Origin of the sequence: Rhodococcus sp. ARP2, from assembly GCF_001029585.1 — a bacterium.
GTDB classification, from domain to species: domain Bacteria; phylum Actinomycetota; class Actinomycetes; order Mycobacteriales; family Mycobacteriaceae; genus Rhodococcus_F; species Rhodococcus_F erythropolis.
Genome location: NZ_LEKE01000054.1, coordinates 1 through 57,671, shown reverse-complemented (window position 1 = coordinate 57,671; position 57,671 = coordinate 1). Strand labels below are relative to the sequence as shown.

Genomic DNA, 57,671 nt, shown 5'->3' with positions numbered 1-57,671 from the left:
ACCACGGGTGGATGTATGCAGCGTAGATACCGGGAACCTCGACCAGATTGACCAATGTTTCCGGTGCCGTCCACGGACCGACCGGACTGGGAGCGGTTCGCATCACGATCGAACTGAACGCGTCGGCGTACATCGCCACGAACTTGCCGAGGAACTCGTTGTACTGAACGGAGATCTCCCCGATGCGGCCGTCCATGACGGGTACGGCCGCAGCGGGATCGGCATGGATCCAGCCGTTTCCGTTCCAGTACTCGTAGGCGGAAAGATCGAGGATCGCCCCCTCGGGCACGCGAGAAAGTCGAACCTCGCCGGATCGTCCCGCGGGGGTTCCGTAGTTGTAGACGAACCCGCCGTCCTTCACCATCGAGCTCATCTGAAAGTTCTCGCTACCGGCGACGGGGGCGACACCCGCGGGAAGAACCCCACCGATGTTGGGGCGCAGCGTCTCCGGACGCGTGGTCCACGTCTCGCCGTTGTCCGAGGAGGTGGCAATCTGTGAGTAGTTTGTACTCCACTGCCCGGCCTCGCCCCAGTTGCGCACCGACATGTAGCTCAGATACTGCACACCGTTCACTGCTATGCCGCTCGTGGGGATACTGGAAGCCTCGACGCCCGGAATCTTCAGACCGGAGATGATCTCACGCGCCTGACCGGTACCGTCCTTCGGCGCGCTGTCGATGCGCATCCCGTCGGCGAGTACCCGATCCGAGCTGCGGAAGAGCACATTACTTCGCCACTCGCCCACCAAACCGTCGCAGGTGGGGTTACGACTGAGCCCGGTGGTATCGCCGAAAGCGGTCAGAATCTGCCCCGCACCGTTGTCCCACATGATGCCCAGGTCGGTTCCCAGGACATTGAAGCGATCAACTGTCTTGTTGGGACTGTATGTGCCGGTGACTTTTTCGATCGCGGTAGTACGACCGGACAGACCTGGCAACCCTCCGGTGTTGCCGTTGAGCCACGGCGCCGCATTGGCCGGACCTCCACTACTACCGACGCCACTGACTCCGACGCATCCCGGCGCAGCCATCGCCGGCGAAGCCACCGCCGTGACGGCAGCAGCTGCCAGAGCAGCAACTACCCCGAACACCCCCAACGATCTCCCCGCGCGAAACATGACTCCCCCATGGCCGGGATTGTTAGTGTTGTCGTCGTCGTTCCCCCCGAACCTCGGACAATCTAGCAACTGCAGTCACAGATAACCCAATCAGACAAAGACGCGAAAAGACCTGAAAGTCATAGTAGTTCAGACTTTCAGGCCTTTTCGGACAGAGAAGATCAGTCAGTAGGTCAGCGCGCTCCGCTCGCACCGCCGTCGAGTGGAATCACCGCGCCGGTCAGATAAGCCCCGGCACGTGAAGCCAGGAAAATGGCAAGACCTGCAGCATCCTGGGGAGTTCCGACCCTGCCCAACGGGACCGAGTCCGCCACAGCCTTTGCACTTTGCTCGTCCTCGAGGAGGAATGCCATCATCTTCGACGGGAACGGGCCCGGCGCAATGGCATTGACCGTGATCTGTTCCCCCGCAAGCGTTGCCGCGAGCTTGCGCGTCAACATGTGCACCGCAGCCTTACTGGCTCCGTACGAGAAGTTCTCCGAACCCGACACCACGAGTCCGTCGATCGATCCGATATTGATCACGCGCGCGGGATCTTCCGCAGTGGCTGCAGAACGCAACTGCGGCAACAGCTTCTGCGTCAAGAGGAAGATTGCCTTGACATTGATGTCGAAAATCTTGTCGAAGCCGGCGGCCGGAAAATCGTCGACGGGAGCTCCCCACGTGGCACCGGCGTTGTTGACCAGTACGTCGAGCGTCGGCGAAATCTCGGCGACCTTCGCAGCGAGGCTCTCGATCCCCTCGTCCGTGGACAGATCGGCCGGATGCGAAATGCAGGTGCCGAACTCCGAAAGCTCTCGCGCGGCTTCGTCACAGGCTTCGGCTTTTCGGGCCGAAATGACGACCGTCGCTCCGCCTTCGACAAATCCGCGAGCGATCATGTATCCGATGCCGCGTGATCCACCGGTGACCACAACGGTCTTGCCACTGACGTCGAACAGTCCCTCGATCAAGCTCATGCGACCTCGAAAAGCCCGGCAGCACCCATGCCGCCGCCGATGCACATGGTCACCACCACGAGCTTGGCTCCGCGCCGTTTTCCTTCCAGAAGAGCATGGCCGACCAGACGAGCACCCGTCATTCCGTACGGATGGCCGACGGAGATACCGCCGCCGTCGACGTTGTACTTCTCGGGATCGATCCCGAGCTTGTCGCGGCAGTACAGGGCCTGAGAGGCGAAGGCCTCGTTGAGTTCCCAGAGATCGATGTCGTCGACCTTCAGTCCGTGAAGATCCAGCAGACGCGGAATCGCGAACACCGGTCCGATGCCCATCTCGTCGGGAGCACAACCCGCGACAGCCATCCCACGGTAGATACCGAGAGGAGCCAACCCGCGGCGTTCCGCCTCGCCTGCCTCCATCAGCACCGAAGCGGAGGCACCGTCCGAGAGCTGAGACGAGTTGCCCGCAGTGATGGAGGAATGCGCACTGACAGTCCCGTCGGCCAGAACCGGTCGCAGACTCGACAACCCTTCCAACGTGGTGGAAGCGCGGTTGCCTTCGTCCAGGGTCAGCGTCACGGACTCGCTGCGGATCTCACCCGTCCCCTTGTCCTGCACCTGCTTGATCGAGGGCAGCGGGACGATCTCGAGATCGAACCGACCTGCGTTCTGAGCTGCTGCGGTCCGCTGCTGCGAGACGAGCGCGAACTCGTCCTGCTGCTCGCGGGTCACTCCGTAGCGTTCGGCGACGATCTCGGCCGTGTGCAGCATCGGCATGTAGATCGACGGCTTGTTTTCCTTCAGCCACGGATCAGCCGCGCGGAAGTTGTTCATGTGATCGTTCTGGACCAACGAGATCGATTCGACTCCGCCGCCGACCGCGATCTGCATTCCGTCGTCCACGATCTGCTTGGCTGCGGTCGCGATGGCCATGAGCCCGGACGAGCACTGACGATCGATCGTCATTCCGGAAACCGAGTCCGGAAGCCCGGCCCGCAGCACCGCTTGCCGTGCGACGTTGCCGCCGGAAGATCCCTGCTGCAGCGCGGCGCCGAGGATGACGTCCTCGACCTCGCCGCCCTCGAGGCCCGCGCGCTGAACTGCATGCGAAATGGCATGTGCAGCAAGCTCTTGAGCCTGAGTGTTGTTGAACGCGCCGCGGTACGCCTTACCGATCGGGGTACGGGCGGTGGAAACGATGACAGCTTGCCTCATCGGGGAAACCTTTCGTCGAACACGAAGTGCTGTGCGCCTTTATTAACCGCCGGGGGTTAATAAAGGCGCACAGCAAAGAATCAGGGCTGGAACACGACGCGACCGACAGTGGTGCCGTCGCCGAGGCGACCGATACCGTCGGCAACGTCCGTCAACGACAGCCGCTCACTGATCAGTGGTTTGACCAAGCCGGCATCGGCGAGCCTGGTGAGCTCGACGTGGCAGTCGTCGATGGCCTGCTGGTTGTAGGCCTTGTACAGCCCCCAGTGCAGTCCGATGATCGAATAGTTCTTGATGAGAGCGTGATTGAGGGCCGGCTGCGGGATCGTGCCACCGGCGAAGCCGATGATGACGATCCGTCCCTCGAAGGCGATGCACTTGGTGGACTTCGCGTAGGCGTCGCCGCCGACCGGATCGAAGACCACGTCGGCGCCCTTGCCGCCGGTGAACTCCTTGACCGCTGCCACGAAGTCCTCACTGTGACGGTCTACGACGAGGTCGGCGCCGAGCTTGCGCGCGTACTCGGCCTTGTCCGGGCCGCCGACGACACCGATGACCTTGGCGCCTGCCGCCTTGCCGAGTTGCACTGCCGCACTACCGACACCACCCGCAGCAGCGTGGACCAACAACGTCTCACCCTCGAGCAGTTGGGTGCGGCGATGCAGAGCGAACCACGCTGTCTGATAGCCGATGCTCAGAGCGGATGCTTCCGCGTCGTCGAGAGCCGACGGCGCCGGGAACGTGTTGTTCTGATCCAGTACCGAGTACTCGGCGAATCCGCCGGACGGCAGACTCGGATTACCGATCACCCGGTCCCCCACTGCGAACTTGGTCACCGATTCACCGACCGAGACCACTTCACCACACAGTTCGACACCGGGTGTGAAGGGCAGCGGCGGCTTGATCTGGTACTCACCCCGGCACATGAGGACGTCGGGGAAGTTGGCCGGAGCCGCCAGCACCTTGACCAACATCTCCGTCGCATTCGGGGTGGGATCCGCGGTCTCCTCCAACGCGAGCACATCGCGGGGTTGACCGAGTTCGTTGACGCGCCAAGCCTTCACAGCAATTCTCCAGACAGATAGTGGGTGAGTTTCAGGACGAGATCGGGAGGTCGACCAACTCGGCGAGGCGTGCCCGATGCTGATACGCGGTTCCCAGCGACAGCTGATCGCTCTTCGCCCGTTTGAGGTACAGGTGCGCCGGATACTCCCACGTCATTCCGATACCACCATGAAGTTGGACGCATTCCTCCGCAGCATGAACCGCGACGCCGCTGCAGAATGCCTGGGCCACCGTCGCTGCGATCGCCGCATCGGCGTCGCCGCGTGCATAGGTGTCCGCCGCATAGCGTGCTGCCGCGCCCGAAGAGCTGACTTCGAGCCAGAGATCGGCGAGGCGGTGCTTGATCGCCTGGTACGAACCGATCGCCCGGCCGAACTGCTTGCGCTCCTTCACATACGCGAGAGTCGTTTCGAGGCACCACTGAGCTACAGCGAACTGTTCGGACGCCAGAAGTGCGCTTCCGCAGAGCAACGCTTCCTCAACCGCTTGCGCCGCATTGCCGCTGTCGACACGGACCGACGACGAACCCGAGAACTCGACGTCCGCCAATCGGCGCGTCATGTCCAGGGACAGAACCGGCGTGACGGTAGCGTCGGCGATCCGAACGGTGTGCAGCTCCAGGCCGCTCTCACCGGCAACCGGAACAACAAGAACATCGGACTCGGCGACGCCGGCAACCGTCGTGACGCTGCCGACGAGTCCACTCGCCGTTACCTTGACAGTAGGTGTGAAAGTTCCTGGTGCAGTGGACAACGGGACGACCAGAGCAGCCGTCGAATCCCCCGCTGCCAATTGACCGAGCACCTCGGTCTCGCCGGCCTTCAGCAACGCCGTCGTCGCCAGCACCGCGCTGGTGAAGAACGGAACGGGAGCGACCGCACGTCCGATCTCCTCCATCACGACCGCCGCCTCACGCGTCGACGCACCTGCCCCGCCCAGTTCCTCGGGTACCAGCAGTCCCGCCAAACCGAGTTCCGACGCCAGCGACTTCCACAGCCCGGTGAAGTCGGCGGACACGTCGTCGTACGCCGTGACCACGGTGTCGGCGCCGGCCCGCTCGCTCAGCAGTCGTCTGACGCTGGCTCGCAGATCTTGTTCGGTCTCGGAGTACAGCAGATCGGCGCTCATCGGGGTAAGTCCTTCCAGGCGATGTCCTTGTCGACGCGATGCTCGGGCGGCAACCCGAGTACACGTTCTGCGATGACGTTGCGCAGGATCTCCGACGTTCCGCCCTCGATCGAATTGCCCTTGGCTCGCAGGTACCGGTATCCGGGTTCACGCCCGGTGAAGTCGACGGAATCCGGTCGACGCAGCGTCCAGTCGTCGTAGCGCAGACCGTCCTCGCCGTGCAGCTCGAGGTCGAAACCCGAAATCTGCTGAGCCAAACCGGCAAACGCGAGCTTCATTCCCGAGCCTTCGGGGCCGGGCTGGCCGGCGGCGAGCTGCTGGCGCAGTCGCTCACCGGTCAGACGCGCAACTTCGGATTCGGTCCAGAGCCGCATCAACTCGTCGTGCATCGCCGGATTACGCAGCTCGGGCTCGTCACGCCAGGCCTGAGCGACCTTTCCGATCATGCCTCCCTCACGCGGTGCGCCCGAACCGATGGCAACACGCTCGTTGTTCAGGGTGGTGGTCGCAACCTTCCACCCCTGGCCTTCGGCTCCGAGGCGATTGGCGTCCGGAATCCTGACGTCCGTGAGGAATACCTCGTTGAATTCGGCCTCGCCGGTGATCTGACGCAGCGGCCGAACATCGACGCCCGGGTCGGTCATGTCGCAGATGAAGTAGCTCAGACCCGCATGCTTGGAACGTGACGGATCGGTCCTGGCCACGAGAATCGCCAGCTGCGCATTCTGCGCGCCCGACGTCCATACCTTCTGCCCGTTGACTATCCAGTCGTCGCCGTCGCGGACGGCGCGGGTAGCGACGGCCGCGAGGTCCGACCCTGCGCCCGGTTCACTGAACAGCTGGCAGTAGACCGTCTCCGCAGTCCACAACGGGCGCAGGAACTTCTGCTTCTGCTCCTCGGTACCGAAGGCGGCGATGGTCGGTGCCGCCATGCCGAGTCCGATGCCGTTCTTGCCGGTGGCCGGGCCGGGTGCGCCGGCGGCCTCCAGCTGAGCGTTCACCTGACGCTGAAAGCTCTGCGGTACACCGAGTCCCCCATGACCTTCGGGGAAATGAACCCACGCCAGTCCGACGTCGAATCGTGCGCCGAGGAAATCCGACACCGACACACGGTTCGGATCATTCTCCGCGAGAAGCGTGTTCACCTTTTCGGTGAGATCACGCGATACTGCCTCTTCGTCGAAAGCCATGCCCATTCCTTCGGTTCGAGCGGTGAGCGGACGGTCAGTCCTTGGGTCCACCGGCGACGTAGACGACCTGACCGGAAACGAAGCCCGCGCCTTCACTGACGAAGAACGACGCGGTGTGCGCGATGTCCTCGGGCTGACCGACGCGGTTGACCGGAATCTGCGAAGCGGCAGCGGTCTTGAAGTCCTCGAAGCCGACTCCCATGCGCTCTGCCGTTGCGGCGGTCATCTCGGTTTCGATGAATCCGGGGGCAATGGCGTTGGCGGTGACGCCGAACTTGCCCAATTCGAAGGCCAATGTCTTGGTGAATCCCTGCATGCCGGCCTTGGCTGCGGAGTAATTGACCTGTCCGCGGTTGCCGAGAGCCGACGTGCTCGAGAGGTTCACGATGCGGCCGAACTTCGCTTCCACCATGTACTTCTGCACCGCGCGCGACATGAGGAACGCTCCGCGCAGGTGGACGTTCATCACCGAATCCCACTCGGCAACGCTCATCTTGAACAGAAGGTTGTCGCGAGTGATGCCGGCATTGTTGATCAGCACGGTAGGCGCACCGAGTTCTGCGGCCACACGATCCACCGCTGCAGCAACCGAAGCCTCGTCGGAGACGTCAGCGCCGACGGCCAAGCCCTGACCGCCTGCGGCCTTGATCGCGTCGACCGTTCCGGCACACGCTGCTTCGTCGAGGTCCAGCACGGCAACGGCAAAGCCGTCTTCCGACAGTCGCTTGGCCACTGCCGCACCGATTCCGCGTGCTGCACCCGTGACAATTGCGGTTCTACGTTCCTGGCTCACTGGCCCTCCATAATTTTCGTGATTCGACGGACACCGGACGATCTCGTCAGATCCCGGCCTGATCTGCAATTTCCCTGGCTTTGGCTACCAAGGCGTCAATACGTTCCACGGTGGGAGTTCCGCTCTCGGCGGCATTCTGCGGTTCGTCGCGGGCGCGACGCATCACGCCCTCGGCGATCACGGCGATCTTCCACAGCCCCAAGGTGTGCCAAAACTTCAGCGCAGCCGGATCCCGTCCGGTGGCCTCGAGATAGATCCGGGAGATCTCCTCTCGCGAAGGGAATCCCGGGAGCGCTGACGCCGGGAAATCGCCACCAGTGTCCTCCCCTGCCGCCGGCCAGTACGCCAACAAGCTTCCGACATCGGCCAACGGATCACCGAGTGTGCAGAGTTCCCAGTCGAGGGCCGCGACAACTTCGCCGTTCTCAGCGGAGGTGATCACGTTGCGTAGGTGAAAGTCGCCGTGCACCAACGTGGTTTCGGTGTGAGCCGGCTGAGCTGCAATGAGACGTCGGGTGAGATCGTCCAGGTCAGGACATTCCCGCGTCTTCGACTGTTCCCACTGTCCGCCCCAGCGCTTCAGCTGCCGTGCAGCGTAAGGCTTGTGGCTTGCCAGGTCGTCGAGACCGGCCTGCTCGAGGTCGACGGCGTGTATCTTCGCCAGCGTCTGAGCGAGCGAGATTCCGATTGCCCGGCGGCGATCTTCCGACAACGCCTCAGCAAGAGGCATTCGGTCCACCACTTCGCCGTCCACGAATTCCATGAGGAGCAGCGGAACTTCGGTGACAGCTGGATCCTCGGTCAACCCGAATACTCGCGGCGAAGGCACGTCGGTGGATTCGAGAGCGCTCAGGATTCGAGCTTCGCGCGCCACGTCGTGAGCCGAGGCCAGCAGGTGCCCCAGCGGTGGGCGTCGTAGCACCCAGCGATTGCCGTCCTGATCGCGAACCAGGTACGTGAGATTCGACTGCCCCAGGCCGATTCGATCGAAGGACAACGGCCCGGCGAAGTCGATCCCCAGGCCTGCTATCCACCCGGTGACCGCTTCGGTATCGAGTCCCACTACTCCGACGCTAGCCACCGACGGACGCTCCCTGCCGGAACGGGAGTGCATCACCCAACAACTGGCCGCCGTCGATGGTCATGATCTCGCCGGTGATCCACTGGGCTGCATCCGAAACCAGGAAGGCGATGGCAGCGGCCACGTCCTCGGGTTCACCGATGCGTCCGAGAGCGGTCGACGCGGACACCGCTTCTTCATGTTCTTTCCACAGAGCTTCGGCGAGTTTGGTTCTCACCACCCCCGGTGCAACGGCGTTGACACGAATCTTCGGCGACAACTCGAGCGCCAACTGCTTGGTGATGTGGATCAGAGCAGCCTTCGACGCGTTGTACGTACCGATCCCGGCCTCGAACGCCATGCCGCCGATCGAGGCGGTGTTGACCACGGAACCACCGTGCTCGCCCATCCAGGCCCGCGCTGCCAGGCCGGTCCACAGGACTGGAGCCCACACGTTGACGTCGAAGGTCTTGGCGAAGCGCGAGTGATCCTGGTTGATGATCGGCCCGAACGACGGGTTGGTGCCCGCGTTGTTCACCAAGATGTCGAGACTGCCGAAACGCTCGATCGTCTGCTCGACGCACTTGCTGGCAGCATCCTCGTCCGTCGCGTGAGCGCCGACGCCGATCGCGTTGCCGTTCACCTGCGCGGCAGCCGCATCTGCGGATTCCTGTGAGCGCGAAGTCAGTACGACGTTTCCGCCCGCCGCCGCAATCGCCTGCGCGGTCGCGAGGCCGATGCCCCGCGATGCGCCTGTGACGATTGCCGTCTTACCGGTGAGATCCAGTCCTGCCATGTCAGTTCGCCTTGACTTCGCGGTACTTGCGCAGTTCCTGCTTGGCGATGGCGCGCTTGTGCACCTCGTCCGGGCCGTCAGCCAGGCGAAGGGTGCGCATGTGGGCGTAAGCCATCGCGAGCGGGAAGTCGTCCGTGACGCCGCCGCCGCCGTGAACCTGGATGGCGCGGTCGATGATCTTGAGCGCGATGTTCGGCGCTGCAACCTTGATGGCTGCGATCTCGGTGCGCGCTTCCTTGTTGCCCACCGTGTCCATCATGTGAGCGGCCTTGAGCGTGAGGAGTCGAACCATCTCGATGTCGATACGAGCCTCGGCGATCCAGTCCTGGATATTCGCGTTGTCACTGACAGGCTTTCCGAAGGTGATGCGGGTGGATGCGCGCTTGCACATCAGTTCCAGTGCGCGCTCGGCCATTCCGATTGCACGCATGCAGTGGTGGATGCGGCCGGGGCCGAGGCGGGCCTGGCTGATCGCGAATCCTTCGCCCTCGCCGGCGAGAATGTCCTTGGCCGGGACGCGCACGTCCTCGAAAGTGATCTCGCCGTGTCCTTCGCGGTCCTGGTAGCCGAAGACCGGCAGGTTGCGCAGGATCGTGACGCCGGGAGCATCGATCGGAACGACCATCATCGACTGCTGACGGTGGGTGGCGGCATTGAAGTCGGTCTTGCCCATGACGATCAGAACCTTGCAGTTCTGGTGCAAAGCGTTGGAAGCGAACCACTTACGGCCGTTCAGTACGTACTCGTCGCCGTCACGGTCCATACGAAGCTGGATGTTGGTGGCGTCGGAACTGGCTACCTCGGGCTCGGTCATCGCGAAAGCAGAACGGATTTCGCCTTCGAGAAGCGGCTTGAGGTACTTCTCCTTGTGCTCGTCGGTGCCGAAGAGCGTGAGCACCTCCATGTTTCCCGTGTCCGGAGCGGCGCAGTTGGTGGCTTCGGAAGCCAGGTGGCTGCGGCCCATGATCTCCGCAAGCGGTGCGTATTCCAGGTTGGTCAGCCCGGGGCCCCATTCGGGATGCGGGTGAAAGAGGTTCCACAGCCCGCGCGCCTTGGCTTCCTTCTTCAAGTCGTCGATGATCGGCGGCTGGAAGTGCGGGTTACCGGACTCACGCATCTGCTCTTCGTAGACCGCTTCGGCCGGGTAAACGTGCTTGTCCATGAAATCGAGCAGTTCGGCCTGGTACTTCTTGGTGCGATCCGAGAACTCAAACACTGACATGTGAACTCCTGACAGAGAGGGAAGGAAAATTGGGGGCTCGATGTTCGAGATGGCTGTTGACGCCCTCGACGACATCCGGGCCGTGAAATGCATTCAGCATCAGTGATTCCGCACGCCTGGCGGAATCGGTGAAGGTCGAGTGCGCGTCGGCACTCATCTGAGACTTGATGACGGAGAGGGACGTCGGCGAGCAGTTGGCCGCGATGTCCTCGGCGTAAGCAATCGCCGCATCCAGAACGTCACCGCCGCTGACCAGGTGGTCGATCAAACCGATACGGTACGCCTCGTCGGCATCCACCATCCGGCTGGAAAGCAGAAGATCGACTGCTCGACTGTGACCGACCAAGCGGGGCAACATCCAGGAGATGCCGTACTCCGCAATCAGGCCTCGACGCGCGAACGCGGTAGTGAATCGCGTTGCGCTCGAACCGAAACGAACGTCACAGTACAGAGCCTCGACCATTCCGAGCCCTGCGGCGACGCCGTTGACGGCAGCGATCAGCGGCTTGCGAACGGTGGTCGGGAAATCACGGTCCCGTGGTCGGACAAGATCACTGTCGGAGACGTCGCCGACGTTCTTCAAATTGCCGAGGTCAGCCCCCGAGCAGAATCCTCGACCGGAGCCGGTGACAACAATTGCTCGGACACTGGGATCTTCGTCTGCTGCGGCCAAAAGGTCGTAGTACTGATCTTCGAGCTCGTTGGTCCACGCGTTGAGAACGCGGGGCCGATTGAATGTCAGGACCAGCACCGCTCCTCTCTGCTCGGAGAGGACGAGTTCCTCGGTCATCGCGTTCCCGCGAGCAGCGACGCCTGGTACCGGCGCATCCCGCGCAGCCAACGGTCGTAGTCGGCACCCTTCTGCCGGTACATGTCCAGAACGTTCTTGTGCGGAAGGATGAGGAATTCCTCGGCATCTACTGCGGCAAGAACGATTTCGGCGCATTCAGCAGGCTCGAGAACATTGCCTGCCGCAAGCACGGCCCCGGTTGCGGCCTTGCCGACCGGATCGCCGGAGTTCTCGCCTTCGTAGAGAAGCTTGGTGTTGACACCCATCGGACACAGGCAACTGACGCGAACGCCCTGATCTCCGTAGGTGATCGAGAGCCACTCGGCAAACGCGACCGCGGCATGTTTGGTCACCGAGTACGCGGCGGACCCAACCTGACTGAGCAAGCCGGCAGCAGAGGCAGTGCTGATGAAGTAGCCTTCCCCGCGCTCGGTCCAACCAGGGACGAGGAGCCTGGCGGCACGAATGTGGGCGCGAACGTTGACGTCGATCGTCGTGTCCCAGACGTCCTCACTGATGTCGAGGCCCATGCCTCCGGTGACGCCGGCATTGGCGAAGTAGAGGTCGACCGGGCCGAATTCCTTTTCCGCCTGCGCGATGAGGCCCGCAATGACCGTCTCGTCGGAGACGTCGCCACCCGCAGACACTGCTGCGCCGGGATGCTCCATGTTGATCGCCTCTGCCACTGCCGAAGCTGCCGCCCCGTCGAGGTCGGCTACTACGACGCGAGCGCCCTCTGCGGCCAGTCGCTGCGCCAACGCACCGCCGATCCCCCCGCCGCCACCGGTGACAATTGCTACCTTCTGGGCAACCTTCATGAGCGATTCCTCTCGCTTGCGTCATACCTACGCGCTGACAGTGATCCACGTCTCCCCTCATGTATAGTTGAATCCGGCGTCAGTTTCAACCGTCGAATCGCGACGGTCACCCGAACGGCCCGTTCCGTCCTCCTGAACTGCGAGTAAAGGGATCAACGATGACTGAAAACCAATTGCCCGTCCGCCCGTCCACCTTCGCCGAGCTCGAGAAGCTCATCGGCCAGGAACTTGGCCCGACGGAGTGGTACGACATCACCCAGGAGCGCATCAACGCGTTCGCCGAAGCCACAAACGATCATCAGTGGATTCACGTCGACCCGGAACGAGCCGCATCGAGCCCGCTCGGCAGCACGATCGCGCACGGACTCTTCAGCCTCTCGCTGGGCCCACAGTTCTCCTACCAACTCATCCACTTCGACGGCTTCGCCCACAGCCTCAATTACGGCTACGACAAGGTTCGCTTCCCCGCTCCCGTTCCCGTGGGATCCCGGGTCCGCATGCGTGCAACCGTCGTGTCCGCGGAGCAGTTGCCCGGCGGAATCCAGGTGAAGATGAGCCAGGTGGTTGAGCGCGAAGGTTCCGACAAGCCAGTCGTCGTGGCCGAATCCGTCGCTCGCGTCGTCGAGAAAAGCTGAACAGAGAAAAGCTGACTAGAGAAAAGCTGAAACAAGACTCGGCACGTCCCGGCCGCTCGAACGTCGATACGGCCGGGGCGACCTGCCGCTTCAGGATCGGTCAGGAAACTTCAGCGCGTTAGCCCACAGGTCTGTCACCGTGGCGACAATCTGATCGAACTCCGGCGAACGCCCGTCCACCTCACCCTCATGGAGGGTGAACAGACTGTAGGCGAGCCGACTCACCATGCCGGACAGAGCAATTGACGCTGTCATCGGATCCAGCGTCGTGTCCGCGATACCACGACTCTGCAGATCTGCAATCCCGCGGGCATTACGGCGTATGAACGCATTGGCACGCTCGCTGCGGAACTTTCGGAACTCCGGGTCGATGTGAGCAACCTGCTCCATCAGTCCCATCAATTTCGCATTGCGTTGATACGCCGCCAGATACGCTCGATTACTTGCCTCGAGCACGGCGTACGGATCGTCTGCGCCCGCAACGCGTCCCATGCCCGGGTGCATCATGTCGTCTCGCGCGACCTCGAGGACGGCGGCGAAGACCTCTTCCTTGTTCGCGAAGTAGGTGTAGAACGATCCCGTCGCGCAGCCGGCTTCTTTGGCGATGTCGATCAGACGGGCATCGAGATAGCCACTACGCTCGAATACCGTGCGGGCAGCGGCAATCAGCGCTGCGCGCGTGCGGGTTCCCCGCTCGGTGGTGGGCCGATCTCGGAGCAGCGCAGGCGGAGCCACCGGCAGGGCGGCAATTCGCGATTCGTCATCGAGCACGGTGCGCTCCCCATCCTTCCGAGCCAACATCATTTCGGGACAATCCCAGCAGACTCGATGTTGACGCCGGATTCAAGTGTACGCTCTGGTGAGACCCAGGACACACAATCGGTCGATTCCTCCCGAAAGGCAGAACCATGGTTAGCGTTCTCGACCCGGTGACCCGTCACGCGGAAGTCACTCCGGACAACATCGCAATTCGAAACAGCACTGCGATCCGCGGCACGGATGAACACTGGACTTACCGGCAGCTCCACGACGCGTCCCTGGCGTTCGCCGGCCGCATTCGCGCCGCCGGGTTGAGCGTAGGCGATCGGGTTCTCCTAGCGGCACCGTCGGTAGCGGAATTCGTCGTGGCGTACATGGGAATTCAGGCCGCAGGTTGTGTCGTGGTACCGATCAACACGATGTCGGCGCAACCCGAAGTCGAGTACGTTCTGGACGACGCAGAGATTTCCCTGGCCATCGCGTGGCATCAGCTCGGTCCCGCAGTCCAGGATGCAGGGAGCGCGCGCGGCGTCCCGGTGTGGACACTCACCGAAGAATCGGCGAAGGCCGATCATGCACCCGCAACTGTGGTCGACCGTGAAGCAACAGACACCACGGCGATTCTCTACACCTCCGGCACCACCGGACGCCCGAAGGGCGCTCAGCTGACCGTCGGGAATTTGTTGTCCGCCGGTGAGATCGGCGCCGAGAGCAGCCGCGGAAACCCCTCGGACCGCACCGGAACCGGACTGCCGCTCTTTCACATCTTCGGCCAGGGTTCGGTCATGATGGCAACCTTCACCAGCGGCGGATCACTGTCCCTGCTCGCCCGGTTCGACCCCGCTGCCATGCTCGACCTGGTCCGCCGGGACAAGCTCACCATCATGGCCGGTGTCCCCACCATGTGGAATGCCATGCTGCACGCCGCCGCCGATGTGGACAGCTCCGACTTCGAACAACTCAGGATCGCAATCTCCGGTGGCGCATCACTTCCCGGTGAAGTCGCTCGCGCCTTCGAAGCACGGTTCAACTGCACGATCCTCGAGGGTTACGGCCTCACCGAGACGAGCGCGTTCGGGACTTTCAACAGCATCGACCGCGTCGCAAAGATCGGATACACCGGCCGCGCCGTACCGCGCACCGAGGTCGAGGTGCGTGATCACGACGGAAATGTCTGCGAGGCAGGCACAGTGGGCGAGGTGTTCATCAAAGGACCGACGGTCATGAAGGGTTACTGGAAGCGCCCTGAAGACACCGCCGCCGTTCTTTCCGACGACGGATGGTTCCGCACCGGAGACCTCGGTGAGACCGATCCTGACGGGGACCTTCGCATCGTCGACCGAGTGAAGGACCTCATCATCCGTGGTGGATACAACGTCTATCCGGGCGAGGTCGAAGAGGTGCTCTACCAGCACCCCGACATCATCGAAGCCGCAGTGATCGGCATACCCGACGACTACTACGGGGAGGAAGTTGCCGCAGTGGTGGCCGTGCGTCCAGGCTCCGACCTCGAAGCAGACGCCGTCACTTCGTGGGCTCGGGAACGTCTCTCCGCCTACAAGATTCCCCGAGTCGTCCAGTTCATCGACGCACTCCCGAAGGGTTCGACAGGAAAGATCCTCAAGCGATCGATCGACCGAACCGAACTCCTCGCCCAGAAGCAGAACTGAAAACACAGGTGAGCCCCGGCGAGATTTCGCCGGGGCTCACCTGTTCACTCACTCAGAGAGCCCCGTCCATGCGCTCAGAGAGCGTCGAAGTACTCGATCTGCGGGGCGCCGGCGAGGAAGGGTGCCATCGCCTTTCCTGCAGCCTGGAAATGCTCGGACGTTCCGTGAGCCTTGATGGCAGCACCGTCCTGATACAGCTCCATGAACTTGTAGGAATTCGCATCCGTTTTCGATCGGATCAGTTGATACAGAACCGTTCCGGGCTCCTCCGTGCGCACCTTCTCCGCAAGTTCGGCGATTACGGCTTCGAACTGCTCGCCGCTTCCGTCCTTGACGGTGATATCCGCGATGACAGCAATCATTCGTTCCTCCAAAAGTGTTCCAGCAGTATTCGAGTGTTACCGAGAAACCTACAGTTTCACTGCGTGGGCAGTAGTCCGAACGTCGATGCCAATTGTCTGCGAGTGCTTTCTGCGTCGGTGTGGAGAATGCCGGCGATCCCCAATCGTGCCGCACCGTCGAGATTCTGTTGCAGATCGTCGATCATCACCGCGGCTTCGGGCGCGACGCCCAGTCGCTCACACGCGATGGTATAGATCTGACGAGAGGGCTTACGAATCCCGACTTCCGAGGAGATCACCACTTCGTCGGCCAGGTCCTCGAGGACAAATCCCGCATAACAATCACGCCCGAAAGCATTGGACACGAGCGCAACAGGGTGTCCCGCCGCCCGCACGTCTGCGAGCAGACGCACCATCTCCTCGTCTCGAATCAGCCCGGCTTGCATACGGTCGACCAATCCAGCACTGTCGACGACTGCGCCGTGCGCTCGTAGACGTTCTCCGAATCCGGCCTCGAAGGCCTCCTGGTCGATCTTTCCGGATTCGTGATCGGAGAGCAGCCTCTTCGAGACGTCGTCGCGGGAGAGCAGGGTCAACGGAAGTCGTGGGTCTCCCCCAAGCGAGGCCCCGAAATCTTCGAAGGCCTGAAGAACACTGGAGGTGAGAACTCCACCGAAATCGACGAGCACTGCCGTACGCGTAGGTGTCATTGCTCCATCAGACACCAAACATGAACCCGGCGTCAACATCAGTTTTGGCGCAGCGAGAATTGTAAAGTGTTGATCCACAACCGGTTGACCGTATCGAGCAGACCATCGAAGGTCACTCCGGCGGCGCCGTCCTCGCCGCCGCGGGATACGAAGTACCCGAACGCAAGTCGACTGATCATCCCGGAGAGTGCCCGAGACGTCAGTAGCGGATCCAGGTTCGCGTCCGCCAGACCGGCTTTCTGCAGCTTCTCGATACTGCGCGCGTTGCGTCGAACAAACGCGTCAGCACGCTCGAGGCGGAGAACCCGGAACTCCGGATCGATACTTGCGACCTGCTCGAGCAGTCCCATCAGCTTCGCGTTACGTCGGTACGCCTCGAGGTACGCGCGGTTGCTCGCCGCGATGACCTCAGCGGGATCCGCGCCTTTCGGAGTGTGCGGCATTCCCGGATGCATCATGTCTTCGCGCGCCAGCTCCATCACTGCCGCGAAGATCTCCTCCTTGCTTGCGAAGTAGGTGTAGAACGTACCGGCCGAGCACTGCGCCTCCACCGTGATGTCGATCAGACGCGAGTCCAGATAACCGGTCCGTTCGAAGACGGTGCGAGCCGCATCGATCAACGCTCGACGCGTACGCAAACCACGCTGAGTGGAGGGGAGTTCCCGTGACACTGTCGACGAAGCATCTTCGGAGCCTGTGCGTGCTGCAGCCATGCTCCAGTTATACGTCAGACGCCCGCTACCGGTGACCGATAGCGGGCGTCTGTTCGAGACCGAAGGTATTACCTGGCGTAGAGATGCGCGCCCGGAATTGCGTTCGGATCGTCCCGAACTTCCTTCGGGTTGGTCTCTTTCAGCACCCAAGCGCTGAAGAAGGTCACCAAGCCCATAAGTGCCACGAACACGGCAACCCATGTCGTGGTTCCGGTCTTCGCGATAAGTGCTGTCATGATGAACGGGGTGCCGCCGCTGACCGTGATCGCAGCCAACTGGTAGGCCAACGATGCTGCCGAGTAGCGCACGTTGGGTGCGAACAGTTCACCCATGTATGCCGCGATAGGCCCGTAGGTCATCGACTGGAACACGCTGCCGACCGTGACTGCGATGAAGAACAGCGGCAGGGACTTGGTGTTGATCAACCAGAAGTACGGGAATGCCCAGACCACGATCGCCGCGGCGCCGATCAGGATCATCGGACGACGACCGATCTTGTCGGACATCTTCCCGGACCACAGCACCACGCCGACTGTCAGCAACGCGCTCAGGAGCGAGATGATGAGCAGTGAGTTCCGCTTCAACCCCAGTTCGGTTGTGCCGTAGCTGAGTACGCCGGCAATGCTGATGTAGAACAGTGCATTGGTGGCGGCCAGAAGTCCGCAGCCAAGCAGGATCTTGCGCCAGTGATCCTTGAGCGCCTGCGCCAGTGGAGCCTGAACGACGACGTCCTTTTGGTTCTTCTTGGCGTCTTCCTGCAACTCGAGGAATTCCGGCGTGTCCTCGACCTTCGTCTGGATGTACAGAACCACGGGGAAGAGCAGCGCGCTGGCGAAGAACGGAACCCGCCAACCCCAGCTCAGGAATGCTTCGTTGGAAATGGTCGCGGTCGCGACGAGGAAGACCAGGTTGCCCAGCACTACACCGAACGAGACACCCATCTGACCGAAAGTGCCTGAGAATCCACGCTTCTTGGGACTCGCGGATTCGGTGAGGAGAAGGACGATTCCGCCCCACTGGCCACCGCAGGCGAGACCTTGGATGAATCGCAGTGTCACCAGAAGAATCGGAGCGACGACGCCGATTGCCGACGCACTCGGAATCGCGCCGATCAGGAATGTCGCGACAGCCATCAGCAACAGGCAGGTGACGACGGCGGGCTTGCGTCCGTACTTGTCGCCGAAGTGTCCGGCGACCAAACCGCCGATGGGGCGGGCAACGAAGCCGGCCCAGAACGTACTGAACGAGAGCAATGTGCCCATCAGTGCGGATGAATCGGGGAAGAACACATGAGGAAAGACCAGTGCCGCAGCCGTTCCGTACAAGAAGAAGTCGTACCACTCGATGGAACTGCCGAGCAGTCCCGCGCCGAGAAGTTTGCGGTGCGCTTTCTTCTTCTTCCGTTCCTGATCGGACAGGCCCCCTGCCTGCGTGTTCGAATCCACTGCCGATCTCGTCATGGGTTACTCCTCGATGGGTCGGACGCTCGTCGCGCCGGGAGTTGAGAAGTGAAACCGGGCCAGAAGTAGAAACTGACACCAACTTCAACTCTGTGGCGTTGCGATCAGTCTGCGATACAAAAAGAGTGATGTCAATCACTGAAATGCATTGCCGCATAAGGGACTAAATCCCCTATCGATGCTCGCCGATCACCACGACGAATGGCCGGCTCACCTTGTCGGCGGCCGGCAATTCGTTTGTCAGGCAGATCTAGTTCGGTACCCGCAGTTCACGACGAAGAATCTTGCCGCTCACTGTTTTCGGCAGGTCATTCATGACCTCGACGATGCGTGGATACTTGTATGCTGCAAGCCTTTCCTTGCAGAACTCGACCAGATCCTTGGTGGTCGCCTCGGCACCGTCCTTGAAAGACACGAAGGCCTTCACGGTTTCGCCGCGATACGGATCCATGACACCGACGACGGCAGCCTCTCGTACGGCAGGGTGTTCGTAGAGAACATCTTCCACTTCGCGTGGCCACACTTTGAAGCCCGAGGCATTTATCTGATCCTTCATCCGGTCGACGATGTAAAACCAACCGTCGCCGTCCATGAATCCGATGTCGCCGGTGTGAAAACGCCCGTCCGGCATCGCATGTGCGGTCTCGTCCGGCTTGTTCCAGTATCCGAGTGCAACCTGGCGACCGGAGACCACGATCTCGCCGTACTCCCCGATCTGTACCGGCCTGTCGTTCTCGTCCACCACCTCGGCGTACGTATTCGATACCGGAACGCCGACAGCAACGGCCCCCGACGCCGGATCTACCGGCGCTTCACGCGAATTCGGCACCACGATCGCCGGGCTGTTCGTCTCGGTCAGCCCGTAGCCGTTGTGAATGTAGTGACCGAACTTCGCCCGGAACGCTTCCAACGCCGCGTGCGGGATCGGCGCGCCACCTGAATACACCGACTCGAGAGAGCTCAACGATTCCTTCGAGACTGCGGCGCTGTCCGTCCACGCGATGAATACCGTGATCGCTCCGATGATCGCGGTAGCCCGATGCTCCGAAATCGACTCCGCTGCAACGATGGGATGGAATCGGCAGGTCAGAATCGTGGGCGCGCCGGCCAGGAGTGGAGCCGCGACGTGCCCGATCAACCCGGTGATATGGAACAGTGGCGCCACCGCGAACATCGCGCCGCCGGGGCGCAGCCCCAACCAGTCCCGATAGATCTGCGCTGCGAACACGACATTTGAGTGCGTGTTCATCGACCCCTTCGGCGGGCCGGTCGTCCCCGACGTATAAGGAAGGTAGGCAAGGTCTTCCGGGGACAGATCGACCTTCTCGGGCTTCTGCCCTCGATGAGCCCCGATCAGTTCCAGTAGGTCCGGAAATCCATCATGACGAATCCTGGACGCCGAACCGAAGATCCGTTCATCGTCACGCGACTGAAAATCCCGTTCCGACGTAGTGATGACCCGTCGCACTTCGGTGCCATCGGACGCAGTCGCCACGGTCTCGGCCGAGGACTCGAGACAGATAACTGCTACCGCTCCGCTGTCCGCGAGTACTGTGGACAGCTCACGGTCCCGGTACATCGGATTGACCGGAACGACGACAGCGCCGAGTTTCCAGACTGCGACCGTCGCGATGACGAACTGCGGAACATTCTGCAGGACAAAGGAAACTCTGTCGCCGAACCCGATTCCGTCCACGGCGAGGGCTACGGCAAGCGCATCCGACATCTCGTCGAGCTCGGCAAAGCTGACAGTCCTGTCGAAGTACCTGATGATCGGGGCGGTGCGATCGCGCTCCAGCGACGCACGGAACATCGCGAGGGCGTTGGCATGCTCGATGTCCACGTTCGGTGGAGTGTCGGCGTCGTAATTGGCGAGCCATGGCTTGCTCTCGTACACGTTGGTCATAACTCAGCTCTCGAAGTACCGACGTGGATTATCCACCAGCATGGTGTTGATCTGATCCTCGGTGACGCCGCGCTCGAGCAGCGTGGGAATGACCTGATCGCTGATGTGGGTGAAGTTCCAGTTCGGTACTGCGGCCGCCTTGGCCTCACTCGAGAACCAGTCGATGAAGCACGAGGCATCATGTGCCAGAACCATTTTCTCGGCATAGCCTCGGCGGGCCAGTTCCACGACGGTGTTCACCCGCTCCTCGAACGGGAGCAGAACATCGAGACCGAAACGGTCCATCCCGAGTAGCGAACCCGCATCGGCGAGAGCACACAGGTAGTCCAAGTCGGTCGAATCACCCGAGTGCCCGATGACGACCTTGCTCAGATCTGCACCTTCCTCGGCCAGAACCTTCTGCGCAACGAGGCCCGATTCCGTGTGCGGGTTCGTGTGAACCGTGATCGGTACCCCGGTTTCGACCTGCGCCTGACCGACCGCTCGCATCACACGCTCGACGCCGGGAGTCAGACCAGGTTCTTCGATGGCGCACTTGAGGAACGACGCGCGGATGTCTGTGCCGGCAATGCCGTCCTTGATGTCCTTCACAAATAGATCGACCATCGGCTCGCGCACGTCGAACAGCAAACCTGGACCGGTGTAATGGAATTGGAACGGAATGTCGTTGTACGTGTAGACGCCGGTGGCGACGATGATGTTGAGATCGACCTGCTCGTTGATCCGCGCAATACGCGGGATGTAGCGACCGAGTCCGATGACCGTGGGATCGACGATCGTGCTGATCCCTCGCGACTTCAGTTCGGACAGCTTGGTCACCGCATCGGCTACTCGAGCCTCCTCGTCCCAAGGCTCCGGGTAGTCGGGATAGTTCTGACGCATCTCCTCCCCCAGAACGAAGACATGCTCGTGCATCAACACCTTTCCCAGATCGGCTGTGTCCACCGGCCCACGAACGGTTTGTACTGAACTCATCGATCGAACCCCTGACTGTGATCGCCATCACTAACATGAGACAATGAGCTAGTGTGTCTCACGTCGCTTGGTTCGTCAATAGGTTCGATCCACCCGAAGCCCACCTCTGTTCGACCGCCGAAATTGTGCAGTACCGGACAACCGGAGAGAATGTCCCGATGCCTACCGACCTCGAACGCCGACGCGCGATCGACACCGCCGCGAGCATGTACCTCGCGGAGGAACCACTCGACATGTCACTGCTCGCCGAACGTCTCGGAGTAGGCCGCGCGACGCTCTACCGCTGGGTCGGCAATCGCGACGAACTGCTCGGAACAGTGCTGGCCGAGGCCACCGAACGGACATACCGGAAGGCGATGTCACAGGCGTCGGGGCAAGGTCCGGAGTACATCCTCGACGTCTTCGGACGCGTCATGCGGTCGGTGGAATCGTCGACCGAACTGCGAGCGCTGACCAAACGCGAACCGATGGTGTTCATCAAACTCGCGATGATGCCCGGCTCCATCGAATCGATCTCCGCCTCCATCACCGCCGAAATCTTGCAGTCCCAGGTCGACGCCGGCCAACTGACGATCACGCTTTCGCCGCAAGTGCTGGGCGAAGCTCTCGTTCGCATCTGCGACGTACACCTCTACGCCCCTCTACTCGGGCGGGAAAAGGCGGAGATCGAGACGGCCCTCGACCTGATCGCACTGCTCCTCGGCGTCACCCGTAACTGACGGTATCGACTGCGTGAGCACTGCTCCGACACACGGCCCACCCGAGTCCTCAGACGTCTGATGAGTTGTTACGCTGTCGGTACCCCCACGAGAGGCGAGCCGTGTCCGACGACCACACAGGATTCACACTTCGCAGTGGTCCGCTGGTGCCGCAACTCGAACAGTTGCTTCGCGGGCGAATCAGGCAAGGAACGTGGGCGCCGTCCGAGCGCATACCGAGCGAGGCGGCCCTTGCCGTCGAACTCGGCGTCGGGCGTTCCTCGATTCGCGAGGCAATCCGCCTCCTCGCTCGCGACGGACTACTCGAAGTCCGACACGGCGTCGGCACCTTCGTGGCTGCCGCGTCCGAACTCGAGCACGTCGACGAATTCACCAAGCTACTTCGACGCTCACGCATCCTGGAGGTCTTCGAAGTCCGTCGCGCACTCGAGATCGAGGCCGCCAGACTGGCCGCGGAGCGGGTTCAACCCGAGGACCTCGACGGCCTGCGGCGGCGACTGACCATGCGACACAGTCATTTCGAGGGTGACGTCGAGAAGTTCGTCGACGTCGACCTCGACTTCCACACCGAAGTCGTTCGGTTGTCCGGAAACGCGGTTCTGCTCTCGCTGTTCACGTCGGTGCGTCCACTCCTTCGTGAATCCCTCGTCGAGATGATGGCCCACGAGGCCGGCGTCCCCGACACCTCACATGCCCATGATCAGTTGGTCGAGGCCCTTCAAGACGCCGACCCAGAAGCCGCGGTAGCGGCAACCCGAGCAAATATCGACACCGTCTTACGGCGGTTGCGTGTGCTCGACGCCTAAGAGAGGTTAGTTCTCGTGCAACACCCCAATGGCACCGTTCTGTCGACCGAACACGTGGATCTCGTCCGCGACGGCCGATACTTGTTGAAAGACATCAACATTTCGATCGAACCCGGGCAACACTGGGTACTGCTCGGCGCGAACGGCGCAGGCAAGAGCACCCTCCTGAGCCTTCTCGGAGCAACCGCCCACCCCACTCGCGGTTCCGTCTACGTCCTCGGACACAAGCTGGGCCGAGTCGACATGAGGGAACTGCGGATGGACATCGGGCACGTGAACCCGCGTCACACGATCGGAATTCCGATCACCGTCCGCAACGTCGTGATCACCGGCCTCACCAACACCACCGAGGTGATGCCCCGGTGGTCACCGACGCCGGAGCAAGAGGCTCATGCCGACGCACTGATCGATCTACTCGGGATGAGTCCGCGTTCGGACGCACTGTGGCCCAACTTGTCCCAGGGCGAACGGGGGCGAGCCCTGATCGCCCGTGCACTCATGGTGGAACCACGCCTGCTCCTGCTCGACGAACCGGCGACCGGGCTCGATCTTGCTGCGCGCGAACAACTCTTGACGGCTCTGGACGATCTCCGCAATCAGAACCCGTCACTTGCCAGCATCCTCGTGACGCATCACATCGAAGAGATTCCGAGCACCACCACACATGCTCTCCTGATCAAGGACGGCGTCGTGACCGCCAGCGGCCTCGCCGAGAATGTGATCACCACCCAGAACATCAGCGAGTGCTTCTCGCATCCCATCGAGATCGAGCGTCGTGGTGGTCGGTGGAATGCTCAGTCGCGGCCACGCGAAAGAGTTTGACCGACAGTAGTTTCAGAGACGTCTGGCGCCGGGTCCCTCCCGGCCCAGTTCGTCTCCAGGGTTGAGCAGGTTGCATGTCTTGAGTGATAGACACCCACAGCCGATACAGCCCGTCAGTTCGTCCTGCATCCGGCTGATGGCCTGCTTGCGATCCTCGAGGCGCTGATTCCACTCCGTCGAAATCTTGCGCCAGTCCTTCTTCGTCGGAGTTCGTCCCTGCGGCAACGACCCGAATACTTCGGCAACTTCGGCCAGAGGTATCCCGAACCTGACTGCCAACTGGATGAGCGACACCCGCCGGATCGAGTGCCGCGGGAACTTCCTCATATTTCCTGCCGTCCGCTCTGCAGGAACCAGACCGAGTGTTTCGTAGTAGCGCACCGCCGACACGGCGACGCCGGTGCGCGCCGATACCTCACCGATCGAGAGAAGTTCGTCACTCTTACGGATCATTCTGCCTCCCAATGGCTGCGCGACATTGACCTGAAGCGCACTTGAGATTCTACCTTCGACACCATGCACTCCCCCACCGATGCTCCCGCCGGAACCTGGCGGCAGCTCCTGAGCGGTCGATACCTCGGCACCGCTACCGTCCTCGCAGGCGGCGTCGCGCTGTACGCGACCAACGTCTACCTGACGACCAGCCTGCTTCCGACTGCCATCGACGACATCGGCGGTCAGCAGTACTACGCCTGGACCGCGACGGTCTTCCTCATCGCTTCCGTCATCTCCTCGATGTTGGTCACCAACGTCCTCGCCGCCAGGGGACCGCGCGGGGCCTACCTGATCGGCCTCGCGATCTTCGCGCTCGGCACCGTCGTCTGTGCGGTCAGCCCGACCATGGAATTGCTGTTGGTCGGCCGCACGATCCAGGGTTCGGGAGGTGGCCTGCTGGCTGGTCTCGGTTACGCCGTCATCAATGCCGCGCTCCCCAGACATCTGTGGACCCGCGGGGCCGCGCTGGTTTCGGCAATGTGGGGAGTCGGCACCTTCGCCGGCCCTGCAATCGGCGGCGTCTTTGCTCAATTCGGAGCCTGGCGATGGGCTTTCGGCGTTCTGGTTATCGCGACGATCGCAGTCGCAGCCCTCGTCCCCAGCGCGCTACCGGCACATGAACCGGGCAGCACCACCAGTAGCCCGGTGCCGGTCCTCTCACTGGCATTGCTGACTGCGGCAGCTTTGCTGGTCAGCGTTGCCGGAATTCTGTCCAACCTCGCAGTGACCGCAGCAATGGTTCTCGCCGCTGTGCTGCTACTGATCGCCTTTGTCGCCGCTGACCGTCGCTCGCGCCACGGCGTACTACCGCCGTCGACGTTCAACGCGTCGTCGCTCAAATGGGTGTACCTGACCATCGTCGTCCTCGCTGTTGCGTCGACCGTCGAGACATTCATTCCGCTCTTCGGCCAACGACTTGCCGGACTGGCACCGCTCGCGGCCGGATTCCTCGGGGCCGCACTCGCTCTCGGCTGGACTCTCGGCGAAATCCCGAGCGCCTCGGCGACTACCCCTCGTATCGTGCGACGAATCGTTGTCAGCGGTCCGATCCTCGTCGCGATCGGGTTGGGCATCATGGCAGCATTTCTCACCGAACACGCCGGCGCCGGTGCGATGGTCGCGTGGGTGATCGGACTGCTGGTCGCCGGCGTCGGAATCGGCATCGCCTGGCCCCATCTTGCAGTCGGTGCGATGACCGCGGTCACCGATCCCGGAGAAGGTGCGCGTGCCTCCGCTGCCATCAACACCGTTCAGCTGATCGCCAATGCCTTCGGCGCAGCCCTGGCCGGAGTGCTGGTGAACATCGGCGAACCGTCGACGCTTCGTTCTGCGCAATTGCTTCTCCTCACCTTCGCCGCTGTCGCGATCATCGGCATTGCCGTGGCAGCTCGCGCGCTTCCGCGAACGCCCGACAAAATCGACAGCCCCGAAATCGTTCACGACGCTCGCTAGACTGTGGAAAACCCACACGGAGGAGTTGGCCAGTGACAGAACCGGATCCGGGCACAGTGGAAACCGACTTCCCGAAAACGGGAGCTCCCGCACAGCGCGCGCTGATCGGAGCGGGCTACACCCATCTCGCGCAATTGACGTCCGTGTCCGAGAAGGAACTCGGCGCTCTGCACGGGATGGGACCGAAGGCTCTGAGGATTCTGCGTGAAGCACTCGCCGAACGCGGCCTGAGCTTCGCCGACTGAGCTCTCACATCAGACCAGGCTCGCCCGAACCTGGTTGCCACCTTCGCGCTTCGCTTCGTACATCACCGTGTCCGCGACGCGGAAGAGTTCGGCAAAGACTTCGTCGACGGACTCACCCGGATGCCGGGGCGCGGTGCGGACCGCCATTCCGATGCTCGCGCTCGTCGGTGGATCATCGGTCGCCCCGTCCATTGCCGAGCGGATCTGTCCTTCCAGCCTCGCTATCACGCTGACCGGCACCCGCTCGACCACGACGAACTCGTCACCGCCCACGCGGGCGGTCAGTGCAGCTTTGGTTGTCCACAGGCGAATACGCAGCGCCGTTCGCAGGATCGTGCTGTCCCCAACGTCGTGGCCGTAAACGTCGTTGATCGTCTTGAATCGGTCGAGATCGATCACCACTACGAGAACCGCGTCGGCCTCGGTCACCGGAGGCCCCATCAGATCCTTCACACGACGCGAAAGTCCGCGACGGTTGAGCAGACCGGTCAACGGGTCGATGTCGGAAGTAGTGGCGTCGGATCCCAGAACTGCCAGAACCATTTGGGACACCACGGGAATCACAATGATGGTGGCCATCACGACCGCGATTTTCGCCAACCCCAAGCCGACGTCCGCTGCTGGTCCGAACAACAAAGTCCACCCCGAAAGCACCGTGACAATCGAGGCGAAGACCAAGTGACCGACTTGGAGTTTCGGATTGTGGAAGAACGCAATATAGCCGCCGATCGACGCAAACACGACGCACGCGATGAGCCGTCCCATCGGTTCCGAGTCGGTTGCGGCGGCCGCCGCAATCGCAACGTCGGAACCCACGACAAAGGTGTACGACCACAGCGGCGTCGGCGGAAACAACCACCAGATCAGGGCCGCGCCGACGCACAGGACGATGACCATGAGATTGACCGCTCGCCAGAACGTACCTTGCGGACCGACGTCACTGAATCGCGCCGACAGCAACACCAACCCCATCCAGAGTGCCGTTCCGCCGACCAGCGCCCGGCAGGAAGTCAAGAACCCGCGGTCTTCGAGGTACCTGCTGAAACTATGGAACTGGTCCGGCAACTGCCACCAGCGCATGACAACTTCGACGAAACCCTTCATCGCCGGTCAGCCGATGCAGGTCTGCAACTTTCGGGCACACTTCGACGTAGCGGACAAGCTGATTTCCCCCCGGAGCACACTGGCATATCCGGCAGCATAGTCAGCTGCAGCAGACAAACCAACCGTTCCGCCGGATTAGCGATCGGGCCTACACCCAGCCCCCTCGGCTACTACTCAGCAAGGATTTGAGTAGCGCTTCGCCCTCCCTGTCATATCGATCAAACGCAGTCACATCGATCAGCTCAGTGCGTCGTAGGCAGCCGATACGTACTGCGCCGATCTCTCGGAACCGAGCAGGCCCGGCCCCATCTTGTTCATCACGTACGAGAAGGTCATGCGCTTCTCGGTGTCGATGATGATCTGCGAGCCACCCCAACCTCCCCAGAAGCAGATTCGCCCCTCCGGAATGAACGGGACGGACTCCGGCGTCGGCAATCCGAATCCGACGCCGAAGCGGACCGGCACACCGAGGACGAGGTCGACCCCGTACGACTGCTCCTCGAAGATCTTGTCGATCGTTTCCTCCGACAGCAGGCGAACGTCACCGACCTTGCCACCGCACGCGATCACCGATTGGATCCTTGCGAGTGCCCTCGCATTCGAATGACCGTTGGCCGCACCGATCTCGGCGGCTCGCCACCCGTCGGTCCACGAACCTGTCGCGTCGGCCGGCGGCGCGGTGAAGGTCTTCACCATGATGTTGTCCATCCCGAGTGCCGCGATGTCTATCGGCAACGGCGGTGGCGCAATCACATTCGAGACTCGCCCGTATTCCGACTTCGGCAAGCCCAGGCGGAAATCAGCATCGAGCGGACCGGCTATTTCCTCGTCGATGAAGCGGCCGAGGGTTCGACCGTCGATGCGCCTGACGACCTCGCCGATCAGGTGGCCGTAGTTGAGGGCGTGATATCCGGATGCGGTACCCGGCTCCCACCACGGGGCCTGCGTCGCCAACCGGGCTGTGGCGTATTCGTCGTCGCAAATGTTCTCCAAGGTGAACGGTTGATCCCACCCCGAAACGCCTGATGTGTGCGACAGCAGTTGCCGGACCTGAATACGGTCCTTGCCCGCTGCTGCGAACTCGGGCCAGTACTGCGCGACCGGGGCATCGAGATCCAGCAACCCGCGGTCGACGAGCATGAGCGCGGCCAGTGCGGTCACGGTCTTACTGCAGGACCAGACGTTGGTGACGGTGTCGCGGGCCCAAGGAGCAGTGTGCTCGACGTCGACCCAACCGCCCCACATGTCGACGACGGATTCGCCGTCGATCGTCAGTGCGATCGCTGCCCCGACGTCCTCGCCGGAATCGAGATTGCGTGCCAGAGCCTCCTTCAAGCCAGAGAATCGCTGGTCACATACGCCTTCGATGTTCGCCACTGACAGCCTCCACAGGAAAGTTAAAACTTGACGTCAACTTCAACTATGTTGAGTATGTGTCCGATTCACCTGTGGTGTCAATCACTTCAAGTGTCAGAGTCGGCTCAGACCAACGGGATTCCTTTGGCGATGCGCCGACGCAGATCCCAGAGATAGAAGTTGTAGGGGAACATCCGCAGAATCTTCGGGCTGAACCTATTGACCAGCGCGGCGACGCGCATGGATCGGTCGAAGTTGCGCTGCTGACGCACTGACCACGGGAGCCGCATTTCGTCACGAAAGGCCTGGGGCAGGAACCCTGTGGTGACAAATCGGTTGAGCGGACCGACCACGGGATGCAACAACTTCGGCGCGAAGGTCGCCGACGCGATCCCGTAGAGATGCTCACGAATCGTCTCGTCGATCGCCACCTTGTCGAGGTTCTCGTTCCAGTAGACCTCGAACGCATCCCGGTCCGCCGGCCACATGTCGCGTCGCATCTGAAGGGTTGTACCGAACGTGGCGCTTCGCTGATAGAACGCATCCTGGGTGAGCGGATCGAGATCCCCGTACAAGATTTTGTAGACGTCCTCGAAGCCTCGGTACAGGCAGGCGGCTACCCACAACTGCAGTTCGGGATCGAACGCGTTGTATTCGACCGCGCTGTTCTCATCGGAGCGAACGTGCTTGTGAGAGCCGTTGACTGCGCGTCGGTACAGCTTCTTTTCTTCGTCCGTCGCCAGGCTCGCGACGGCGAGATACGTCAGCGTCGTCCGGGTTCGCTTCACCGGATGTCGATCCAACCGACCCGTCTCGACCTTGCTCTCATACACGCCGTACCCCACCGCCGGGCGCGCCAACTGCATGATGACGTTGGCGCCTGCGGCCAACAGTCCGAGCCCGGACATCGCCTTTTCGACCTCGGCGTCGATGTCGACCGCCTGGACGCCGACCGCTCCGATGCCGCCCGTCACCGCTTCCTCGCGCCCGTCCATCGAATCCCTACTCACCGTCATGGCAGAACCCCTTCGAGTCGATATCTGCGAACGCATGTTCTCAGATGAGTGAAACGCCGAAATGCCGAGATGTCAAGCAATCTCGGGATGCAAAGATGGTCTTCATGAATGACCAACCGCGTTCGTACGGTGGCGTCGACGGCGCGCTCCGCGTAGCCCAACGACGAGAGACGCTGATCGAGGCCGGTCTGGAACTCATGGGCTCCGCCGAGCCCGAACTCACGGTCCGCGGAGTGTGCAAGAAGGCCGGTGTCGCGGCGCGGTACTTCTACGAGAGCTTCACCGATCGTGATGCTCTGATGTCGGCCGTCTACGACACCGTCATCACGGACATCGCCGTTTCAACCCAGGCCGCGGTGGACGCCGCCGAGACCGAACGAGGCAAGGCGCTCGCCGGAATCGCGAACATCGTCCGCACGATCGCGCAGGATCCCCGTCGCGGACGTCTACTGTTCTCCAGCGCCCTGACGAGCCCTGTCCTGGCCGAGAAACGACGAGCGTCGACGACGATATTCATCGGTCTCCTGGCCGCCAACGCCAAGACCTTCTACCGATTGAACGACAGCGGCCACTTGACGCTGACGGCAACCTTCCTGGTCGGCGGCCTGGCGCAGACCCTCAGTGCATGGCTGGACGGATACATCGACGTGACGGAAGAAGAACTGGTCGCCGAATGTGCAGCGATCCTGCTCGCTCCCGCCCTACCTCCGTCTTGAGCTCCTGATTCAGTCCCAGATCCCGATGTTGTCGAGGTGAGCGAGAAGTCGAGCAGCGCCGTCGGAGAACTGCAGACTCATCTGCGCGTCCACCTGTTCTCGATCGTGCTTCTCGAACGCCTCGATCAAAGCGTCGTGGCTCGATACCGCAAGCTCACCCCAGCCTGGATCCGTCGCGTAGAGACGAGCAGGGGTGTACCGAATCGCGCCGAACAGGAACCATGCCAGCTTCGCACCACCCGCAGCGCGATTGATCAAGCGGTGGAATTCGAATTCGCACTGCTCGATCGCAGCTGCATCCGAGGCGTCCACCGCCGCTCGCAAATCGGCGTTGAGTTCCGTGAGTTCCACCAGTTGATCAGCTGTGATGGTGTCCATCGCCCGCAAAGCCAGCTTGACTGCGATCTGCCCCTGCAACCAGAAGATGTCTTCGATGTCTTGGCGACTGAGGGGCGAGACGAGATAGCCGCGATGCGGAACCAACTCGACCATTCCCTCGCCGCGCAATGCGACGAGGGCTTCTCGCACCGGCGTCACGCTGACACCGAGGTCGGCTGCGGTTTCGTCCAATCTGACGAACTCGCCCGGACGCACAGCGCCGGACATGATCAGGTTACGAACGTGGTTGGCCACGTCCTCCGACAACTGTGGCCGTCTCCTCAGCTCAGATGTCGCCCTCCGAGTGCGTGCAGACGTTGCCACAACCGATCCTCACAGTCCGTACGTTTTGCCGATGATGTCTCGCTGAATCTCGTTGGTACCACCATAAATGGAGGACACAAGAGTCTTTCGCACATGGTGCTCCATGTCGAACTCAGTCGCGTAACCGTACCCACCCATCATCTGCATCCCCTCGAGCGCGACCTTCTTGGCGGTCTCGGTCAGCTTCAGCTTGGCCATCGACGCTTCCCGCGGGAACATCTTGGTCGGGTTGGCGTCGACCATTCGGGCAACGCTGTAGACCAGCAGACGGCCGCATTCGATCTCCGTGGCGAGATCCGCGATCCGGTGGCGAAGCGCCTGAAACGATCCGACCGGACGGCCGAACTGCTTACGCGTGGTGACGAATTCGAGGGTGTCGTCGAAAGCGCGCTGCGCGGTCCCGAGCATCATCGCCGCGAGGATGAGGCGTTCGATGTTGAGTCCGGCCATGAGTTGACGCCAGCCGTTGCCGACTTCCCCAACCACCGCGTCCTCGGGCAGGAATGTGTCGGTGAAGTAGAGATCGTTGACCTCCTTGCCGCCCATGGTGTCGATTCCACTGATCTTCAATCCGGAGATGTCGGCCGGGACATGGAACATCGTCAGGCCCTCATGCTTGCCTTCACCTCGGGATGTGCGAGCCACCAGAAGGATGTTCTCGGCGAAGTGCGCGTTGGAACACCACGTCTTCTGGCCGTTGATCAGCCACCCACCGTCGACCTTCTCGGCGCGGCAACTCAGATTTCCCACGTCGGAGCCCGCTTCGGGTTCGGACATCGAGATCGACTGAGACGCGCCACGGACGATCCCGCCGAGCACTGCCTCCTTCTGGGCCGGACTGCCGAACTTCTCGTATGCAGCCCCGGTGATGACGGTCGGGCCGAGTCCACCGATCGGCGCCATGCCCTTGGCGGCTTCCTCCAGGAAGATGCACAGGTCGACCGTGCTTCCGGCAGATCCGCCGTATTCCTCCGGGACAGTCAGCCCGAGCCATCCCAATTCCGCCATCTTTTCGTAGAACGCCTGGTTGTGGTTATGGGCGCCATGATCGGTCAGCAGGTCTCGCTGCTCACGGGTACCACTTTCCTTCTTGCAGAACGACGCTACCGACTTGGCGAAATCAGACTGCTCCTGCGTGAAATCCATGTACATCGAAAACTCCCGAGTGAGATGAGGCTGGAGGCTTGTCGGAGCTCGGTCCGACGCATACTGTGACTACCAGCACAGTAAATCACATCACATATATGTGATGCACCGACATGTGGAGGATCTGAAGAACATGACAGAACAGCTCGGCCGCCAGAGCACGTCCACGTCGACAGATCCGAAAACGGAGGATCACACCTTCACGAGCCTCGACCCTCGCAACGATTCCGTGGTCGCGCAGCACCCCATTGCAGATCAGCAAGAGATCGAGAAAGCGGTCGCCGCAGCACGCACGGCGTCGAAGTGGTGGGATCAACTCGGATTCCAAGGCCGCCGGAAGGTGCTCGGTAATTTCCGCGCCGCGATCGCCACTCACGCCGAATCGATGGCGGCGATCATTTCCGCCGAGACCGGAAAACCCAGCGACGACGCTCTTCTCGAAGTCATGCTGGCCGTCGAACATCTCGACTGGGCGGCACGCAACGCACAGAAAGTATTGCGCCGCAGACGCGTCGGTGCAGGACTGATCAGCGCCAACCAGTCTGCATCCGTCGGCTACCGGCCGATGGGCGTCGTCGGTGTGATCGGCCCCTGGAACTATCCGCTGTACACACCGATGGGTTCGATCGGCTACGCACTGGCCGCCGGCAACGCCGTCGTCTTCAAACCGAGCGAACTCTCACCAGGCGTCGGCGTCGAAATGGCCCGGCTGTGGAACATCGCCGCGCCCGGACACCCTGTCCTGCAGACCATTACCGGTGACGGAAAAACCGGTGCACTTCTGTGTTCGTCCGGTGTCGACAAGATCGCATTCACCGGCTCGACGGCTACCGCAAAGCGCGTGATGGCCGCCTGCGCGGACACCCTCACTCCCCTGGTCGCCGAATGCGGCGGCAAGGACGCCATGCTGGTGGACTCCGACGCCAACCTCGATGCGGCCGTGAGCTTCGCTGCATTCGGGGCAGTGGGCAACGGCGGACAAACCTGTGCCGGCGTCGAACGAATCTACGTCGCAGCGCCCGTGTACGACGCCTTCTTGTCAAAGCTCACCGCCGCGCTACGAGACGCCCACGCCGGCGCCACCGACAGCTCGACCTACGGGCCGATGACGCTGGGAAAGCAGACTGCGATAGTCCGAGGCCAGATCGAAGACGCTCTCAGCCGAGGCGCGAAAGCTGTACTCGGTGGGCTTGATTCGTTCAACGGTCCGTTCATCGATCCGATCATCCTGACGGATGTTCCGGAGGATTCCACGGCGATCACCGAAGAAACGTTCGGCCCGAGCGTCGTGGTGAACAAGGTCGCCGACATGAACGAGGGGATCGAGCGTGCCAATGCGTCGAAGTACGGCTTGGGGGCCTCGGTGTTCACCAAGAGTTCGTCGAAGGGTCGAGCGATTGCCGAGAAGCTCGAATGCGGTGTCGTCACGGTCAATTCGGTTCTCGGATTCGCCGGAATCGCCGCCCTGCCGTTCGGCGGGGTCGGCGATTCCGGGTTCGGGCGTATCCACGGAGCCGATGGGCTGCGTGAGTTCAGCAGTGTGAAATCACTGGCCGTTCAGAAATTCAGCGCTCCGCTGGACCTGCTGACCATCGAGCGAAAAGCTCGGGACATGAAGATCTCTCGTTGGATGCTGGCGAAGCGCCACGCAAAGTCCTGAGAGACCAGGCGATCAGCCGGCGGTGACGAGCACCTGCTCGTCACTGTCGGCTGCTTCGAGTTCACGAACCAGCGGGAGCACCTTGGCCCCGAAGTACTCGATCTCTTCCTGGAAGTGCAGGAATCCGCCGAGAATCAGATCGACACCGCGACGGCGATATTCGACGATCCGATGGGCGATCTGTTCCGGCGTGCCGATCAGTTGTGAGCGGAAGCCATCGTTGTACTGAACCAAGTCCTCGAATGTCGAATCTGCCCACATCCCGTCCTTGGACGAGGTCGACGCGCCGGCTTGTTGGACTGCATTCTTGAAACCCTCGACTGCGGGACGGTTCGCCTTGGCGATGATCTCGCGCAGCGTGTCTTTTGCTTCGGCCTCGGTGTCGCGGGCGATGATGAACCCGTTGAGTCCGAACTTCACCTCCCGATCGTTCTCGCGAGCAACACGGCGGACGTCGACCAACTGTTCCGTGACGCCGTCGTAGTCCTTGCCGTTACTGAAGTACCAATCCGAATAGCGACCGGCGTTCTCACGGGCTGCCGCCGAGTTACCGCCTTGGAACAGTTCGGGATTGGGGCGCTCCGGGGTGTTCAGAGGCTTCGGCTTCAATGTGAAGTCGTGAATGCGGTAGAAGTCGCCGCGGAAATCGACGTCGTCCTCGGTCCAGATCTTGCGAAGAACCTGAAGGAACTCGGCGCTACGCCGATAGCGCTCGTCGTGCTCGAGCCACGGCTCGCCCAGATGAGTGAACTCGTCCTTGAACCAACCACTGACGACGTTGACGGCAAATCGACCGTTCGACAGGTGGTCAGCGGTAGCGCCCAGCTTCGCCAACACTGCCGGCTGCCAGAGTCCGGGATGCACGGCGGCGATGACCTTGAGCTTCTCGGTGGCCAGGAGCAGTGCAAGGCTGAAACTCGTGGATTCGTGCTGGAACTCGGCACCGTAGCTCGCCTCGTAACGAACCTGACTCAGGGCGTACTCGAAGCCGTTGTTCTCGGCGGTCTGCGCCAACTTCTTGTTGTACTCGTAGTCCCAGCTGGTCCGCTGCTCGATGTCGGAGGTGACCAGACCACCACTGACATTGGGCACCCAGTAGGCGAACTTGATCTCGTCGGCGATACGTTCAGTAGACATGAAATCCAGCAAACATGCAGTTCCCGGGGGTTTCCAGGGTAGCGATCACACAGGTTGTAAGTGTTGGGTGGGTGCTGCGACTGTGAAACGGTGGCAGCATGACTGCTGTGGACATTCAGGAGATCGCGCACCGCATCACCAGTGAAGACGAGGCGCTCTCGGTAGCGTCACAGCTGTCCGACGAGTTCGCGGCAGGTGCCGGCGTCCGCGATGCGCAGCGCCTCCTTCCCCACGACGAGGTTCGCACCCTGGCGCAGTCCGGTCTGCTGGGGCTCTCGGTGCCCAAGGAGTTCGGTGGCATCGACGCGAGCACCGAGACGTTGGCCGAGGTCTTCCGCCTACTCGCCGAGGGCGATCCCAGCATCGCGCAGATTCCGCACAGCCACTTCACTTTCCTGGAAGCGCTCCGGTACCAGGGGTCTAACGAGCAGAAGCAGTTCTTCTACGCCGAAGCATTGTCGGGTAAGCAGTTCGCCAACGCCCAGAGCGAGCGCGGCAACAAGACCATCGACATCGACGGCACCACTCTCACCCCCGACGGGGAAGACTTTGTGCTCGAAGGTCGAAAATTCTATTGCACAGGAGCGCTTTTCGCAGATTGGATCGTGGTGCGTGCCGCCAATGCGGATCAGTTCACCGAGACCGGGGCACAGGTGAAATCCGCGGTCTACCTACCCCGGAATACTCCCGGACTGTCCATCGTCGACGACTGGGACGGCATGGGGCAGAAGACAACTGCGAGCGGAACCGTGACACTCGAATCCGTGTCGGTGCCGCGGTTCAACGTCGTACCCTTCACATCGTTGTTCACTCACCCGACCACCTACGGGGCACAGGCCCAGATTCTGCACGCCGCGATCGACACCGGCATCGCGTCGGCCGCATTGCGCGAATCCGTGAAACTCGCAGCAAAGGCGCGGCCCTTCTTCGAGGCGAAAGTCGATACAGCGGTGGAGGATCCACTGCTCGTTCAACTCGCCGGCGAAGCGGCAATCGAGGTTCGCGCTGCCAGATCCCTCTTGGCGGAAGCGGCGCGATCGATCGACGTGGCGCGTCGTAATCCCACCGAGGACTCCACGGCCCGAGCATCCATCGACGCTGCAACTGCCAAAGTGGTCGGTGCCAGGGCGTCATTGGCGGCCACGAGCACGCTGTTCGAGATCGGTGGCACCAGAAGCGCGGGCGAATCAGCGAACCTCTCGCGATTCTGGCGTGACGCACGCACGCATACTCTGCACGATCCGACGAGGTGGAAGGTCCAACACATCGGCCGGTGGACGCTGTCGGGGACAATCCCACCGAGGCACGGGCTGTTGTAATCACTCTCAGTCGGAATTTGTGTATCCGCTGATCAAGACCTCGAGACCTTCCAGGTAACTCTCAGTCGTCGTCCCTCCCGGCCAGTCCTCGAGCACCTCACTGAGTACCGGCAGTTTCTCGGGACCGATTTCTCGGATCTTGACCGCGAGAGGTGACACACTGCCTTCCGGTCGTGTGGTGGTGTCGTAGATGTTGAGCAGTGCACCGAGTGTGTAGTTCCACAGCGCTCGATAGACCAACAGTGCGCGGCGCGGCGACATCCCGAGTTCGACACACGCGGCCATTGCCCGATCGACCAAGACCACAGCGCCGCCCCCGCCGCGCCCACCTCGCTGAAGCAACTCGATGATCCAGCGCTCCGATGCCAGCGTTTCGAAGATCGCGCTGAAGATCGTGCGAAGCCGTTCGACCTGATCCTGCGGCAGGACCAGCGCGCCGAGATCTTGCGAGTACACATCGAGAACCGCGCTGATCAGCTGTTCCTTGTCGCCCACGTGCCGGTACAGCGCCATCGGCGTGGTGCCGAGCGACTTCGCCAACGCTCGCATGCTCAACGCGTCGGCGCCGCCGGACTGAAGTTGCCGTTTCGCCTCGTCGACTATCTGCTCCGACGTGATCGTCGGGGGACGTCCGAGCCGCGGTGATCTCGGTTCCATCTTTTCGGCCATCCGTCGATTGTGCGCGCCCCTGCTACGACGCTCTCGCCCGGGGAACCCCTTGCATCTCAGTCGTCAGCAAGGTAAACCTAACTACTTATGAGAACGCGTATACAAATTAGGTACCTGCAATGACAACAACAACTCGAGCGGTAGCCGCACCGGCTTTGGTCCTCACAGCCGCCGCGGCAGCGCAGTTCCTGGTGGCCTTCGACATGTCGGTCATCAACGTCGCGCTGCCAGACATCCAGGAATCGCTGAACTTTTCCGACGCCGGATTGTCTTGGGTCGTCAACGCGTACGCCCTCGCCTTCGGTGGACTGCTGCTTCTCGGCGGTCGTCTGTGCGACGTGATGGGCACTCGTCGAGTTCTGGTTTCCGGGCTTCTGCTGTTCGCCCTCGTCAGCATCGTCGGCACCTTCTCCGTGTCCGCCGAAATGCTTGTCGGAGCTCGGGCGCTTCAAGGCGTCGGCGCTGCACTGATCGCGCCAGCCGGGCTCGCCGCCCTCAGTCAGGCCTTTCCCACCGGACGCGCCAGAGCCAAGGCATTCGGCATCGGCGCAATGTCGTCAGCACTGGGCGGCGCACTCGGTGTCGTCCTGAGCGGCATTTTGACCGAAGGGCTCAGTTGGCGATGGGTGATGTTCGCCGGCGCACCGGTGGCCCTGATCGCCGCGGTCGCAGGTGCCCGTGGCCTGCCGGCCGGCCAAGCCGCCAGAGGTGGCTCCCTCGATCTCCCCGGAGCCATCTTGGCGACGGCCGGAATCACCGCCCTAGTCGGCACAGTGATCGCCACGGAATCACATTCCTGGACTTCGGGTTACGTGCTGGGTGGATTCGCACTCACGGTCGTCCTGCTGACTGCCTTTGTCGTAGTCGAAAGCCGCTGCGCCACACCACTGGTACGACTGTCCACCCTGCTTCGACCCCGAATCGGACTGGCCAACGCCATCATGTGCCTGGTGTGTGCGGCCCAGTTCAGCGCGTTCTTCTTCGTCTCACTCTTCCTGCAACGCGGGCTGGGCTATTCACCGACCACCACCGGTCTGGCTTTCCTGCCTTTCTGCTTCGGCCTGGTGATCGGCATCCTCGCGTCCACCAAACTCCTTCCGCGCTACGGAGTTCGACCGCTGCTCGTAGTCGGAACAGCAGTCGCCGCAATCGGGACTTTCATGTTTTCGACCATGAACCTCGACAGTCCCTTCTGGGCCGTCATCCTGGTGCCTTCGCTTCTGGCAAGCATCGGCATCGGTCTGTCGTTCATGCCGCTCAGTAACGTCGCCACCGCCGACGCTCCCCCCGAAGAAGTCGGCATGGCATCAGGGCTACTGAGCACATCGCGTCAGATCGGCGGTTCACTCGGACTAGCCGTTCTCGTGAGCGTCGCCGCTTCCTCGACGGCGCATTCGGACAGCGCACCGACCGAAGCACTGGTTTCCGGATACTCCCAAGCCCTCTTCGTCTGCTCCGGCCTACTGCTGGCCGGCACCCTCCTGTCCTTCTTCTTCCCACGAATGGATCGTTGACCTCAGATGTTCACCACCCGAACCGCATTCGGCATCGTCTCGGCGCTTCTCCTCACCGTTGCCGGCGCAAGCGCGTGCAGCAGCTCCGCCGAGTCCGAAACCGCTTCTGCAACTCGCTCCGTCACACACGAACTCGGCACCGTCGAAGTTCCGGCCTCACCGCAGCGCATTCTCGCGCTCGACGAGTACGCGGGGCTGAGTGCACTCGCACTCGGCGTGAAGCCCACCGTCGTCTACAGCACCCTGCGATCGGACGTCGCCAAGTCGATTCTGCGCGAGCAGGGCGTCGAAGTTCTCGACAAGCCGACTTTCTTCGCCAACCCCGCCGTCGAAGAGATCGCGTCCGTCGAACCCGATGAGATCCTGATGAGCAATGCCGGTCCACTACCGAGCCTGTTCGCGCAGATCAATTCCGTGGCGCCAACCTTGGTCCTCCCGTACTCGGCGCCGTGGCGTGATGTGCTCGAACAAGCTGGGGCACAGCTCGATCGAGGCAGCGAAGCAACCGCCATGATCGGAAAGCTGGAATCCGGCCTCGAAGACGTCAAGTCCGCGGCTGCCGGCCAGAGCCTTGCGATCCTTCTCGGCTACAGCGGAAACCTGTTCACTGTGCCACCGACCACTCCCATCTCCACACTGGTCACCGAGGCCGGATTCACCAGGCCGGTATCGGAAGTCAACGCGACCAACAATCAAGACACCGGCACGATTTCGCCCGTCTCACCTGAACTCCTACCCGAGCATGCGGCGCAGACCGTCGCCGTACTTTCCGGGCAGCAGTACGACGCATCCATCGTGCGAAACACTCCACTGTTCGACAACCTGACACCCGACCCGGCGCACGCTCTGGACGTCAGCGGCGATCTCTGGTTCGGCAGCCATCCTTTTGCCATCTACTGGATCATCCAGGATCTGGACGGCATCGCACATGGCAAGGGGCAGAACAGCATCGGAACCCTCGACAGCGCCGACGCACGATGGGCGGCGTTCAGCGCGCTCTGACGTCCTGACGGAAGGTCAGCGGAGAAACACCCACCCGGGTGGCGAAGAATTTTGTGAAGTTCGCAGAATCGTCGAACCCCAGCTTCGACGCCACCTGGGTGACCGTGTCCGTGCCGAAAGACAGCAGACGTTTCGCTTCGAGCACCACACGCTGATCGATGTACTGCTTTGCCGTCATTCCGGCAGCAGCTCGGGTAGCCCGCAATACAGTCTTCTCGGAGTACCCGATCTTGTTGGCGTACTCCGAAACCGAACGGACCGTGGCGAAGTCACGTTCGACAACGGCATGAAACCTTTCGAACACGTCATTGTGTGCCAGCACGGAACTCTGCTCCTGTCCACCGAGGTGGGTCAGTTTCAACAGAATTGCTGTCAACGTGTGCCGCAGAATGGCCGCGCGAACGACCGGCGCAGAAGTATCCGGACAACCGTAGTTCAAGTTCAGGTGTTTCATACCCGTGCTGATGGTCTCGAGGTTCTCGCCGGACAACTGCCACGCTGCCTGCCGACTGTGAGCGTTCCCGTCCAACAACTGCTGGCTGACGGCATCGAGCGACGAGGGTGTGAACAGAACGACCATCGCCTCGAAATCCTGGATTCGCCCCCACTGTTGCACCTGCCCCGGTCTGACCCAGAACACGGTCCCCGGACTCACCGCGTAGTTGACGAAGTCGATGGTGTGTAGCGCCGAACCCTCGGTCACCAGCGCGAGTAAGTGAAACTGCGGGCGTTGGGGGCCGACGAACTCTGCACTACCCCCGTTGATGCGAATGGTGTCCAGGCTGAGTACTTCGATCTCGGTCGCGTCAGCCACCGAAGACGCGTACCCGACGTCCCGGACGGGTACTTGTCTGTTTTTCACTAGTTCGGGACTCATCTTCACCGTGACCGAATACCCGAATGCGACATACCGTCAGAGTATCAATCAGTTCGCGCTCGGATAGGAATCAACAGTGCAATCGACAGGCTCGAAAACAGCAGGCACGACGCAACTCACCTACGTCTTCGACGCCTATTGCGGGTGGTGTTTCGGCTTCGGCCCTGCTTTGACGGAGTTCGTCCGTCAAAATGCCGATTCCATCAACTTGTCCGTGGTCAGCGGTGGTCTGTTCACCGGTGAACGCGTCGCACCCATGTCTTCGGCTCCGTACCTGAAATCGGCCAACGCCACCATCGCAGCCCAGACCGGCGCCGTTTTCGGTGACGGATATTCACAACTGGTGTCTGACGGGCGGTTCGTCATGGATTCGACGGATGCTGCGATCGGACTCGCCGCGCTTCGCACAGAGGATCCGACACGCGCACTCGACATCGCGGAGGCCATGCAGACCGCGTTCTACCGAGACGGTCGCAGCCTCTCCGATCCCGAGACCTACCGCGCCATAGCGAAATCGCTCGGGCTCGACCCATCTGCCGCAGTGTCTTCCCTGTTCACCGCAGATTCGAAGGACGCCGCCCGCGCCGATTTCGTCCGGGCACGCAGGCTCGGCGCCACTTCGTTTCCGACGCTGTTGTTCCACGGGAGCGACGGGTCCGTCGTGAAATTCGGTTCTCCGACCAGTACAGCAGCTGATCTCACCCGCGACCTGAACACGTGCGTGCGGGCGTATGAGGTGGCTTGACCCACCCACTTTCCGAGCGAAAGGTACGTTCAGCGCCTTCAGTACGCCGAACGTACCTTTCGCTCAGCGTGACTTCACCCAAATCACTCCGGCCCCCCTTCTGGTTTGATGAACACCGAACGAATCGCACCAAAGGGGAACGACAGTGGTTTCAGATCCGATCACGGGCCTGGAGATGGAACTTGCCGACATGTGGCAACGAGGACGCGCCCAGGCGCGCACCTATGCGCGTGCAATTCATCCCAAACTCGATCCGGCGCTCTACCCAGTTCTTGTCATCCTGAACCGTTCCGATGCCGTGCGGATGTCCGACTTGATCTCCACGCTCGATATCGAGAAGTCCACCCTGACCAGGCAAATTGATGCCGCAGCTCGGCTCGGCCTGGTGGAACGGATCCCCGACCCCGACGACGCTCGCGCGAAGCTGGTGACCCTGACCCCTGAGGCTCGGACGAAGCTCACGACGATCCGCAATCATCAGATCGATCGTTGGCGCGCCCGACTCGCAAAATGGGAAACTGACGACATCACCACGCTGACGGCCTTGCTGCACCGACTGGGCAGTTCCGAGGACTGACAACAAAGTAGTTGTGCAGTGCAACCAACTTGATCTATAGTTGCAAATATCAACTATTCGAGGGGGTGGCCGTGATCACTCACGACAGTGCCGAGGCAATCCTCGACAACCTTCGCGCCCTAGTCCGGCGCCACCGCGAGGTTTCGTCGACCGGCTCACGCCAACTGTCCCCCGGCATGTTGCCGGACCCACTGGGCGCCCTCCTCTCGCAGTTGTCGGCCGCAGATTCCACGAGATCGACGGATCTGGCGGAAAAGTTGAGAGTGACAGTCTCGACGCTGAGCAGACAGATCACACACGCCGAATCTTGTGGATACATTCAGCGGCGACCGGACCCGGACGACGGACGGGCATCGCTCCTGTCCTTGACTCCACTCGGCGTCCAGACCCTGGTCTTCCATCGCCGCGCCCAGGCGCAGCGACTCATCGACCATCTCGACGGATGGACCGAAGAGGACGCCGTCGACGTCGCATGTGCACTCGATCGACTACGACGCTCGACCTGCCCAGAGTCCCACGCGGCGCACTGACCGACGCTGCACGATCAGATCGAATCATTCTCCGATGCAAGGACATTCATGAGTTCTTTCACGTCTACCGACGTTCCACCATCTCAGTCATCGACCGATGCGCCGATGACCCACAAGCAGAAGATCGAGGCACTTGTCGGGCTCCTACTCGGCATGTTCGTCGCATTCCTGTCGTCGACGATCGTCTCGAATGCACTCCCCACCATCATCACCGAACTACACGGCACCCAGGATCAGTACACCTGGGTCGTGACGGCAACGCTGTTGGCTTCCACCGCAACAACTCCCATTTGGGGCAAGTTCTCGGATCTGGTGAGTAAGAAGCTGTTGGTCCAGCTGTCCATCACGCTGTTCACGATCGGCTCGATCCTTGCGGGCATGTCGCAATCGGTCGGCATGCTGATCGGTTTCCGCGCTGTCCAGGGACTGGGCCTCGGCGGATTGCAAGCCCTCGTGATCATCGTGATCGCGGCGATGTTCAGCCCGCGTGAGCGTGGTCGATACCAGGGACCGATCGCAGCCGTCATGTCCGTCGCGACAGTCGCCGGCCCGCTGATCGGCGGTCTGATCGTGGACACTAGTTGGCTCGGCTGGCGCTGGACGTTCTTCGTCGGCGTGCCGCTGGCAGTCATCGCATTGATCGTCGTGCAGCGTACGTTGAACCTCCCGATCGTCAAGAAGGACGTCAGCATCGACTACGTCGGTGCAACCCTCATTGCCGCCGGTGTCAGCACTCTTTTGATCTGGGTCACTTTGGCAGGTAAGAACTTCGAGTGGGCTTCTGCGATGTCGTTCTTCCTCGTCGGACTCGGCGTGGTGCTGCTCGCCGCAGCGCTGTGGGTGGAAAGCAAGGTCAAGGAACCCATCATTCCGCTCCGCCTCTTCCGAGATCGGACTACCACGCTGGCAACACTGGCAAGCATCGCCGTCGGCGTCGCAATGTTCGGCGGAGCAGTGTTCTTGGGTCAGTACTTCCAGATTGCCCGCGGCTACTCTCCCACTGCCGCAGGTCTTCTGACACTGCCCATGGTGATCGGTTCCATGCTCTCCGCCGGCCTGTCCGGGGCAATGATCACGAAGTTCGGGCGCTGGAAGGGCTTCCTGATCGCCGGTGCCGTCGCAATGTCGGCAGGCTTCTTCCTCCTCTCGACCATCGATCACGCGACGCCGATGTTCTGGGTCGGACTGTTCCTCTTCGTGCTCGGCGCCGGGATGGGCATGGTGATGCAGAATCTTGTTCTCGCAGTTCAGAACACCGTCGCGCCTAGCGATCTCGGCACCGCAAGTTCGACGGTCTCGTTCTTCCGCTCACTCGGCGGCGCGGCAGGCGTGTCCGTCCTCGGCGCAGTGCTCTCCACTCACGTTGCAGATCTGACGACCAAGGGCCTCAGCGCAATCGGGGTCGATCTGAGTGCGTCCGGAGGATCCGGCGCAGGGCTGTCGAACCTCAACGAACTACCCGAAGCGATCCAGGATGTGGTCCGCGCTGCGTACGGCGATGCCACCGCACGGGTCTTCCTCATCGCCGGAATCCTGGCTCTGTTGAGTCTGATCGCGATCGCCTTCATCAGGGAGAAGGCGCTTCGGACGGAAAGTGGTGACGAGCAACTCCTGGCGAAGATCGCCGTTCCCGGTGAGATCGATTCCGACACCGTCGATGCCGAACTTGCGCTTCTGACCGAAGGTGACGACGAGTTGCAACGACGAAAGTAGCAACCCAGAAACAGTTCCGCGTACCGTCCGGGTGATTCCGGCGGTACGCGGAACTCTATGGGCAGCTGGGTGCGTCAGGTCGCAGCGATCACGCCTGCGACCGGGATCCGGCCGAGAACTGCAACCCGGAAGTCCACCATCGCGCGTTCCACGTGATTGGCGCTCGAGACCACAACCACGCCCGTTGCTCCTCGATCGGCGAGAATCCGCGCAGAGTTGAGCGCGTTCTCCACCGTGGACCACGACGTTCCTTCTTCGGTGATCCGGCCCGGGTCGACGCCGTTGGCGACGAGCCATTCGCGCATCGCCCTGGCTTCCGTCACTCCGGCCTTCGGCGCCCCACCGCTCGTGATGATCGGAGACTGCGGGTACTGACGAGCCAGCTGCAGCGCCGCCTGAAGTCGGTCGACCAGCATCGGACGCATCGTGCCATCGTCGAAGAGGCCGGCGCCCAAGACGACGATGTTTGTACCCACCGGGTTGAGGTCGAGCAGCACGGGTGACTGGCGAGTCAGCGTCTCAGCACCCGTGCACGCAAGGATGAGAGACCGCACCGGCGTCTGGCAGCCGCCGACAGTCGACAAGATACCGTTGACGACCGTGGTCGGTGTGATGTCGGCGCTCGCTGTCGCCGGCGAAAGGCCCACGCCAGCTGCGGCGATCACCGAAGCAGCGATCAATCCCTTCGTCACAGACCTGCGAACATTTGCCATGTAGCCGAACCCCCAGATTGTCGGTTGTCCAGCACACGGTAGCGAACATTTCGCCACGGTTGCATCATTTGACTCAAATTTACTGTTCACTGACCGTCACACAGACTAAACATAAATATTGGGCAACAATTCGGGTTCGAAACCGTCATCTACCAGCATCTCGTATCGACGCGCCCGCCGCATTACCTATCTGAGCAGCAGAGTCACCGAGAAGGTTGACAACGCGGAACGGCAACAATTCGTTGTCACAGATCACGATGTTGCATCCAGGTGTTCCTGCCCCGTCCCGTCCCGGCCGAGGTGTCGAAGATCAATTCAGGGTTCGCGAAACCGACAAGCTCTGCCGGGTCTCGACGGGCGGACCACCCGAACCGTGTGTGGGTGGCCCGACATACGGCGCCTGGCCATGTCTCCCCACCCGATCGCCAGCCCTCCGGCTCGTTCACCGAGAACCACAGACGCATCACGTTTGGGAAGAGTCCGCCTCCATACCGATTGCGCGACGCGCTCCCAGCGCCATGGTGACTTGCACAAGATCCTTCGGAGACGACAGGTCAAGTCCCGTCAGGGAACTCGCCTTTCGCAGGCGGTACACCACTGTGTTCGGATGTACGTGTAGCTGCCGGGCGGTGGCGGCTCGATCGAATCCGGAGTCGATGAAAGATTCGAGCGTCTCGAGTACCGCGCTATCGGACTCCAACGGCAACAACACATCTGCGAGTATCGGCAGCGCAGCACTGAAGCGGGTCAGTTGATACTCCACTGCAAGATCCTCGAGACGGACGACCCCACTGGTGCGTCCGTACTTTCGGGCAACGTTCAGCACCTCGCGCGCCTGCGTGACGGCCGCTGGAATTGCCGTGGGCGCCGCGACGTGTACAGCGGCAACCGTCGATGCACCGATGACCTTCTCGAGATCACCCAAACGTCGACACAATGACAAATACTGCGGACTCGACGCCCAGTTTCCCTCTGCGGGTTCCGATTCCACAATGGGAATCAGTACGGCTCCGCCGCTGCTCCCGAGCACCCCGAGGGCTTTGTCACGCCCCACCTGATCGAGCTCTCGTTGCAGGTGGCGCACCTTCCTCCGCTCGGCGACGGCAGTGTCCACCTCGGTCGAGGACTCGTCGTCATTCCGCTCGACGTGCAGAGCCACCACCCAGTACAGGCGCGCCAACCTGATCCCCACCTCGTCGGAGACCCGATCCACGTCGACACCCGTCGAAAGTGCTACGAACAGGGACCTTCGCGCCGAATCCTCGTCCGTCTGGGTGGCGTGGTCGGAACCGTAGCCGGCAAGAACCGCGGACGTGGAGGCCGCGGTGTATGCATTCAGGAGTCGTCCGGTGCGGGCAAGTGCAACACCGTCTTCCGGGACCGCCCATTCGCTGATCGTCTCCCACCACAACCCTGCTGCCAGGTGATATGCGCGCAGCACCTCACTGAGCGGAACCAATTCCTGCGCCCGTTGACGAGCCGATTCGCTGATGTCGGCGAGCAACTCGGGCGCCAGATCTGCGCCCGTCCGGAGCATCGAAATGAACAGTTCCAAATTTCGCCTCACGATGGTCGTCACGTCGTTACGCAACGCCTCGTCCGGAAGCAAGCGGTAGAAGGTGACGTCGCGGTGGACCAGATCGACCGTCGCATTGACCAGCGGATGGGTGCGTTGCGCCAATCGGTCGGCTAGAGATCTGCCGCCAACCACTATCGGTTCGAACGGCAGATCTTTGTTTCCTGACACAAAACCCTCCACAGAATTGAATTGCCACCACAAGGCCGACCTGCCTTTTTCCTATCACTATGTAACCCACGCCACTCTCGAATTCACAATCAGCGGCGTACCTGGAAGTCCCACCTTCGACCAAATAGGAGCCTCGAGTGACGTGGAAAACGCACAGCGCAGCCATTCTGGCAGGCGTCGTGGCTGCCGGTTCGATCGCGGCACTCGGGACCGGTGTGTCACATGCCGAAACGCATGCCAGCCCCATCCAATACGTCGCTCTCGGCGATTCCGCGGCGGCCGGCCCGCTGGTCACAGAACAAGATTCATCGGCGCCGGGCTGCCTACGATCACTAGGCAACTACCCTTCCGTGGTGGCGCAAAGACTCGGCGCTCACCTCACGGATGTGACCTGCTCGTCGGCGCGATCCGCCAACGTCACGGACACCGCACAAACGACGTTCTCCGGTCAAGTACCGCCGCAGGAAACAGCATTGGGGCCCGATACCGACCTCGTCACCATCACAATCGGCGCCAACGACATCTCGTTGTTCCCGACAGTTCTGAGCTGCGTAAATCCTCTCCCCGAACCCACCGGAACGTCCTGCCGTGACAAGTTCACCGCAGGCGGCGTCGACCAACAGCGACAGTTGGTCGAAAATGCCTCCGCAGGTTGGAGTTCCATGCTCGAATCGGTTCGCGACCGGGCGCCCTCGGCGCGCATCGTCGTGATCGGATACGGAACATACATCGCCGCCGACGGATGCCCCGGCACCCAGCCGTTCTGGCCGCGCGACGCCGACTATCTCCAGAGTGTGATCGACTACGGCAACACGGTCATGGCAGCAACGGCGGCCCGTCACGGCGTCGAGTACATCGACATCACCGAAGCCACTGCCGGGCATGACATCTGCACTGACCCTGCCACTGCTTACTACACCGGAATCGTCCCTACCCAGCCGGCGGTTCCACTGCATCCCACTGCGGCCGGGATGCAGGCGATCGGCAAAACCGTCGCCGACGCTCTGTCCTGAGCCTCTCCCCCAACACAATTCATTCAGCACTCGCGAAAAGGGTGGAACAATCATGTCAATTCAACGAGACGCTCCGCCGCTGCCGTCCATCGACGGCGCCCCTGTCGGAACACGCGACAAACTTCTCGGCGGCACACTCGTCGCACTGTTTCTCGCAAACATGCTCAACTTCTTCGACCGGGCGATCCCCTCGGTCGTTGCCGAGCCGATCAAGAACGAGTTTTCGCTCAGCGACTTGCAATTGGGATTGATCACCTCTGCATTCACCCTCGTCTACGCAGTCGCAGGTCTGCCTCTGGGCCGGTTGGCCGACACGAAGAACCGTCCCAAGATCATCGGGATCGGACTCCTGGTGTGGAGCGGACTGACGGCAGCAACCGGTGCCGCCGGCAGCTATGTGCTGTTCATCCTCGCGCGTCTAGGCGTCGGTGTGGGCGAAGCGACCTTTACACCCGCAGCCAACTCGATGATCGGTGATATCTACCCGGCAGAACGACGCTCACGCGCACTTGGTGTCTTCATGCTCGGTTTGCCGATTGGCCTCATGCTCGCCTACTTCACCGTCGGCAAGATCGCCGAGGCATTCGACAGCTGGCGTGCACCGTTCTTCCTCGCGGCGATTCCCGGTGTCCTGCTGGCAGTCGTGCTCTACCGCATGGCAGATCCGGTTCGTGGTGGTTCCGAAAGTCCGGAGGCCCGCGCAGCCGCTGTTTCACAGGCACCGATCACCCGTCCGATCCGTCGTCTGCTCGCAATTCCCACGCTTCGTTGGCTCATCCTTGCCGGACTGACGTTCAACTTCGCCGCCTACGCAGTGAATTCGTTTGTCGTCCCGCTTCTGATGCGCCAGTACCACCTGAAACTGACTGCTGCGGCATCGGTCACCGGCATCATCGTCGGAATCACGGGCCTCATCGGATTGCTTCTCGGCGCTCGCTACGCTGACAAGGCCAGCGCACGCTCACCGCGCGCGCGGTTGATGATCGGTGTCGGAACCTCGGCATTGGCAGCACCTTTGACGGCACTGGCACTGTTGCAGCACGGCGGGAACGTCGTGATGTTCACGCTCTTGTTCTCGGCCGGGTGGTTGTTGGCCTACGGCTTCTACATCAGCGTCTACCCTGCCATTCACGACGTCGTGGTTCCCAGGCTCCGAGGCACTGCGACGGCGTTGTTCTTCGCTGCCATGTATCTTCTCGGCGGATTCTCGGGACCAGTTGCCGTGGGCGCGATTTCGGACTGGTTCGCCAAGCGTGCGCTTGCCGATGCCGGTACCGGGAAGTTGGCTCAGTACGCCGGCGACGGGTTGAACTCGGCCATGTATCTCGTGCCGATCATGTTGGCGCTCACTGCGGTATTCATCTACCTGGCCACTCGCACTGTCGGCAAGGACGCCGCGCGTATGCAAGCGGAGCTGAGCCAGGCCTGACCCAGGAGTTCACGGCGGTGGCGGGGCCCCGAGGCCCCGCCACCGCCGAGTTCAGTTGACCGTGATCGCCAGAGTTGCGAGCATGGACCGCAACATGTCCGGCAAGCGAGCGATCATTCTCTGCTCGGTTATCCGAACGGAGACGGGCGCTGCCAGCGTCGCTCGCCACAGTTCCGGTTGATTGTTCATCAGGTTGTTGTAGACCGGGAGCAGCTGACCGTTGATGTAGGTCCAACGACCGTCCCGGTCCGCCCAGTTGAAGTCCGGAAGCGGTGTTTGCACAACGGCATTGCCCACCGCGAACGAGAGCGGGTTCGACTCACGCGGCGGTACGACGCCAGGCATGGACGGTGATGCGGCGAAGGTGGTCAGGTAGGTCAACGAGCGACCGACGCTGCCGCGGTAGGCCTTCGCCTCGTCCCACTGATCACCCACCGACTGGTACTGCTCACGGCGCAGCAGACGCACATTGCCGTCGAAGACCGACTCCGGTGTCCCCGAAGCAATGTTGTCCCACGCGATACGGGCGTTCTCGTCGAGCAGCCCTGCCCGATCGAGCTCGGCGATGCCGTCGACACCGTCGTGAACCCACGCCATGTGCATGGGAATCAGATCCGAGAAGATGTGTTTGCTCATCGCAATCACTTTCCCCTGGAACCACATCACGTCCTCGGGGCGGATGTCGTGGCCGACCTGGAGCAGCGCCGCAACGTCCTCGGGTGCTCCCATCGACGTTGCGACCGGCGACCCGATGCGGTCGATCTCTCGCCACACCAGTGCCATCGCTTCGCTGATCGCTTGGACTTCCAGCACAACCCGCCCGTAGTCCAAGTCGAGGAGTCCACCGGCAAAAGCGGGCCCGACCATTCCGCCCATGCCTGCCCACTGCAGTTCATGATGCTCGAGCTGCAGTCGCTCGTAGAACTGGAAGGTGTTGGTGAGGTTTCCGAGATTCGCGTGCACACCGTCGAACGGAGTCCACGAAGCGAGATCGATACCTGCCGACTCCGTCCCGACTGCGAGCCAGTACTGCTTGAGCAGTGTCTGATAGCGGTGCGGAGCCACTCCCGATGCTCGGGCGGTATCGACCAAACTCCGCAGCGTCGCGGAATCCGACGGCAGTGAAGGATTCAGACCCCCCGCGGCTTCGGCGTTTGCGTTCACCGCTTCCAGGTCGAGGTACCTGTCGAGTTCACCAGTACCCGCGGACGCCCGGCCTCCCAGTACGACCGCACCGCCGATGCCTGCCGAAGCGACGAGAACTGTGCGCGCGAAATCCCTGCGTGTCAAAGACTTCCGCATACTCATTTCCCTTCGGCTTCGTCGAACGTCTTCGCCAGCCAGGCGATGTCCTGCATACCCAGCTGATCGGTCACCGTCTTGTACAGGTTGGTCACGTAATCGAGCGGCCCGCACTGCGACGGGAGCAGGTCCACGTCGCCGCCGTCTGCTCGATATGTCTGCGCCAATTGCTCTGCCTCACTGAAGGGAACGAGGAAGTCGTCCTCACAGGAAGAAATCAGAAGCTTCGAGGCCGGCGCCTGCTTTCCCAACGTGTTGTCCGCGTACGCCGCGGCCAGTGCCGGGATCGTTCGGGGCGCCGGGTTGGTGAGCAGGACGTCGAAGGGAACGAACGGGAGTCCGAGGTAGAGCGCCTGGCAGGACGCGCGGAATGCTGCGGCGACGTTGTGACCGATCGGAGTGAGATGATCGTCGAGCCGAACGTCGGGGTAGCCCGCGTCGAATCCGAGAATGCTCGAGAAGACGAAGCCGGAACCGATCCCACCGGCCGCCGTCTCCTCGAATGTTGCCGGGTCGATCATCATCGCCTGGATGGCGCTGGCCTGTACGTTCAGTTCCGGCGCGTAGTCATGCGCCTGTTCTGCGGCAAAGCCCGCTGCGACACCGCCGCCGGCGACACCGTAGATGCCGACAGGGGTGTCTGATTCGAGACCGGCCTCCGGAAGCGCGAGTGCTGCCCGAACGCCGTCGAGCGTTGCCTTGCCCGAGAACTGTCCGATCGAGAACGGATGGGGAGCAGTGTCGCCGTCGTTGCCGACGTCGCTCATCATCACTGCCCAGCCGTGACCGAACATCTGGGCCACCGGGCCGAGAGCCGAGAACATCGCCGGGTCGCTCTGATTGCCGCCGGTCCACTGGTGACTTGGTGCGCAGTTCGCCCCCAGGCTGTCGTTCGCTTCGGCATATCCGATGATCTTGCGATCGCCTGGCGCAGTTCCGTCCTCGGGGATCATCAGAATTCCGGTACTGATCACCTGGCGACCGAAGTGATCAGTGGTTGTGTACATGAGTTGGTGAGCCGAGACCACGTCCGGGCGGACCTGGTAGACCTGAACACTGACCTGACGCGCTTTGAGAAGAGTTCCGGGGGCGGTGCCGGGCTCGATTTCGGGCTCGTCGAACCACGGATCGTCGGACGAGAGTCCGAGTGGCGTCAATTCGGTAGAGATATCAGCGCCTTGAAGTGCCTTCACGACCAACGGGTTGAACACGTCGGCCAGGTCGACGGTCTCCTGCGCACCAGCCGGCGACCCCACCGCAAACAAGGCCACTGCCAGGGCCGATGCCGTTCCGGCGCGCCATGACCACCGTCGCCACGTCGAGTCAAACATCGTTCACAGGTTCCTTACTTTCGGGTAATGAGCACCCCTACACTCCCATTCACCTGCATTAACAGACAAGTCGGGCACCGATCCGTTGGCCGAAAACCTCGATCGGGCTTAGGCTGACGGCACCTGTCCGGCAAGTCTGGCGTGGGAGGTTTGTCTGTGAGTGCTCCGACCCGTGTATCGCGAGCTACCGGCGATTCACCTCGCGCTCGACCGCGGCCGTCCAATATCACGTGCAAAATTCTGATGGCCGTGACGGGACTGATCTTCGCCGCTTTCGTGCTCGTCCACATGATCGGAAACCTGAAGGTCTACACCGGGGCCGATCACTTCGACGACTACGCACACTGGCTTCGCACAGTCTTCGAACCGTTCCTGCCATACGAGGGACTTCTGTGGATTCTTCGCATCGTCTTGCTCGCGTCATTGGTCGCACACGTCTGGTGCGCCTGGTTGCTCACCGTCCGTGGCCGCCGAGCTCGAGGGAAGTTTCGACGTAAAAGCTTGGGAATCAAGTCCTTTACCGCGCGCACAATGCCCGTCACCGGAGCAGTGCTGCTGCTGTTCGTCATCTTCCACATACTCGACCTCACGACCGGAACCCGACCCATCGGCAGCGCCGAGTACGAAGCAGCCACGCGCACGCAGAGTTACGCATACGACAACCTGATCGCCAGCTTCGAGCGTCCACTGGTGGCGTCGTTCTACATCGTCGCGATGGCTCTGCTGGCAATGCATCTCGCGCACGGACTCTGGAGTGCGGTCAACGATCTCGGCGTGACCGGCCAACGGCTGCGCCAGATTGCCGTTGCACTCTCCGGAATCTTTGCGCTCGTCGTGATGGTCGGAAACATGTCGATCCCCATCGCGGTGATGACCGGCGTCATCTCGAAGACAGGAGCGTCATAAGTGAACAGCTTCGAACTCGACAATCTGCGCAGCATCGGGACGCCGGTGGACGGTAAGGTCCCAGCCGGCGATCCGGAGACAGCCTGGCCCACTCGCAAACTCGACTACAAGCTCGTCAGCCCGCTCAACCGGCGCAAGTTCACGGTCATCGTCGTCGGTACCGGACTCGCCGGCGCGGCCTGCGCCGCCTCACTTGGTGAACTGGGCTACCACGTCGAATCCTTCACCTTCCACGATGCACCGCGCCGTGCACACAGCGTCGCCGCGCAGGGCGGCATCAACGCCGCTCGTGCCCGAAAGGTGGACAACGACAGTCTCGCCCGCTTCGTGAAGGACACCGTCAAGGGCGGCGATTTCCGCGGCCGCGAGGCCGACTGCTTCCGACTCGCAGAGGAATCCGTACGCGTCATCGATCACATGAATGCCATCGGAGCACCGTTCGCCCGTGAGTACGGCGGCACTCTCGCCACCCGATCCTTCGGCGGCGTACAGGTGTCGCGCACGTACTACACGCGCGGGCAGACAGGCCAGCAGCTGCAGATAGCGTCGTCGCAGGCACTGCAACGTCAGATCGCAGCCGGAACGGTCAACCTCCACACCCGAACCGAGATGCTCGATCTCATCGTTTCGGACGGCCGAGCACAAGGGATAGTCACACGCGATCTCGTGACCGGTGAGATCGGCGCCACCACAGGCCATGCCGTCGTACTGGCCTCCGGTGGGTACGGCACCGTGTTCCACAAGTCCACACTTGCGAAGAACTCCAACGCCACCGCCGCATGGCGAGCGCACCGACGCGGCGCGCTGATTGCCTCACCCTCGTTCATCCAATTCCATCCGACGGCACTTCCCGTCAACTCCGAGTGGCAGTCGAAAACCATTCTGATGAGCGAATCACTACGCAACGACGGCCGGATCTGGGTACCGGCCAAGCCCGGAGACGATCGCGAACCAGGCGACATTCCCGAAAATGAGCGCGACTACTACCTCGAGCGCAAATATCCGGCGTTCGGGAACCTCTCTCCCCGCGACGTCTCTTCACGGGCCGCCCGCGAGCAAATCGACTCCGGTCACGGCGTCGGCCCTCTGAAAAACAGTGTGTACCTTGATTTCCGCGACGCATTGGCACGGCTCGGCCGCAAGACCATCGAGGAGCGGTACGGAAATCTGTTCTCGATGTATCGCGACGCGACCAGCGAAGACCCCTATACGGTGCCGATGCGCATCGCCCCCGGAGCCCACTTCACCATGGGAGGACTGTGGAACGACTACGACCAGATGACTTCCATCCCCGGCTTGTTCGTCGGTGGTGAGGCAGGGTGGGGATACCACGGGGCCAACCGCCTCGGCGCCAATTCGCTGCTTTCGGCATGCGTCGACGGCTGGTTCACCCTCCCGTACGCGATTCCGAATTATCTTGCGCCGCTACTCGGATCAGCATCTCTCGAACTTTCCGATCCCGCCGTGACGGCAACGCTCAGTGACGTGAGCGGTCGGGTGGACCTGCTGCTCTCGGTCGGCGGAACACACGGCCCCGACAGGTTTCATCGACAACTGGGCGAGATCCTCTATGCGGGTTGCGGTGTCACCCGAACGGCCGAAGGCTTGACCAAGGCCATCTCCGAAATCCGAGCATTACGAGGCGATTTCTGGTCGAACCTACGAGTCGCCGGCAGCGGAAACCAGTTCAACCAGGAGCTGGAAAGGGCCGGCAGGGTAGCCGATTTCCTCGAACTCGCCGAACTGATGTGTGTCGATGCTCTCGATCGTGACGAGTCCTGTGGAGCGCACTTTCGGGCCGAACATCAAACTCCCGACGGCGAAGCACAGCGAAACGATCAAGACTGGTGCTTCGTCTCCGCGTGGGAAACCGCCAAGGACGGCAGCCACATTCGACACGACGAGCCGTTGTCCTTCACCGCTGTTCCACTGCAGACGAGGAACTACGTATGAAAATCACCGTGGACGTGTGGCGCCAATCCGGACCGGAGTCGTCCGGTGCATTCGACACCTACCAAGTAAACGACGCGACAGTGGAGATGTCACTGCTGGAACTTCTCGACCGACTCAACGACCAACTCGTGGAGAGCGGCAACGAACCCATCGCCTTCGATTCCGACTGCCGAGAAGGGATCTGTGGGTCCTGCGGCATCACGGTCGACGACGTTCCCCATGGGCCGGTTGCGAACACTCCCACGTGCCGTCAGCACCTGCGCAGCTTCTCCGACGGTGACCGAATCAAACTGGAACCGTTCCGCTCCGCCGCTTTTCCGGTGGTCCGCGACCTCGTGGTCGATCGTTCGGCTCTCGACCGGGTCCTCGAAGCCGGTGGCTATGTATCGGTCAATGCGGGAACTGCACCGGACGCAGACAGCCAGCCGCTCTCGCATCAAAGTGCCGAAGCTGCACTGGACTTCGCCGCGTGCATCGGCTGCGGCGCTTGCGTAGCAGCCTGCCCCAACGGTGCCGCGCACCTCTTCACCGGTTCCAAACTGACCCACCTGTCCCTCGTCACGCAGGGACGCAACGAACGTGGCAAGCGGGCCCGAGCGATGTCGCACCAGATGGAGGCCGATTTCGGGCCGTGCTCGACCTACGGTGAATGCGCGGAGGTGTGTCCCGCGGAGATACCGCTGACCGCGATTGCCGCTGTCAACAAGGAATCGATGCGATTCGGATTGCGGCGCAAGGACAACTGAGCCTCACCAGGCGCCGATCAGCTTCATCCACGCGCCGCCGATGATCGTCCAGATCAGGATGATCACGACGCTCATCACGAAACCGATTCGGAACCATTCCGAGGTCTTGATGTATCCGGAACCGTAAATCACTCCGGCCGGACCGGACGCGTAGTGCGAGATACCGCCGAACAGGCTGCCGATGAAGCCGAATACCAGGGCTGAGAACAGCGGCGGTGCACCGGTTGCCACCGCCGCGCCGAGAAACACCGCGTACATCGCGACGATCTGCGCGGTGTTCGACGCAAACAGATAGTGCGCGTAGAAGTACACCAAGGTCAGGATCGCAAAAGCCCAGATCCACGGCAAACCGTCGACACTCGAGGAGACCTGGGTTCCGATCCACGAGATCACGCCGAGTTCTTCGAGATGGCTTGCCATACCGACCAGCACGGCAAAGAACACGAGCGTCTGCCACGCCCCGGTGTCGTGGACCAGGTTGTTCCACGTCAGCACCTTGGTCACCAACAGGATGCCGATTCCGACAAATGCTGTTGTAGTGGCATTGACGTTGAGCTGCGAGCCCAGGCACCAGAGCACCAGCAGCAGAACAAAGGTGGCAGCCATGATCTTCTCGTTGCGGCTGATCGGACCTGCCTTGCGCAGTTCCTCCCTGGCTTGCTCGGGCGCTTTCGGAGTCTTCAACATCGTGGGCGGGAAGATCTTCGACATCACCCACGGGATCGCGATGAGACTTGCAATTCCCGGAACCGATGCTGCCAGCGCCCATTTGCCCCACGAGATGTCGATGCCGATCTTGGCCGCCGCATCGACGGCGACGGGGTTACCCGCCATGGCGGTAATGAACATCGCGGAGGTCACGACGTTGACTTGCAGCGACGTGAGCAGCAGATATGCTCCGAGCTTCTTGCGAGAGTCCTCGGGCTCGGGATTGGAGTCCTCCAACTTGCTCAGTGAGACGATGATCGGATAGACGACGCCACCGGCGCGGGCGGTGTTCGACGGTGTCGCCGGAGCAAGTATCAAGTCCGTCAACGCCATTCCGTACGATAATCCGAGGCTCGACTTGCCGAGTTTGGTCACGAACATGAGTGCAACCCGTTTGCCGAGCCCCGTGACCAGAAAGCCCTCGGCGATGAAGAACGACGCGACGATCAGCCAGATCGTGGTGTTACTGAAGCCGGACAACGCTTCTGTCGGCGTCTCCGTCTGGGTGATCATGGCGATCGACAGGCCCACCAGCGCCACCGAACCCGTCGGCAGTGGTTGCAAAATCAACGCCACGATGGTGCCGACGAAGATTCCGAGCATGTGCATGCCCTTGGGGTCCACACCGTCCGGAACCGGCATGAAATAGATGATCAAGCCGAGGATGACGGGCACCGCAGCCGGGTAGTACCGCCTGAGCACCGATTGTTTCGACGGCTCCGTCGGCGGTGTGTTGGCCGGCGGTGTCTTTGCCGGCGGTGTCGTTCCAGCGAGAGACTCGGTGCTTTCGGATTTGGCCTCGGACATGTACATCTCCTCGACTTCTCGCCCCAGGTGATCGCCCCAGATCATTGTCCCCCAAACGTCCGGTTTTCGTGCGGTCAATCGAAGGTCGAGAGAATGCCCTCCTGCGGTATCCGATTCTCTGGATTCCGCAGGAGGGCTCATCCCGGGGCGCAGACAGCGGCCCGGGGCGCGACACATCTCCCTCATAAGGGTGCGCCAATCGATCAACAGGAGGCGCCGGCGTGCCGCAAGCTTGAATCTCGGAGAGACTCTGTTTCGGTGTTGTTTCAGCATGCCAATCGGCGCTCGTCTGCACATGGGTCGAATGGCCTGTTCAACTACCTGTTTCCGCTCAGCACCGAGTACACCGACGTTTTGTATCGGTCCGCAAAACAGGTATGTAACCGGGTAATTGAGCCGTTGTCGGCAAGCGTGTGGGACCGCGAATCTAGTCACGCCTCCGAACTGCAATCTGGAGACGAGGCCTTCGCAGTCTGTCCACCTCAATCACATTTCAGCACTGACGATTTCGTCTACCGCGATATGCAGCAGAACACTCGAGCCGCACGCCTAGCCGAGATCGCATTCCCTCAGACCGATCAAGGAAAATATCATGGGAAACCACCGGAAAAACAAACGTTCACACACCAAACGATTCGTCACGATAGCCGCAGGAGCAGGCGTTCTGACAATCGGCGGTGCAATCGTCAACACCGGCGTAGCCAGTGCGCACGACTGGTCGCAGGTGGCCATGTGCGAGAGTTCCGGCGACTGGAACATCAACACCGGCAACGGCTTCTACGGCGGACTTCAATTCACGCAGTCGACGTGGGATGCATACAAACCGGCAGGTGCACCGGCCCGCGCCGACTTGGCGTCGACAGCCGATCAAGTCGCGGCCGCGGAAGCAACCCTCTCAGCTCAAGGCATCGGCGCGTGGCCGGTATGCGGCGCTTACCTAGGTTGGGGCGGCGCTACCCCTGATTCGACCTCCCCGACTCCCTCGCCGGTAGCGTCGGCCGCGGCCGAGCCTGGCACAGCGGGCAACACGGTGACAGTCTCCGAGGGCGATACGTTGTTCAACCTTGCTGCTGCGAAAGGTGTTCGTTGGCAGGATGTTTGGGTCATGAATGCGTGGATTGCCGATCCCGACCAGATCCGTGTGGGTGATGTGATCCGATTCTGAAGCAAATCGGCCGACAAAGTAGACCCTCGAATCGAGAACGTCGGTATCGGACCGCCGACTGGTTGCGCCATCTATTGTCGGGAATGTGACGGAATCCGACGCCCACGAAGACTCGACTGAATCGACGACGGCTGATCACCCGAGAAAACGTCCACTGTGGCGTGAGATTCTCATCCTCGTTGTCGTCGCACTTGTCCTGAGTGTTGTCATCCAGAACTTCGTCGGA

General features: G+C 61.7%; 55 protein-coding genes (1 of these 55 running past the window's edge). 22 read left to right on the top strand and 33 right to left on the bottom strand.

The features are described from left to right. The 12 genes from ABX74_RS13695 to ABX74_RS13640 all read right to left on the bottom strand — a co-directional run. Positions 1-1,117, bottom strand: the 5' portion of a protein-coding gene (locus ABX74_RS13695) for a DUF4185 domain-containing protein (RefSeq protein ID WP_047889005.1). It extends 83 nt beyond the left edge of the window; the window shows 1,117 of its 1,200 coding nt (coding positions 1-1,117); the start codon lies at positions 1,115-1,117; its stop codon lies off the left edge, out of view. Positions 1,118-1,290: 173 nt separating this feature from the next. Beyond that, on the bottom strand, positions 1,291-2,076 hold the full coding sequence (locus ABX74_RS13690; protein ID WP_020909426.1) for a RhlG family 3-oxoacyl-ACP reductase: 786 nt from the start codon (positions 2,074-2,076) through the stop codon (positions 1,291-1,293). Then, positions 2,073-3,272, bottom strand: a complete 1,200-nt coding sequence (locus ABX74_RS13685; protein WP_020971078.1) for an acetyl-CoA C-acyltransferase — start codon at positions 3,270-3,272, stop codon at positions 2,073-2,075. The genes ABX74_RS13690 and ABX74_RS13685 overlap by 4 nt, the downstream gene beginning before the upstream one ends. An 80-nt stretch (positions 3,273-3,352) precedes the next feature. Beyond that, positions 3,353-4,336 (bottom strand): NADPH:quinone oxidoreductase family protein, encoded by a 984-nt coding sequence (locus ABX74_RS13680; RefSeq protein ID WP_003943088.1) that lies wholly within the window; start codon positions 4,334-4,336, stop codon positions 3,353-3,355. A gap of 31 nt (positions 4,337-4,367) precedes the next feature. Then, entirely contained in the window at positions 4,368-5,465 is a 1,098-nt protein-coding gene (locus tag ABX74_RS13675) for an acyl-CoA dehydrogenase family protein (RefSeq protein ID WP_021345810.1), read from the bottom strand. Then, positions 5,462-6,655 carry an acyl-CoA dehydrogenase family protein gene (locus ABX74_RS13670; RefSeq protein WP_047889071.1) on the bottom strand — a complete coding sequence of 398 codons (1,194 nt, stop codon included), beginning with the start codon at positions 6,653-6,655 and terminating at the stop codon, positions 5,462-5,464. The genes ABX74_RS13675 and ABX74_RS13670 overlap by 4 nt, the downstream gene beginning before the upstream one ends. A gap of 34 nt (positions 6,656-6,689) precedes the next feature. Beyond that, entirely contained in the window at positions 6,690-7,448 is a 759-nt protein-coding gene (gene fabG / locus ABX74_RS13665; protein WP_019745698.1) for a 3-oxoacyl-ACP reductase FabG, read from the bottom strand. Between the two features lie 46 nt (positions 7,449-7,494). Next, positions 7,495-8,562, bottom strand: a complete 1,068-nt coding sequence (locus tag ABX74_RS13660; protein WP_047889004.1) for a phosphotransferase family protein — start codon at positions 8,560-8,562, stop codon at positions 7,495-7,497. After that, complete coding sequence (locus tag ABX74_RS13655; protein WP_019745700.1) at positions 8,522-9,304, bottom strand: SDR family oxidoreductase; 783 nt, start codon at positions 9,302-9,304, stop codon at positions 8,522-8,524. The genes ABX74_RS13660 and ABX74_RS13655 overlap by 41 nt, the downstream gene beginning before the upstream one ends. A 1-nt stretch (position 9,305) precedes the next feature. Further along, positions 9,306-10,526, bottom strand: coding sequence for an acyl-CoA dehydrogenase family protein (locus ABX74_RS13650; protein ID WP_019745701.1), 1,221 nt, complete (start codon positions 10,524-10,526; stop codon positions 9,306-9,308). Next, positions 10,513-11,316 carry an enoyl-CoA hydratase-related protein gene (locus tag ABX74_RS13645; protein ID WP_047889003.1) on the bottom strand — a complete coding sequence of 268 codons (804 nt, stop codon included), beginning with the start codon at positions 11,314-11,316 and terminating at the stop codon, positions 10,513-10,515. Before ABX74_RS13645 ends, ABX74_RS13650 begins: the two co-directional genes overlap by 14 nt. Continuing rightward, the gene (locus tag ABX74_RS13640) at positions 11,313-12,134 is read right to left on the bottom strand and encodes an SDR family oxidoreductase (protein ID WP_020909431.1); all 822 of its coding nucleotides are present in this window, start codon (positions 12,132-12,134) and stop codon (positions 11,313-11,315) included. Before ABX74_RS13640 ends, ABX74_RS13645 begins: the two co-directional genes overlap by 4 nt. A 158-nt stretch (positions 12,135-12,292) precedes the next feature. Here ABX74_RS13640 and ABX74_RS13635 point away from each other — a divergent pair, with 158 nt between their 5' ends. Continuing rightward, positions 12,293-12,769 carry a MaoC family dehydratase gene (locus ABX74_RS13635; RefSeq protein WP_003942878.1) on the top strand — a complete coding sequence of 159 codons (477 nt, stop codon included), beginning with the start codon at positions 12,293-12,295 and terminating at the stop codon, positions 12,767-12,769. Between the two features lie 90 nt (positions 12,770-12,859). Here the strand turns inward: ABX74_RS13635 and ABX74_RS13630 are convergent, their stop codons facing one another. Beyond that, positions 12,860-13,573, bottom strand: coding sequence for a TetR/AcrR family transcriptional regulator (locus ABX74_RS13630; protein WP_019745704.1), 714 nt, complete (start codon positions 13,571-13,573; stop codon positions 12,860-12,862). 104 nt (positions 13,574-13,677) lie between these two features. Between ABX74_RS13630 and ABX74_RS13625 the strand changes: the two genes are divergently transcribed. After that, positions 13,678-15,198, top strand: a complete 1,521-nt coding sequence (locus ABX74_RS13625) for an AMP-binding protein (RefSeq protein ID WP_047889002.1) — start codon at positions 13,678-13,680, stop codon at positions 15,196-15,198. A 74-nt stretch (positions 15,199-15,272) separates the two neighbouring features. On the opposite strand, the gene ABX74_RS13620 is transcribed toward ABX74_RS13625, so the two are convergent. The 6 genes from ABX74_RS13620 to ABX74_RS13595 all read right to left on the bottom strand — a co-directional run bounded on the left by ABX74_RS13620 (position 15,273) and on the right by ABX74_RS13595 (position 21,303). Further along, entirely contained in the window at positions 15,273-15,560 is a 288-nt protein-coding gene (locus ABX74_RS13620) for a putative quinol monooxygenase (protein ID WP_019745706.1), read from the bottom strand. Between the two features lie 56 nt (positions 15,561-15,616). After that, complete coding sequence (locus tag ABX74_RS13615; RefSeq protein ID WP_047889001.1) at positions 15,617-16,249, bottom strand: HAD family hydrolase; 633 nt, start codon at positions 16,247-16,249, stop codon at positions 15,617-15,619. Positions 16,250-16,287: 38 nt separating this feature from the next. Further along, positions 16,288-16,962 (bottom strand): TetR/AcrR family transcriptional regulator, encoded by a 675-nt coding sequence (locus ABX74_RS13610; protein ID WP_019745708.1) that lies wholly within the window; start codon positions 16,960-16,962, stop codon positions 16,288-16,290. A 68-nt stretch (positions 16,963-17,030) separates the two neighbouring features. After that, positions 17,031-18,422: an MFS transporter gene (locus ABX74_RS13605; RefSeq protein WP_019745709.1), complete on the bottom strand. Its 1,392-nt coding sequence runs from the start codon at positions 18,420-18,422 to the stop codon at positions 17,031-17,033. Between the two features lie 250 nt (positions 18,423-18,672). Continuing rightward, on the bottom strand, positions 18,673-20,328 hold the full coding sequence (locus ABX74_RS13600) for an AMP-binding protein (RefSeq protein WP_047889000.1): 1,656 nt from the start codon (positions 20,326-20,328) through the stop codon (positions 18,673-18,675). Between the two features lie 3 nt (positions 20,329-20,331). Further along, on the bottom strand, positions 20,332-21,303 hold the full coding sequence (locus ABX74_RS13595) for a phosphotriesterase (RefSeq protein ID WP_019745711.1): 972 nt from the start codon (positions 21,301-21,303) through the stop codon (positions 20,332-20,334). Between the two features lie 158 nt (positions 21,304-21,461). On the opposite strand from ABX74_RS13595, the gene ABX74_RS13590 reads away from it, so the two are divergent. From ABX74_RS13590 to ABX74_RS13580, 3 genes are all read left to right on the top strand, one after another. Then, entirely contained in the window at positions 21,462-22,022 is a 561-nt protein-coding gene (locus ABX74_RS13590) for a QsdR family transcriptional regulator (RefSeq protein WP_003943195.1), read from the top strand. A 101-nt stretch (positions 22,023-22,123) separates the two neighbouring features. Beyond that, complete coding sequence (locus tag ABX74_RS13585) at positions 22,124-22,828, top strand: FadR/GntR family transcriptional regulator (RefSeq protein WP_019745713.1); 705 nt, start codon at positions 22,124-22,126, stop codon at positions 22,826-22,828. A 15-nt stretch (positions 22,829-22,843) separates the two neighbouring features. After that, positions 22,844-23,650 carry an ABC transporter ATP-binding protein gene (locus ABX74_RS13580; protein ID WP_020909438.1) on the top strand — a complete coding sequence of 269 codons (807 nt, stop codon included), beginning with the start codon at positions 22,844-22,846 and terminating at the stop codon, positions 23,648-23,650. Positions 23,651-23,662: 12 nt separating this feature from the next. Here ABX74_RS13580 and soxR read toward each other — a convergent pair whose 3' ends face one another. After that, positions 23,663-24,103, bottom strand: coding sequence for a redox-sensitive transcriptional activator SoxR (soxR, locus tag ABX74_RS13575; protein ID WP_020909439.1), 441 nt, complete (start codon positions 24,101-24,103; stop codon positions 23,663-23,665). Positions 24,104-24,166: 63 nt separating this feature from the next. Here soxR and ABX74_RS13570 point away from each other — a divergent pair, with 63 nt between their 5' ends. Together ABX74_RS13570 and ABX74_RS13565 are read left to right on the top strand one after the other, a co-directional pair. Continuing rightward, positions 24,167-25,597: an MFS transporter gene (locus ABX74_RS13570; RefSeq protein ID WP_047888999.1), complete on the top strand. Its 1,431-nt coding sequence runs from the start codon at positions 24,167-24,169 to the stop codon at positions 25,595-25,597. Positions 25,598-25,629: 32 nt separating this feature from the next. Further along, entirely contained in the window at positions 25,630-25,842 is a 213-nt protein-coding gene (locus ABX74_RS13565; protein ID WP_020971089.1) for a hypothetical protein, read from the top strand. A gap of 9 nt (positions 25,843-25,851) precedes the next feature. Here the strand turns inward: ABX74_RS13565 and ABX74_RS13560 are convergent, their stop codons facing one another. From ABX74_RS13560 to ABX74_RS13550, 3 genes are all read right to left on the bottom strand, one after another. Further along, the gene (locus tag ABX74_RS13560) at positions 25,852-26,946 is read right to left on the bottom strand and encodes a GGDEF domain-containing protein (protein ID WP_042953148.1); all 1,095 of its coding nucleotides are present in this window, start codon (positions 26,944-26,946) and stop codon (positions 25,852-25,854) included. Between the two features lie 237 nt (positions 26,947-27,183). Then, positions 27,184-28,323: a serine hydrolase domain-containing protein gene (locus ABX74_RS13555; protein ID WP_047888998.1), complete on the bottom strand. Its 1,140-nt coding sequence runs from the start codon at positions 28,321-28,323 to the stop codon at positions 27,184-27,186. A 104-nt stretch (positions 28,324-28,427) separates the two neighbouring features. Next, entirely contained in the window at positions 28,428-29,297 is an 870-nt protein-coding gene (locus ABX74_RS13550; protein WP_047888997.1) for an oxygenase MpaB family protein, read from the bottom strand. Positions 29,298-29,413: 116 nt separating this feature from the next. Between ABX74_RS13550 and ABX74_RS13545 the strand changes: the two genes are divergently transcribed. Continuing rightward, positions 29,414-30,034, top strand: coding sequence for a TetR/AcrR family transcriptional regulator (locus ABX74_RS13545; RefSeq protein ID WP_019745721.1), 621 nt, complete (start codon positions 29,414-29,416; stop codon positions 30,032-30,034). A 9-nt stretch (positions 30,035-30,043) separates the two neighbouring features. On the opposite strand, the gene ABX74_RS13540 is transcribed toward ABX74_RS13545, so the two are convergent. Beyond that, entirely contained in the window at positions 30,044-30,736 is a 693-nt protein-coding gene (locus ABX74_RS13540; protein ID WP_019745722.1) for a GntR family transcriptional regulator, read from the bottom strand. A gap of 9 nt (positions 30,737-30,745) precedes the next feature. Beyond that, positions 30,746-31,888 carry an acyl-CoA dehydrogenase family protein gene (locus ABX74_RS13535; RefSeq protein WP_007730792.1) on the bottom strand — a complete coding sequence of 381 codons (1,143 nt, stop codon included), beginning with the start codon at positions 31,886-31,888 and terminating at the stop codon, positions 30,746-30,748. A gap of 127 nt (positions 31,889-32,015) precedes the next feature. On the opposite strand from ABX74_RS13535, the gene ABX74_RS13530 reads away from it, so the two are divergent. Then, positions 32,016-33,542 (top strand): aldehyde dehydrogenase family protein, encoded by a 1,527-nt coding sequence (locus ABX74_RS13530; RefSeq protein ID WP_047889070.1) that lies wholly within the window; start codon positions 32,016-32,018, stop codon positions 33,540-33,542. 12 nt (positions 33,543-33,554) lie between these two features. Here ABX74_RS13530 and sfnG read toward each other — a convergent pair whose 3' ends face one another. Further along, positions 33,555-34,679 (bottom strand): dimethylsulfone monooxygenase SfnG, encoded by a 1,125-nt coding sequence (gene sfnG, locus ABX74_RS13525; RefSeq protein ID WP_024487492.1) that lies wholly within the window; start codon positions 34,677-34,679, stop codon positions 33,555-33,557. Between the two features lie 98 nt (positions 34,680-34,777). Here sfnG and ABX74_RS13520 point away from each other — a divergent pair, with 98 nt between their 5' ends. Beyond that, positions 34,778-35,998, top strand: a complete 1,221-nt coding sequence (locus ABX74_RS13520) for an SfnB family sulfur acquisition oxidoreductase (protein ID WP_047888996.1) — start codon at positions 34,778-34,780, stop codon at positions 35,996-35,998. Positions 35,999-36,004: 6 nt separating this feature from the next. Here ABX74_RS13520 and ABX74_RS13515 read toward each other — a convergent pair whose 3' ends face one another. Then, positions 36,005-36,667, bottom strand: coding sequence for a TetR/AcrR family transcriptional regulator (locus ABX74_RS13515; protein ID WP_052740987.1), 663 nt, complete (start codon positions 36,665-36,667; stop codon positions 36,005-36,007). Positions 36,668-36,786: 119 nt separating this feature from the next. Between ABX74_RS13515 and ABX74_RS13510 the strand changes: the two genes are divergently transcribed. Together ABX74_RS13510 and ABX74_RS13505 are read left to right on the top strand one after the other, a co-directional pair. Then, entirely contained in the window at positions 36,787-38,181 is a 1,395-nt protein-coding gene (locus ABX74_RS13510; RefSeq protein ID WP_020971099.1) for an MFS transporter, read from the top strand. 6 nt (positions 38,182-38,187) lie between these two features. Beyond that, entirely contained in the window at positions 38,188-39,183 is a 996-nt protein-coding gene (locus ABX74_RS13505) for an ABC transporter substrate-binding protein (protein WP_019745728.1), read from the top strand. On the opposite strand, the gene ABX74_RS13500 is transcribed toward ABX74_RS13505, so the two are convergent. Then, positions 39,170-39,997, bottom strand: a complete 828-nt coding sequence (locus tag ABX74_RS13500) for a helix-turn-helix domain-containing protein (protein WP_019745729.1) — start codon at positions 39,995-39,997, stop codon at positions 39,170-39,172. The two genes, ABX74_RS13505 and ABX74_RS13500, sit on opposite strands and share 14 nt — an antisense overlap. 139 nt (positions 39,998-40,136) lie before the next feature. Here ABX74_RS13500 and ABX74_RS13495 point away from each other — a divergent pair, with 139 nt between their 5' ends. From ABX74_RS13495 to ABX74_RS13480, 4 genes are all read left to right on the top strand, one after another. Further along, on the top strand, positions 40,137-40,805 hold the full coding sequence (locus tag ABX74_RS13495; protein ID WP_047888995.1) for a DsbA family protein: 669 nt from the start codon (positions 40,137-40,139) through the stop codon (positions 40,803-40,805). Between the two features lie 145 nt (positions 40,806-40,950). Next, complete coding sequence (locus tag ABX74_RS13490; protein WP_019745731.1) at positions 40,951-41,382, top strand: MarR family winged helix-turn-helix transcriptional regulator; 432 nt, start codon at positions 40,951-40,953, stop codon at positions 41,380-41,382. A 71-nt stretch (positions 41,383-41,453) separates the two neighbouring features. Then, on the top strand, positions 41,454-41,912 hold the full coding sequence (locus ABX74_RS13485; protein ID WP_020971103.1) for a MarR family winged helix-turn-helix transcriptional regulator: 459 nt from the start codon (positions 41,454-41,456) through the stop codon (positions 41,910-41,912). 48 nt (positions 41,913-41,960) lie between these two features. Further along, positions 41,961-43,625 carry a DHA2 family efflux MFS transporter permease subunit gene (locus tag ABX74_RS13480; RefSeq protein ID WP_046379462.1) on the top strand — a complete coding sequence of 555 codons (1,665 nt, stop codon included), beginning with the start codon at positions 41,961-41,963 and terminating at the stop codon, positions 43,623-43,625. 74 nt (positions 43,626-43,699) lie between these two features. Here ABX74_RS13480 and ABX74_RS13475 read toward each other — a convergent pair whose 3' ends face one another. Together ABX74_RS13475 and ABX74_RS13470 are read right to left on the bottom strand one after the other, a co-directional pair. Continuing rightward, the gene (locus tag ABX74_RS13475; RefSeq protein WP_019745734.1) at positions 43,700-44,428 is read right to left on the bottom strand and encodes a YdcF family protein; all 729 of its coding nucleotides are present in this window, start codon (positions 44,426-44,428) and stop codon (positions 43,700-43,702) included. A gap of 373 nt (positions 44,429-44,801) precedes the next feature. Beyond that, on the bottom strand, positions 44,802-46,085 hold the full coding sequence (locus tag ABX74_RS13470; protein WP_029256487.1) for a PucR family transcriptional regulator: 1,284 nt from the start codon (positions 46,083-46,085) through the stop codon (positions 44,802-44,804). 137 nt (positions 46,086-46,222) lie between these two features. Here ABX74_RS13470 and ABX74_RS13465 point away from each other — a divergent pair, with 137 nt between their 5' ends. Continuing rightward, on the top strand, positions 46,223-47,098 hold the full coding sequence (locus ABX74_RS13465; RefSeq protein ID WP_053062030.1) for an SGNH/GDSL hydrolase family protein: 876 nt from the start codon (positions 46,223-46,225) through the stop codon (positions 47,096-47,098). A 52-nt stretch (positions 47,099-47,150) separates the two neighbouring features. Further along, entirely contained in the window at positions 47,151-48,527 is a 1,377-nt protein-coding gene (locus tag ABX74_RS13460; RefSeq protein WP_020971108.1) for a spinster family MFS transporter, read from the top strand. Between the two features lie 51 nt (positions 48,528-48,578). Here ABX74_RS13460 and ABX74_RS13455 read toward each other — a convergent pair whose 3' ends face one another. Both ABX74_RS13455 and ABX74_RS13450 read right to left on the bottom strand, forming a co-directional pair. Further along, positions 48,579-49,829: a Tat pathway signal protein gene (locus tag ABX74_RS13455; protein ID WP_223257904.1), complete on the bottom strand. Its 1,251-nt coding sequence runs from the start codon at positions 49,827-49,829 to the stop codon at positions 48,579-48,581. A 2-nt stretch (positions 49,830-49,831) separates the two neighbouring features. Then, positions 49,832-51,160 (bottom strand): lipase family protein, encoded by a 1,329-nt coding sequence (locus ABX74_RS13450; RefSeq protein ID WP_021331733.1) that lies wholly within the window; start codon positions 51,158-51,160, stop codon positions 49,832-49,834. Between the two features lie 156 nt (positions 51,161-51,316). Between ABX74_RS13450 and ABX74_RS13445 the strand changes: the two genes are divergently transcribed. From ABX74_RS13445 to ABX74_RS13435, 3 genes are read left to right on the top strand one after another with little or no spacing between them, the layout of a single operon-like run. Beyond that, on the top strand, positions 51,317-52,066 hold the full coding sequence (locus ABX74_RS13445) for a succinate dehydrogenase cytochrome b subunit (protein ID WP_031333845.1): 750 nt from the start codon (positions 51,317-51,319) through the stop codon (positions 52,064-52,066). After that, entirely contained in the window at positions 52,067-54,019 is a 1,953-nt protein-coding gene (locus ABX74_RS13440; protein ID WP_047888994.1) for a fumarate reductase/succinate dehydrogenase flavoprotein subunit, read from the top strand. Beyond that, positions 54,016-54,765, top strand: coding sequence for a succinate dehydrogenase/fumarate reductase iron-sulfur subunit (locus ABX74_RS13435; protein WP_047888993.1), 750 nt, complete (start codon positions 54,016-54,018; stop codon positions 54,763-54,765). The genes ABX74_RS13440 and ABX74_RS13435 overlap by 4 nt, the downstream gene beginning before the upstream one ends. 3 nt (positions 54,766-54,768) lie before the next feature. Here the strand turns inward: ABX74_RS13435 and ABX74_RS13430 are convergent, their stop codons facing one another. After that, complete coding sequence (locus ABX74_RS13430) at positions 54,769-56,280, bottom strand: anion permease (RefSeq protein ID WP_047889067.1); 1,512 nt, start codon at positions 56,278-56,280, stop codon at positions 54,769-54,771. Between the two features lie 592 nt (positions 56,281-56,872). On the opposite strand from ABX74_RS13430, the gene ABX74_RS30835 reads away from it, so the two are divergent. Next, the gene (locus tag ABX74_RS30835; RefSeq protein ID WP_053062028.1) at positions 56,873-57,445 is read left to right on the top strand and encodes a transglycosylase family protein; all 573 of its coding nucleotides are present in this window, start codon (positions 56,873-56,875) and stop codon (positions 57,443-57,445) included. Positions 57,446-57,671 lie beyond the last annotated feature (226 nt).

Bases quoted from the DNA above. Each gene is read 5' to 3' on its own strand.
- ABX74_RS13535 (WP_007730792.1), bottom strand. From the start codon at position 31,888: ATGTACATGGATTTCACGCAGGAGCAGTCTGATTTCGCCAAGTCGGTA.
- ABX74_RS13615 (WP_047889001.1), bottom strand. From the start codon at position 16,249: ATGACACCTACGCGTACGGCAGTGCTCGTCGATTTCGGTGGAGTTCTC.
- ABX74_RS13635 (WP_003942878.1), top strand. From the start codon at position 12,293: ATGACTGAAAACCAATTGCCCGTCCGCCCGTCCACCTTCGCCGAGCTC.
- ABX74_RS13450 (WP_021331733.1), bottom strand. From the start codon at position 51,160: ATGTTTGACTCGACGTGGCGACGGTGGTCATGGCGCGCCGGAACGGCA.
- ABX74_RS13435 (WP_047888993.1), top strand. From the start codon at position 54,016: ATGAAAATCACCGTGGACGTGTGGCGCCAATCCGGACCGGAGTCGTCC.
- ABX74_RS13480 (WP_046379462.1), top strand. From the start codon at position 41,961: ATGAGTTCTTTCACGTCTACCGACGTTCCACCATCTCAGTCATCGACC.
- ABX74_RS13550 (WP_047888997.1), bottom strand. From the start codon at position 29,297: ATGGACGGGCGCGAGGAAGCGGTGACGGGCGGCATCGGAGCGGTCGGC.
- ABX74_RS13600 (WP_047889000.1), bottom strand. From the start codon at position 20,328: ATGACCAACGTGTACGAGAGCAAGCCATGGCTCGCCAATTACGACGCC.
- ABX74_RS13625 (WP_047889002.1), top strand. From the start codon at position 13,678: ATGGTTAGCGTTCTCGACCCGGTGACCCGTCACGCGGAAGTCACTCCG.
- soxR (WP_020909439.1), bottom strand. From the start codon at position 24,103: ATGATCCGTAAGAGTGACGAACTTCTCTCGATCGGTGAGGTATCGGCG.
- ABX74_RS13670 (WP_047889071.1), bottom strand. From the start codon at position 6,655: ATGGCTTTCGACGAAGAGGCAGTATCGCGTGATCTCACCGAAAAGGTG.
- ABX74_RS13460 (WP_020971108.1), top strand. From the start codon at position 47,151: ATGTCAATTCAACGAGACGCTCCGCCGCTGCCGTCCATCGACGGCGCC.
- ABX74_RS13630 (WP_019745704.1), bottom strand. From the start codon at position 13,573: ATGATGTTGGCTCGGAAGGATGGGGAGCGCACCGTGCTCGATGACGAA.
- sfnG (WP_024487492.1), bottom strand. From the start codon at position 34,679: ATGTCTACTGAACGTATCGCCGACGAGATCAAGTTCGCCTACTGGGTG.
- ABX74_RS13515 (WP_052740987.1), bottom strand. From the start codon at position 36,667: ATGGCCGAAAAGATGGAACCGAGATCACCGCGGCTCGGACGTCCCCCG.
- ABX74_RS13595 (WP_019745711.1), bottom strand. From the start codon at position 21,303: ATGAGTTCAGTACAAACCGTTCGTGGGCCGGTGGACACAGCCGATCTG.
- ABX74_RS30835 (WP_053062028.1), top strand. From the start codon at position 56,873: ATGGGAAACCACCGGAAAAACAAACGTTCACACACCAAACGATTCGTC.
- ABX74_RS13610 (WP_019745708.1), bottom strand. From the start codon at position 16,962: ATGGCTGCAGCACGCACAGGCTCCGAAGATGCTTCGTCGACAGTGTCA.
- ABX74_RS13620 (WP_019745706.1), bottom strand. From the start codon at position 15,560: ATGATTGCTGTCATCGCGGATATCACCGTCAAGGACGGAAGCGGCGAG.
- ABX74_RS13685 (WP_020971078.1), bottom strand. From the start codon at position 3,272: ATGAGGCAAGCTGTCATCGTTTCCACCGCCCGTACCCCGATCGGTAAG.
- ABX74_RS13590 (WP_003943195.1), top strand. From the start codon at position 21,462: ATGCCTACCGACCTCGAACGCCGACGCGCGATCGACACCGCCGCGAGC.
- ABX74_RS13645 (WP_047889003.1), bottom strand. From the start codon at position 11,316: ATGACCGAGGAACTCGTCCTCTCCGAGCAGAGAGGAGCGGTGCTGGTC.
- ABX74_RS13530 (WP_047889070.1), top strand. From the start codon at position 32,016: ATGACAGAACAGCTCGGCCGCCAGAGCACGTCCACGTCGACAGATCCG.
- ABX74_RS13570 (WP_047888999.1), top strand. From the start codon at position 24,167: ATGCACTCCCCCACCGATGCTCCCGCCGGAACCTGGCGGCAGCTCCTG.
- ABX74_RS13690 (WP_020909426.1), bottom strand. From the start codon at position 2,076: ATGAGCTTGATCGAGGGACTGTTCGACGTCAGTGGCAAGACCGTTGTG.
- ABX74_RS13640 (WP_020909431.1), bottom strand. From the start codon at position 12,134: ATGAAGGTTGCCCAGAAGGTAGCAATTGTCACCGGTGGCGGCGGGGGG.
- ABX74_RS13560 (WP_042953148.1), bottom strand. From the start codon at position 26,946: ATGAAGGGTTTCGTCGAAGTTGTCATGCGCTGGTGGCAGTTGCCGGAC.
- ABX74_RS13650 (WP_019745701.1), bottom strand. From the start codon at position 10,526: ATGTCAGTGTTTGAGTTCTCGGATCGCACCAAGAAGTACCAGGCCGAA.
- ABX74_RS13675 (WP_021345810.1), bottom strand. From the start codon at position 5,465: ATGAGCGCCGATCTGCTGTACTCCGAGACCGAACAAGATCTGCGAGCC.
- ABX74_RS13605 (WP_019745709.1), bottom strand. From the start codon at position 18,422: ATGACGAGATCGGCAGTGGATTCGAACACGCAGGCAGGGGGCCTGTCC.
- ABX74_RS13545 (WP_019745721.1), top strand. From the start codon at position 29,414: ATGGTCTTCATGAATGACCAACCGCGTTCGTACGGTGGCGTCGACGGC.
- ABX74_RS13510 (WP_020971099.1), top strand. From the start codon at position 36,787: ATGACAACAACAACTCGAGCGGTAGCCGCACCGGCTTTGGTCCTCACA.
- ABX74_RS13455 (WP_223257904.1), bottom strand. From the start codon at position 49,829: ATGCGGAAGTCTTTGACACGCAGGGATTTCGCGCGCACAGTTCTCGTC.
- ABX74_RS13430 (WP_047889067.1), bottom strand. From the start codon at position 56,280: ATGTCCGAGGCCAAATCCGAAAGCACCGAGTCTCTCGCTGGAACGACA.
- ABX74_RS13655 (WP_019745700.1), bottom strand. From the start codon at position 9,304: ATGGCAGGACTGGATCTCACCGGTAAGACGGCAATCGTCACAGGCGCA.
- ABX74_RS13505 (WP_019745728.1), top strand. From the start codon at position 38,188: ATGTTCACCACCCGAACCGCATTCGGCATCGTCTCGGCGCTTCTCCTC.
- ABX74_RS13660 (WP_047889004.1), bottom strand. From the start codon at position 8,562: ATGCACTCCCGTTCCGGCAGGGAGCGTCCGTCGGTGGCTAGCGTCGGA.
- ABX74_RS13520 (WP_047888996.1), top strand. From the start codon at position 34,778: ATGACTGCTGTGGACATTCAGGAGATCGCGCACCGCATCACCAGTGAA.